We start from the raw sequence: 55,856 nt of genomic DNA, 5'->3' as shown, positions 1-55,856 counted from the left end.
GTGGCCGCGGATCGCGACGCTTCGGCGCTCGACGCCACGCTGGCGATGATCGCCGAGACCGGTGTTCCCGGCCTGGGGGTGGTCGCGGACGTGGGGGATCCGGCGGGCTGCGCGCAGATCGTGAATGGCGCGCTGGAGCGGTTCGGGCAGCTCGACGTGCTCGTGAACAATGTCGGGATCGTCGGCCCCGCCGGGACCGCCGAGGACGTCGATCCGGAGGCCTGGGACGACGCCTTCCGGATCAACGTGAAGTCGGTGATGCTGATGGCCCGCCATGCGGTTCCCGCGCTGCGGCGTTCGTCCGCCGCGGCGATCGTCAATGTCTCGTCCATCGTGGCGCAACGCGGCGGACATCCGAGCCTGTGTTACCCCGCCACGAAAAGCGCTGTACTGGGAATGACCACCGCCATGGCATCGCACTATGGGCCGGCGGGCATTCGCGTGAACAGCGTGATGCCGGGCAACGTCTTCACGCCGATGGTCACAACCCGTGGCATGTCGGAGGAGATGCGGCTGCAGCGCCGGGAGAACAACCTCCTGAAGATCGAGGGGACGGGGTGGGACGTGGGTTATGCGACCCTATTCCTGGCGAGCCAGGCGGCCCGCTGGATCACGGGCGTGATCCTCCCGGTCGATGGCGGCCTGACCTCGTCCGTTCCCCTTCCGACGCCTCCCGTCAGCCGCGGCTGAAGTGTGGGGCCTTCGGCGTTGATGGCGCCGCCGGCCTCGCTGCCCGGTCTTCACGCAGGCCATACTTTCGGAGGACATGCCGATGAATTCCCGCGTAGATTCAAGAGTCGCGGTGGTGACGGGAGCCGGGCGGGGCATCGGGTTTGCCTGCGCCCGGCGTTTCCTCGCCGATGGCTATTCCACCATCCTGCTTGACCGTGTCGAACCCAAGGACGCCATCGGCTCGCTGGGACCCCGGGCCTCCTTCATGGCGTGCGACGTCGGCTCGGCCGCGGCGGTTGCCGCCGTCTTCGAGGCGGTAAGGGCTGAACATGGCCGGCTCGACGTGCTGGTCAACAATGCGGCCATCAACATTCCCGCCCACTTCCTTGACCTGACTGAGGCCGTCCTCGACGAGACGCTCCGGGTCAACGTCAAGTCCGTCCTTCTGTGCGGGCAGGCCGCGGCACGGCTGATGATGGGAAACGGCGGGGGCGCCATCGTCAACATCGCCTCCGTGAGCGCGACCATGTCGACGCCGACCAGCGTCCCCTATGCGACGTCCAAGGGGGCGGTCGTGTCGCTGACCAGATCCATGGCTCTCGGCCTTGCCGGCCACGGCATCCGCGTCAACGCCGTTGCGCCGGGCACGGTCGTGACGGAAATGACCCGGGAGCGGCTGCTGGGAGACGAAGCCGCGCGCCGCCGCATCCTGTCCCGCACGCCAATCGGCAGGGTGGGAACTCCCGAGGAGATCGCAGGCGTCGTGGCCTTCCTCGCCGGCCCGGACTCGAGCTTCATGACCGGCGAGGTGGTCAATGTGGAGGGCGGCCGCTTCTGCCTCAACTATGTCATGGACTGAGGCGCCCCGGATTGTGCTTCATTCCAGCGAAATCTTCGCCTTCGCCGTGACGAGCCGCCATTTTTCCAGATTGCTGGCGATGTAGTCTTTCGCGCTGACGGGGTTCGAATCCGCGATCGGGTCGATCAGCGAGGCGCGAATCTCGTCCTGGAAGGCGGTCTTGGACATGACGTCGTGCGTGATGTCCGCCAGCTTGCCGACGACCGCGGCCGGGGTGCCGGCCGGAGCGAGGACGGCATTGAAGGTGCTGGCCAGCATGCCGGGAAGGCCCGCCTCGCGGGTCGTCGGTATGGCGGGCGCGTATGAGGCCCGCTTGTCGCTGCAATAGGCGAGCAGGCGAAGGGGGCCGCTCTCCTGGGAATAGGGCAGCATGCTCGTCAGCGTTTCGATGAAGAGGTCCACCTCTCCCCTGATGAGACCCAAAAGGGCTGCCGCGCCTCCGGTGTAGGGCACGTGGACGAGGTCGAGGCCGCCCGCCTCCATCTTGAAAAGCTCGAGCGAATAGTGGGCGATGGCGCCGATGCCGGTGGACGCGGCAGAGTATTTCCCCGGATTGGCCTTGATCTCCCGGATAAGGGCTTCGAGATTCTCGACCGGAAGTTTGGCCTTGTTGACGCCGATGACCATCGGCGTCTCCCCCACGATCGCGATGGGGCTAAAGCTCGAAACGGGGTCGTAACCGGCCTTGGAGTTCAGCAGGGCGTAGAGGATCAGGCTCGATGTCGCGAACGACAGCGTGTACCCATCTGGCGTAGACCGCGCCACCGACGCATTTGCGATGCTCGCCGAGGCTCCGGGCTTGTTGTCAATGACGACCGGGACGCCGAGGAGGGGGCTGACACGTTCGGCGTAGCGCCGCGCGAAGATGTCGGACTGACCGCCCGGCGGAAATCCCACGACGAGGCGGATCGGACGGTTCGGGAAATCGTCCTTGGCCAGCACGGCACCCGGCGACATCACCGCAACACCGGCGCCGACCTTCAGAAATGTCCTGCGATCCATTTTGGTTCTCCTCCCATTCTTGTTTTGTCGGTTCGGGTTGTCCTGGCCGCGCGGTCTGACGCCGCCTTCGGGAGGCTCAGGCGCCGCCGCCGCGATGTTTCACGCGCGGCTGGGTCTCTTGCTGGGACTGGCCTTCGGTGGGGTTCGCCGGCCAGCCGAAATGGGCTGGGCGCTTCTCCCGGAAAGCCCGGACCGCCTCAATGGCGTCCGGCGTGCAGACCAGCGCGGCCTGAACGTCCCGTTCAAGGTCCAGCTGGTCGCCGAACGAGTTGAAGGGGGCGGCATCGAGAATCCGGGTCTGTTCGGCGAACGCCCGCGGCGGGCCTTCTCTGAGGCGATGCGCCAGTGCCGTCGCTTCGCCCTGTAACGCCTCGTCCTCGACGCACTTCCAGACGAGGCCCCACTGCTCCGCCTGTGCCGCCGGCAACCGATCGCCAAGCATGGCAAGGCCGAGGGCCCGGCTGCGGCCGAGAAGTCGCGGCAGGAACCAGGTCATCCCCATGTCAGGCACCCGCGCGAGACGCAGTGCGAACGGGAAAAGGAAGTAGGACGACCGGGCTGCAAGAACCATGTCGCAGACCAGGGCAAGCCCGCAGCCGCCCCCGACGGCGGCGCCGTTGACCGCCGCAATCTTCGGCCGGTCGAAGGCATAGAGGTCACGCATCAGGCCGTTGATGGCGTCATCCATCAGGGCCCGGAACCGCCGGCTCGGGTCCGCTTGGCCCTCCTCCTCCTGCATGAAAGGCGCGCCGAGGTCGATGCCGGCGCAGAAGGCGCGGCCCGCTCCGGTAAGCAGGAGCACCCGGGCATCGGGTTTGTGGCGCAGTTCGCTCAGGACAGCACGAAGCTGCACGATCATCTGAAGATTGACCGCGTTCAGGACGTGCGGGCGATTGAGCGTTATCCGCGCAACCCCGTCTTCCACCACGGTCTCGATCATCTTTTCCATTGAGCCCTCCATCGGCACTCGAACAAAAAATAAATGAGTAGTCAATTTTATTGTGTGAACAGTTCCTCGCTGATACCTTTCCCGCGGGGATTTGGCATGTGGATGCCTATTCATAATCGTGGGGAAAGATGGATCAGGATCTTGCGCCCGAGACGATCGCTGCCCGGCTGGGCGTCGTGCTTCAGTCCGAGCGGATCGCGCGCATGAAGCAGCAGGGCTTCTGGACGGACGAACGCCTCGTCGATTGCCTCGATCGCGCCGTCCTGGCCCACCCGGATGCCGAGGCGATCGTGTCCGCCCGGAAGGACGGGGGCTGCGTGACGCGCCTCACCTATCGCGAACTCGCCGGGGAAGTGGAGCGCATCGCCGCCGGCCTTGCCGCACTCGGCGCCCAACCGGGCACAATCGTGTCGGTGCAACTGCCGTGCTGGTGGCAGTTCGCAGCCATCGTGCTCGCCTGCACGCGGCTCGGCTGCATCGTCAATCCGCTCATGCCCACCGCCAGGGCCCATGAGCTGAAGGCGGCGCTCAGCCTGTGCGACACGCGGATTTTCTTCATTCCCCGCAGCTTCCGGCAGGTGGACTATCCGTGTCTCCTTGATGGAGTGCGGAAGGACCTTCCCGGGCTTCGCCATGTGGTCGTGGTCGACGAGGCGGCACCGGGCGGCTTCGAGGGGCTGCCGTCCGGTGTGGCCATCCCGAAGGCCTTCACCCATGCCGACGCCGTCACGGAAATCATGTTCACCTCGGGCACCACGGGCGCGCCCAAGGGTGTGATGCAGACCTCGAACACGCTTCTCGCCGCGACCCGTGCCTTTGCGGAGCGCAATGGTCTCGGCGCCGGCGACACGATCTTCATGGCGTCGCCCCTCGCGCACCAGACCGGCTATCTCTGGGGGATCTTCCTTCCGATCTTCCTTGGTGCCCGCGTCGTCTACCTGGACCAGTGGGTGCCGCAGCGTGCGGCGCAGCTGATTGCGGCGGAACGCGCCACGTTCAGCGTCGCCGCCCCCACCTTCCTGACGGATCTCCTCGGCGTTCAGGAGGCAGAAGGGGCTGATCTTGGGTCGCTGAACGCCTTTCTGCTCGCCGGAGCACCGGTGCCGAAAGTGCTTGTGGAACGGGCGGCGGAGCGCCTCGGCGTCCGCATCGGCTCGGCATGGGGCATGACCGAGGTGGCACTCGTCACCATCTCCCACCCCTCGGACAGCGCCGAGCGGGTCTCCGCCACCGACGGCGCGCCGCTCCCCGGCACGCAGATCCGCATCGTGAATTCTGGCGGCGTGCCGGTGCCACCGCGCGTGGAGGGGCGATTGCAGGCGCGGGGGCCGTTCAATTTCGTCGGCTATCTCAAGCGTCCCGACCTCAACGACACCGATGCGGACGGCTGGTTCGAGACCGGCGACCTCGGCTACGTGGATGACGCCGGCTATCTCAGAATCACCGGCCGCGCCAAGGACATCGTCATTCGCGGTGGCGAGAAGATCCCGGTCGCGGACGTGGAGAACGTGCTGTACCGCCACCCGGCGATCGCCGACGCGGCCATCGTGGCCGTGCCGGATCCGCGGCTCGGCGAACGCGCCTGTGCCTATGTCACCTTGCGGGGCACGGACGGCTTCGACATGGCCGAAATGACCCGCTTTCTCGCCGCGTGCGGCGTGACCCGCACCTATTTCCCCGAGCGTCTCGAGATCATCGCGGAAATGCCCCGCACGGCCAGCGGGAAGATCCAGAAGTTCCTGTTGCGACAGCGGGCTGAGGTGGACACGGCCACCGCTTCGGCAGGGTAGGGGAAGGGCGGAATACCGCGCCGCCTCAAAAATGAATCAAGCTTCAGGAGGAGGAAACATGCGAGCTGTTCTGCTGGCTGCGCTTGCGGCAGGGTTTATGGCGGTGTCCGGATTGCCGGCCGCATCGGCCGACGGATCGACCGGCCCGGTCCGCGTGGGCGTGCTTACCGACATTTCCGGCTATCTGTCGTCGGCCCTCGGTCCGCCGACGGTCGATGCCGCCCGCATGGCTGCGGAAGACTTCGGCGGCACCGTCCTCGGTCGGCCGATCGAGGTACTCGGGGCCGATCACCAGAACAAGGCCGATATCGGCGCGGCCATCGCCCGCCGCTGGTTCGACGAGGATCAGGTGCAGGTGATCACGGGCATGGGGAATTCTGCGGTTGCCCTGAGCGTGCAGGGGCTGGCGGCGGAAAAGAACCGGATCGCGCTCTTCGCCTCGGCGGCGAGCACGGCGATCACCGGCAAGAGTTGCACCCGCAACGGCCTGCACTGGACTCACGACACTTACATGTTCGCCAACGCCTTGCCGAAGACGCTGCTGGCGCAGGGCGTGGACAGCTGGTTCCTGATCGCTTCCGACTATGCGTTCGGGCGCTCGCTGGCGGACGAGACGCGCAAGGTCATCGAGGCCCGGGGCGGCAAGGTGGTCGGGGTCGTCTATCATCCGCAGGGCACCACGGACTTCTCTTCCTTCCTGCTCCAGGCGCAGGGCTCCGGGGCCAAGGCGGTCGCCATCCTAAATTCGGGCAACGACACGGTGAACGCCATCAAGCAGGCGTCCGAATTCCAGATCACCCCCCGCCAGCGCCTGGTGGTGGGCATGCTTCTGGTCTCCGACGCTTATGCCATCGGCACCCAGCTGGGGCAGGGGCTTGAATTCTCGACCATCTTCTACTGGAACCAGAACCCCGAAGCGGCGGCTTTCTCGCGCCGCTTCTTCGCTCGCAACAAGGTGATGCCGACCGAGGCGCACGCCGGCGTCTACAGCGCGGTGACCCATTATCTGAAAGCCGTGAAGGCGGCGGGGACCACGGATGTCACGACGGTGGTCGACAAGATGCGGGCGACGCCGGTGAATGATTTCTACAGCGACAACCTCGAAATCCGCGCGGACGGCCGGTTGATGCGCCCCGCCTATCTCGCGCGGATCAAGGCGCCGTCGCAGCAGAAAGAGCCCTGGGATCTCTACGAGATCGTCGCCCGCATCGATCCGCAGGATGCATTCCGCCCGCTTGCCGAGGGGGAGTGTCCTCTGGTCATGAAGAAGTAGGCCCGGGCGACCGGATGCCGGCTCATCGTCCGGCATCCGCCCTTCCCGTCGGGCCCCTGGTACAGGGCCGGCGGCGGAAATCAGAGCGGGCGGCCATCCAGCAGGTTGTGGCGTGAGAAATGCGCCTCGCCCGCGTCGTTCAACATGCCGCGGATGATGACGCCAAGGGTCTTGCGGGCATAGTCTTCGAAGCTGATGACCTTGCGCAGCCGCCAGTTCTTGAGCCCCCAGGCGTGGGCGGAGTTGATGATCCAGTAGGTGGCGAGTTCCGGATCGACGTCCATGCAGAAGCCGGCGCGTTCGCATTCCAGAACGCAGTCCACGATCAACTGGTTGGTCTGAAGCTCTTTGGACTTCAGGATCGCGATCTGCTCCTTCTCGAGGGAGGCGCTCTCGCGATAGGCGAACAGGGTGGCCTGAACGCGCTGATCGATCACCTTGTAATAGGCGATCGCCGCGGCCTGGAGCCGTTCCAGCGGGTCCTTGACGCCGATCAGCGCGCTCGGGACGTCGCGGTTGTAGGCTTCGAGGATTTCCAGGATCACCTGAAAAAGCAGGTCTCGCTTGTCGTTGAAATACTGGTAGATCAGGCCCGAGCTGACGCCGGCGGCGGCCGCGATATCGGCGACCGTGGTCTCATGGTAGCCCTTCTGCTCGAAGCAGCTGAGCGCCCCGGAGAAAATCTGCTGGCGCCGCTGCTCCGTCTTGCGGTGGCGGCGCGTCGGCGTCGTCCCGCTCTTGCGGGCGGGTCGACGCGTTGGCAGCACGGTCTGATCCATCCAGCCCCTTATCCCTTCCGTCTGGCCGCGAAGTCGGGGGCACGCTTCTCGGCGAAGGCGACCCGACCCTCCTGGCACTCCGGCGATTCCAGATACAGCTGGAGGCCGGCATCGGCGAACAGCGCCTGCGCGCCCAGTCCACCGGTCTCCAAATTGAACGCACATTTAAGAAATTTCAATGCCGTCGGGCTGAGTGCGACAGTCTCCCGCGCCCAGGCTGTGGCTTCGGCCATCAGGCTGTCCCCCGGCACCACCTTGTTGACAAGGCCCCAGCGCTCCACCTCCGTCGCCGTGTACTGGCGACAGAAGAACCACATCTCGCGTGCCCTGCGCTCGCCGATGAGCCGGGTGAGATGGGTGCCCCAGCCGGCATCGAACGATCCGACGCGCGGCCCGACCTGTCCGAAACGGGCGTGCTCGGCGGCGATCGCCACGTCGCACACCGCTGCCAGGACGTTGCCTCCACCGATGGCGAATCCGTTCACCGCGGCAATGACCGGCTTGGGAATGGAGCGGATGGCGACGTGCAGGTCCTCGATCTCCCAGCGCCCGTTCTGGCTCAGGCCATAGCTTCCGGTCTCGACGAATTCCTTCTGGTCTCCGCCGACGCAGAACGCCTTGTTGCCCGCCCCGGTGAAGATCACCGCCCCCACATCGTCATCCGCCCAGGCGGCGCGGAAGGCGTGCAGCAATTCCTCCACCGTGCGTCCGCGAAAGGCATTGAGCCGCTTTTCGCGGTCGATGGTGATGGTGGCGATGCGGTCTGCCACCTCGTAGCGGATATCCGTGTAGTCCATGAAATGCGCTCCTCAGCGGGCACCGGCGAGAAAATCGGCGATGCGGGTTCGTGTGTCGGCCTGGTCGAACAGGCGGCGATCCGCCTCGCGTTCCTCGGCATATCCGTCTCGCGCCGGGTCGCCGGCGGCAGCGATGAGGGCCTTCGCCTCGCGAACGGCCGCTGGCGCGAGCCCGGCGATGCGGGTGACCACCGCCTCCACGGTCGCCTCCAGCGCCTCCGGAGGACAGGACCATTGCACGAGGCCGAGCCGCTCCGCCGTCGCGCCGTCGAGCGTGTCTGCGGAGAGGATGATGCGGGAGGCGATTCCCCGTCCGCACAGGCGGGTCAGGCGCTGGGTGCCGCCGGCGCCCGGGATGAGCCCGAGGCGCGCTTCGGGCAGGCCGAGCTTCGCCTTGTGCGATGCGATGCGGATGTCGCAGGCGAGCGCCAGTTCGAGGCCGCCGCCGAGCGCCGCGCCGCCGATCTCGCACACCACCACGGCCGGAAGGGCCTCGATGCGGGCGAACAGGCGCTGGAACTCGGACACGTCGCCCACCATGGCGTCCGCGCCGTCGGCACGGGCGAAGAGGGCGCGGACGTGGTCGAGATCCATGCCGGCGCAGAAGATCTTCTGGTCGGAGCGGATCAGGAGGGCCGACAATCCAGCCGCGCCCTCCAGCTGGTCCAGCAAGGCGTGGAAGCCTGCGAGCCATTCCGCGTTGATGGCATTGACCGGCGGGCGGCACAAAGTGAGGACGGCCTTCGGGCCGTCGAGCTTGAGGTCGAACATCAGCGGTTGCTCTTCTTCTGCGCGAACGATCGGCCGATCAGCTGGCGATGCACCTGGTTGGTGCCCTCCCAGATCTGGGTGATCTTGGCGTCGCGCATCAGGCGCTCCACCTCGTATTCCCGGCAGTAGCCGTAGCCGCCGAACAGCTGGACGGCCTCTTCGGTCACGCGCATGGCGACGTCTGTCGCCTTCATCTTCAGCATGGAGGATTCGATGCCGAAGTCGTCCGTGCCGCTTTCCACCATGTCCGCCACACGCCACAGCCAGCTCTCGGCCAGCACGATGTCGGTGGCGAGATCGGCGAGCAGGAACTGGATGCCCTGGTTGTCGATGATGCGCCGGCCGTTCTGCCTGCGCTCGTTGACATAGGCGACCGCCCGCTCGAACGCGCTCCGCGCGATGCCCAGCGCATGGGCGGCGACGCTCGGGCGCGACCGGTTGAGAGAGCCGAAAAGGATGTCGAGCCCCTCACCGGGCGCGCCGATGAGGTTCGCACGGGGGACACGGCAGCCGTCAAAGGCGAGGACCGCCGTACTGGAGGCGCGGTGTCCCATCTTCTTCTCCGTGCCCAGCACGGAATGGCCGGGAGTACCCTTTTCGAGCACCAGCACAGAGATCGCCGCCTTGGGGTCCTCGATCTCGGACCACTTGCCGAACAGGAGATAGAGATCCGCCACGTCGCCGTTGGTGATGAAGCACTTGCCGCCGTCGACGATCATGTCGTCCCCATCGGGGGTGAATCGGGTTTTCATGCCCGTGGCGTCGGACCCCGCGCCGGGCTCGGTGATGGCGAGGGCCGCGAGGCCGCCATCCGCGATGCGCGGCAGGAGACGCGCCTTCTGTTCCTCGCTGGCGAAGGCCACCACCGGCTTGATCGCGTGGAAGTTGGTCGCCCAGATGATGCCGGTGGATGCGCAGGCGCGGCTGATCTCCCGGACGCAGGCCAGATAGGCGCGATAGCTCAGCTCGGCGCCGCCATAGGCCTCCGGAATGAACATGGCATTGAGGCCGAGGGCGTTGATCGCCTGCACGTTTTCCCAGGGAAACGCGCTGGTTTCGTCGTAATGCGAAGCCTTCGGTGCGAACTGGTCCCGCGCGAGCGTGCAGACGCTGTCGAATAGCATGCGTTCGCTCTCGCTGAGGTCCAGCTGAGCATCGAGCCTGTCCAGTATGGTCATGGGGGTCAGATCACTCCTTGGCGACTCAGGCGATCGATTTCGGCGGCATCGAGTCCGATCCAGCCGGCGAGCACGTCGCGCGTATCGGCGCCCAGCACCGGCGGGGCGCGGCGTGGCCCGCAGGTGGACCCGTCGATGCCGATGCCGAGGCCGACCTGGGGAATGGTGCGGCCGTTGTCCTCCATCCGGTAGAGGAAGCCGCGAGCCTGAAGTTCCGGATCTTCCACCATTTGGTCGATCCGGTTGATGGGGCCGCAGGGGATGCCGGCGGCATCGAAGAGGTCCAGCCAGTGGGCGCGCGGCTTCGTGAGAAGGCGCGCCTGGATATGCGCCACGATCTCCGCCCGCGACGCATGGCGGTCGGCGTTGCTCCCGAAACGCGGATCGGCGCCGAAGGCCGGGTCGCCGATCGCCTCCCAGAAGCGGCGCCACAAGCCGTCATTGCCGAGGCCGAGGGTGATCGGATCGTCGGCCGTGTCGAACGCCTGGTAGATGGCGATGACGCTGTCCTTGCCGCCGGAGCGGCGGGGCACCTCGCCGGAGCCGAGATAGGTGACCACACGGGGGGTGAGAAAGCGGCTCATGCTCTCGAACATGGAGACGTCGATGGTGTGGCCCCGTGCGTTCTTCGCGCGGTCGTACAGGGCGGCGAGGGTGCCGATGACGGCATCCATGCCCGAGAGAAGATCGGCTGCAGGGGTGCCCACCTTCTGCGGCGGGCTGTCCGGCTCGCCCGTGAGGTCCATGACCCCGCTGAAGCCCTCCGCCACGATATCGTAGGAGGTCTTGTCGGCCCGCACGCCATCGAGGCCAAAGCCGGTGATGGAGACGAACACGAGGTTCGGGTTGAGGGCGCGCAGCGTCTCCCGGTCCACTTTCAGCTTTTTCTGAACCCGCGGAACGAGGTTGAGCACCACCACGTCGCTGACCGCCACGAGGCGGTGCAGCACCGCGAGGCCCTCCGGCTGGGCATAGTCCAGCGTCACGCTCGCCTTGTTGCGGTTCACGCTCAGGTACCAGAGCGACTCGCCGTCGAGGAAAGGCGGTCCCCACGCCCGGGAGTCGTCGCCGCGCCCCGGTCGCTCGATCTTCGTGATCTCCGCGCCGAGGTCGGCGAGCAGCATGGTGGCATAGGGGGCGGCGATGGAGGTGGTGAGGTCAAGCACTCTGACGCCGGCGAGCAGCGTGCAGGGCGGTGCGTCAGGTGCTGGGGGAAGGCGATGCAGCGGCAGCATGGAGCGTCCGTCATAAAATAATTACTTGTTCAATCATTTTTGACTGAAGGCGCTTGGCGCTGTCAATAGCGGAACACGCGCGCCTGCCTTTGCGAGGCCGGCCCGGTGATGCGCCAGATCACGCATTCGCAAAGGCTACGGCGCACGATAACGCCGATCTGCGAAATGCCCGGTTTGGACGGAAGCCTGCCTTCAGGTCTTGACGAAGATCGGAGGAGCGCGATAAAAACTGAATATAAATTCAAAAAAGGCAGTTGCAGATGGCCTGGGAGTGGAGCGCCGCCGCGGTCGCCGGTGCGGGAACGATGGGCGCCGGCATCGCGATCACCATTGCGCGCTCGGGGCTGAACACCTTCGTGTTCGACGAGAGCCCCGATGCCCTCGACCGCGCAAAGCGGCAGGTGGAGGCGTTTTTCGAAAGCTCGGTGCGCAAGGGCAAGCTCGATGCCGCGGCCGCGGCCGCGGCGACCGCGCGCCTGTCCTACGTCAAGGACGTCTCAGCCCTCGCCGAGGCGGACGTGGTCGTCGAGGCGATCTACGAGGAACTGGCAGCCAAGCAGCGGCTGCTCTCGACCCTGAATGCGGTGTGCCGGGATGACACCCTTTTTCTCACCAACACCTCGACGCTTTCCATCACCGAACTCGCGGCGGGTTCGGGGCGGCCGGATCGGGTGGTCGGAGCGCACTATTGCCTCCCGGCGCAGCTGATGCGGCTGGTGGAGATGTCAACGGCGATCCAGACCTCGGCGGCGAGCTGGGATCAAGCCTGGGCCTTCCAGCGTGCCACCGGCCAGCATCCTGTCGAGACCAAGGACCGGCCGGGCTTCGTGCTCAATTTCTTTTGCGTGCCCTACCACAACGACGTGATCCGCATGGTGGAGGCCGGGGTCGCCGAGCCCGCCGACATCGACAAGGCGGTGAAGGCGGCCATGGGCTTCGCCATGGGGCCGTGCGAGCTGATCGATCTCATCGGGCTGGACACGCAGCTGCGCGCCTCGGAGGCGTTCTTCTCGGTCACCAACAATCCGCGGACGTTCCCCCCTCCGCTGCTGCGCCGGATGGTGGCGGCCGGGCAGCTCGGCCGCAAAACCCGGCGTGGGTTCTTTGATTACGGTTCCGACGCCCTGTTCGGCGCCTAAGACGAGAAAAACCAAGCGCTGGCGCCGGATGGGCAGCCGCGAACGTGGGGAGGTATGATGCCGGACCTGAGCTATTCGATCGCGCGGACAGGCGAAAGTCGCGCATTTCCGGGCGCACACGCTTTCATCGATGGTGCCACTGCCGAAGGTGCGGTGCTTGTGCTGCTCGGCCCCGCGACAGCCGCGCGCTGCAGCGCGCCGGAGCGGACGGCGGTGCTGGTGGAGCTTGGTACGGAATGCCTGGCGGCCTATGAGCGCGAGGAGGATCCGCCGGCGTCGTCGAACCTGGTCGGCTTCGCGCGCTGGCGGCTCGGCGCCAATCCTCCATCGGATCTGATCGAACTGGTGGCCGGCCGCACCACGCGCCCGGATGCGCTCGATGCCGCCCAGGCCGTCTTCGAAGCGGCGGGCTTCACCGTCAGCCGGTGCGCGGACCGCGCCGGCCGCATCGTCGACCGCCTCCTGCGACCGCAGTTCAACCTCGCCCTCACGGCCCTCGACGACGGCCTTGCGACGGCCGAGGACATGGATCTGTGCCTCAAGCTGGGGCTTGGATATCGGCAGGGCCTGCTCGCGCCGCTCCTCGGCTCCGGGCTCGCCGACCACTACGACGTGACGCGGGCGCTGTTCGAGGTGTACGGGCAGGCGCAGTACGCCCCGCCGCGTCTGGCGGTCGTGGCGCGCCAGAAGGCGGACAAGGCTGAACCCTCCCATGCCTCCCTATTGCGGGAGGCCGGGGAATGAGCATCTACGACGACCTGCCCCTGGACCGGGTATGCCATGCGCCGCTCACGCCCCTGCGCTTCCTCGATCGGGCGGAGCAGTATTTCGCCGACCGAACCAGCGTTGTCAGCGGCGAAATCGCGCTGACGTGGCGGGAGACCGCCGCGCGATGCCGGCGGCTGGCCTCGGCGCTGGCGCGACGCGGCGTCGGTCCCGGCGACACGGTGTCGGTACTGGCGCCCAACGGCTTGGCCATCTACGAGGCGCACTTCGGCGTGCCCATGACGGGGGCCGTGCTCAATGCCGTCAACACGCGCCTCGAGCCCGAGACCGTCGCCTACATCCTCGCCCATTGCGAAGCCAAGGTGCTTCTTGTCGATACCGAATTCTCCGAGCTTGCCCGACAGGCCCTCGCCACGCTCGCGCACCCGCCTCTGGTCGTCGACATCGCCGACCCCGGCGGTCCCGGAGGCGCGCGGATCGGCTCGATCGAGTACGAGGACTTGCTGGCGGAGGGCGACCCCGCCTTCCGCTCGGCCCAGCCGTCGAGCGAGCTGCAACCCATCACGCTCGGCTATACGTCCGGCACCACCGGAAAGCCGAAGGGCGTGGTCTATGACCACCGCAATGCCTTCGTCGAATCCCTCGGCAACATGCTCGCCCTCGGCGTCAGCGGGCGTCCCCGGCTGGTCTGGGTGGTCCCCATCTTCCACGCAAACGGCTGGTGCTATCTGTGGCCCATGGCTGGGGTGGGCGCCACCAACATTCTGGTTCGCAAACCCTCCGGCGGCGCGATCCTCGGACTGATCGCCCGCCACGGTGCCACCCATGTCTTCGGCGCGCCGGTCATCGCGCAGATGATCGCCCAGGTTCCGGCGGCGGAACGGCCCGTCCTGTCGCACAAGGTGCGCATGCTCACGGCGGGCGCTCCACCGACCGCGGCGCAGTTCCTCGCTTTGGAGCAGATGGGGATCGATCTCGATCAAGGCTACGGCCTGTCCGAAGTGTGGGGACCAGCCATTTTCCGCGAGCCGCAGGAGGAATGGGCTGCCATGGCGCCTGCCGAGCGGGCGGCATTGAAGGTGCGACAGGGCATTCCCAACCTTGTTCTGGACAGCGCCATCGTGGCCGATCCGCTGACCCTGGAGCCGGTTCCGCGCGATGGCGCCACGCTGGGCGAGGTGATGTTCCGCGGCAATGTGGTGATGCGCGGCTATCTCAAAAATCCGGAAGCGACCCGCGAGGCCTTCGCTGGCGGTTACTTCCATTCCGGCGACCTCGCGGTCTGGCACCCGGATGGTGCGATCGAGCTGAAGGACCGGTCCAAGGACATCATCATCTCGGGCGGCGAGAACATCTCGTCCATCGAGATCGAGAATGCCATCTGCGCCCATCCCCATGTGCTCAGCGCCGCCGTTGTCGGGGTTCCGAGCGCGCGGTGGGGCGAAAGTCCGTTCGCATTCGTGGAGATCCGGGACGGTGTGGCGCTCGATGCTGCGGAACTTGAGGCGCACTGTCGGGCGCGGCTCGCCAGCTTCAAGGTTCCCTGCGGCTTCGCGTTCGGGCCGATCCCCAAAACGGCGACGGGAAAGGTTCAGAAATTCCTGCTGAGGCAGCAGGCTCGGGAGAATGCGGCATGAGCGACGCGCGGGAGCTGGCGGGCAAGACGGTTCTTGTCACAGGGGCGTCCTCCGGGCTCGGACGGCATTTCGCGCTGATGCTGGCGCGCAAGGGCGCGCGCGTCGCCGCCGCGGCCCGGCGCACCAGCCTTCTCGAGGATCTCGCGCGCGAAGCGGACGCGCTGGGCTGCACCATCGTGCCGGTCGCCATGGATGTGGCGTCCGTCGACGCTATCAAGGCCGGCGTCGCCGAGGTGGAGGCGGCGCTGGGGCCGATCCATATCCTGGTCAACAATGCGGGCATCGCGGTGCAGGCCAAGGCGCTTTCCACCACCGAGGCGGAATTCGATCGGGTGTTCTCCACCAACGTCCGCGGCGCCTTCTTCGTGGCCCAGGTCTGCGGCCAGCGGATGATCGAGCGGGGCATTGCCGGCCGCGTCGTCAACATCGCGTCCGTGGCGGGGCTCGTGCCCATGCCGCAACTCGGCGTCTACGGCATGTCCAAGGCGGCGGTGGTGCAGATGACGCGGGCGCTGGCCATCGAGTGGGCGCGTCACGGCATCTCCGTCAACGCCATCTGCCCCGGCTATGTCGCCACCGACCTCAATGCCGCGTTCTTCGGTTCCGAGGCCGGGCAGAAGATCACGGCGGCCCTGCCGAAGCGCCGGATCGCGCAGCCGCATGATCTCGACGGAACCCTGCTGCTGCTCGCCTCGCCCGAAGCCGGCGCCGTCATCAACGGCGCCATCATCTCCGTAGACGACGGATACATGCATTCATGACGGCCACGCGCAATCTCAGGGACGACCTGTTCGTCGCCGGTCCGCCGCCGCGCCTTCTCGGCAGCCGCTGCCGCGAGACGGGGGAGCTGTTCTACCCGGTGCAGGTGATGAACCCGGTGACCCATCGGGCCGGCACCATGGAAACGTGCGAGCTGGAGGGGACCGGGCGGCTCCTCAACTTCACCCGCATCCACCGCGGCATGCCCGGCTACGACTCGCCCCTCGTTCTGGGGATCGTGGAGCTGGACGCTGGCCCGACATTGACGGCCCAGATCACCGACTGGGCGGGAACCGACCTGCACATCGGCCAGCGGCTGGATCTCGTCATCGGCACCATTCGCACCGATCCCGACGGCACCCGAGTTCTCGGACCGAAATTCCGCCCGATCAAGGATGAGAACCTATGAGTGCGGTCCATGTGATTGGCGCCGGAATGACACAGTTCAAGCCGCATCCCACGGTCGAGGTTCACGAACTGGCGCGGCAGGCCGCCTGGGCGGCCATCGAGAGTTCGGGCGTGCGCCCGGAGGATATCGAACTGGCCTATGCCGGCCACGCCTATCAGGGGCAGTGTTTCGGCCAGAAGGTGCTGCTGAAGATCGGCATGACCGGCATGCCGGTGGTGAATTGCGAGAACGCCTGCGCGAGCGGCGCATCGGCGGTCTGGGGCGTCGTCAACGCCATCAAGGCCGGTCAGGCGGATATCGGCATCGCCATCGGTGCGGAAAAGCTCGCCTCGGCCAAAGGGGGCTTCACCCCGCTCGTTGCCGATGATCTCGAAAGCAGCATGGGCCGGGTCATGCCCTCCGTCTTCTCCATGATGGCGCGCAAGCACATGGACCGCTATGGCACCACGCTGGATCAGCTGGCCCGCATCGCGGTGAAGAACCGGCGCGGCGGGGTGCGTAATCCCTATTCCCCGTGGCGCGACGAGATCACGGTCGAGGACGTGCTCGCCGCGCCCATGATCGCCGAGCCCTTGACCCGCCTGTCCTGCTGCCCGGTGTCGGATGGCGCCGCCGCGGTCATCCTCGCGTCCGATCGGGTGGCGCGGCGCTACACGGCGCGACCTGTGGAAGTTCGCGCCGCCATTCTCGCGTCAGGCATCCGCAACGGCGTCGGCATGGCGGACGACCATTCCGAGATGACCATCCGCGCGGCCCGCCGGGCCTATGAGGTCGCCGGGATCGGTCCGGAGGAAGTGGACCTGTGCGAGCTGCATGATCCCTTCACCATCGCCGAGCTGGTGCACTACGAGGACCTCGGCTTCTGCGCACCGGGGGAGGGAGGGCGCGGCGTCGACGAAGGATGGTTCGACATCGGCGGGCGCGTCGCGGTGTCGCCCTCGGGCGGCCTGCTCGCTCGCGGTCATCCGCTGGGTGCGACCGGGGTCGCACAGATCGCGGAAATGTTCTGGCAACTGCGCGGAGAAGCCGGCGAGCGGCAGGTGCTGGGCGCGCGGGTGGGTCTCGCGCACACGGTCGGCGGAGGCGTCACCCAGATCGAGGCGGGCGCCACGTCGGTTCACATTCTGGTGGGATGACGCGATGGAACTCGAACTCGAAGGGAAGGTGGCCCTCGTCACCGGCGGTGGCATGGGGGTCGGGCGCGCCATCTGCAAGCGCCTCGCGGCCGAAGGCGCGCGGGTCGCGGTCAACGACATCCTGCCGGAACGCTGTGCGGCGGTCGCGGCCGAGATCGCCGAGGCCGGCGGCACGGCGCTGGCGGTGCCGTTCGACATCATCGACCTTGACGCCGCCCGTGCGGGCGTGGCCCGGATCGCAGAAGCGCTCGGTCCTGTGGACATTCTCGTCAACAATGCCGGCGTGGTGCCGGAGCGGCGCACCGGAGAGATCGGCATGCCGACCTTCCGGGAGATGGCGCCGCATTTCTGGAAGAAGATCGTCGATCTCAACTATTATGGCGTCATGAACTGCGTGGCCGCCGTGGCGGATTCCATGGTGGAGCGGCGCACCGGCAAGATCGTGTCGATGGTGTCGGACGCTGGCCGTGTCGGCGAACCGCGCATGGCGGTCTATTCGGGGGCAAAGGCCGCCATCATCGGTTTCTCCCGCGCCATCGCCAAGGAACTGGGGCCGCACGGCATCACGGTCAATGCCGTGTCCCTGTCGGCGGTCGCCCACGAAAATCCCATCGCCGGCTTCCAGAAGCTGACGGCGACGGTGGAGAGCGATGAAACCCTGCGCAAGGTGCTGCGCAACTACCCCATCGGCGAAGGCCTGGGCCGCCTGACCCGGCCGGAGGACGCGGCCGACGCGGTCGCCTTTCTGGCCTCTGCCCGCGCCGCCTACATCACCGGTCAGGTGCTGGGAGTGAATGGCGGCTTCGTCATGGTCTGAGCCGCGCACGGCACCGCACGGCGGATGAGGAGATCACCAGGATGGATGCTCGCGAGGGGCAGGATGCGTCGCGCCCGGAGGGGGGAGCTTTGCCCCTGCGTGGACTGAAGGTGGTCGATTTCTCCACCCTTCTGCCCGGCCCGTTCGCCACGCTGATGCTGGCAGAGGCCGGCGCGGACGTGGTGAAGATCGAGCGTCCGGGCAAGGGTGACGAGATGCGCGGCTACGAGCCGCGCGTCGGGCCGGACAGCGCCATATTCGCGCTGCTCAATCGCGGCAAGGCCAGCGTTGCGCTGGATCTGAAGTCCCCGGACGGTCTTGCGCAGGCAAAGGAGCTTGCGCGCGGCGCGGACATCCTCGTCGAGCAGTTCCGCCCCGGCGTCATGGCGCGGCTCGGCCTCTCCTACGAGGCGCTTTCGGCGGAAAATCCGCGTCTCATCTACTGCTCCATCACGGGCTACGGACAGGACGGGCCGAAGGCGCATGTCGCCGCGCACGACATGAACTACGACGCCGACGCGGGGCTCCTCTCGCTGGTATCCGACAGTGACGGCACCCCGTCGCTTCTGCCGATCCCGCTGGCCGACATCGGCGGGGGAACCTATCCCGCCATCATCAACATTCTGATGGCCGTGATCGAACGCAGCCGGACCGGGCGCGGGCGCCATCTCGACATCGCGATGACGGACAATCTGTTCCCGTTCCTCTACTGGGCGCTCGCCGGCGCCGTGGCTGGCCGATGGCCGTCGCCCAATGGCGAACTCATCACCGGCGGCTCGCCCCGCTATGCCATCTATCGAACCGCTGATGGCCGGCACCTGGCGGCGGCTCCCCTGGAGGATCAGTTCTGGCGGACCTTCTGCGCGGTGCTCGGCCTGAGCGAGAACGCGAGCAAGGCCGACGTGGCGACGGCCGTGGCGGCGCGCCTCTCGGGCGACCTCATGGCCGCATTCGCCGGCAAGGACGCCTGCGTGTCGCTCGTCGCCTCCATCGAGGAAGCCATGTCGGACCCCCATGTCGCCGCCCGCGACCTCTTTCGCCGCCGCATTGCGAGCAAGGCCGGAACGATCGCCGCGTTGCCGCTGCCGCTCGTGGAAGCCTACCGCGATCCTGAAGAGACGAAGCCGTTTCCCGATCTCGGGTGACGGCGCAAAGGGTTGAAGGGCGCGCAGTCGCCCGTGCCCGAGAAAAACGAAAAGAAAACAACGGTGGAGGAAACGCCATGTCCAGGAGCAAGCATCCCATAGGATTCACGCTGTTGACCCTCGGCGCGCTTATCGCCTGGGCCGACATCGCCCAGGCACAGGTCTCCGACGATATCGTCAAGATCGGGGTGCTCGACGGTCTTTCAGGCCCTTATGCCGACCTGCAGGGCCCGGGGGACGTGGTGGCCGCCCGGATGGCGGTGGAGGATTTCGGCGGCAAGGTGCTCGGCAAGCCGGTGGAAGTGGTTGCCGGTGATCTCCAGCACAAGGTGGACGTCGGCAGCACCATCGCGCGTCGCTGGTACGATCAGGAGAAGGTGGACGCCATCTTCGGCCTCGGCGATTCCGCCGTCGCTCTGGCGGTTCAGGACATCACCCGCGAGAAGGATCGGATCAACATCGTCATCGCGGCGGGGACGCCGGCGCTGACGGGCAAGAACTGCTCGCCGAACGGCATCCACTGGACTTACGACAATTACGCCATTCCGCGCGCCACGGCTCTGGCGACCCTGAAGGATGGCGGGAACACCTGGTTCTTCATCACCGCGGACTACGCCTTTGGCCAGTCGCTTGAGGAGAGCACGCGCCGGGTGGTGGAGGGCAGCGGCGGAAAGGTCGTGGGGGGCGTCCGCGCGCCCATTAATACCACAGACTTCTCATCCTTCATCCTTCAGGCGCAGGCATCGGGCGCGAAGGTGATCGGCCTTGCCAATGCCGGCGCCGATATGACCAACACGATGAAGCAGCTCGTGGAATTCGGTGTCGCGGGGAATCGGCAGCGGCCCGTCGGTCTGCTGGTGACACTCACCGATGTGCACAGCCTCGGCCTCAAGGCCGCCCAGGGGCTGACCTTCACCGAGGCCTTCTACTGGGACCAGACGCCGGAGACGCGGGCCTTTTCCAAACGTTTCCAGGCCATTCACGGCAAGCCTCCGACCATGATGCAGGCGAGCATATATGGCGCTGTCATGCACTATCTCAAGGCGGTCCAGGGTACCGGCACGGACGGTGCCAAGCCGGTGATGGCAAAGATGAAGGCCACGCCCATCAACGATTTCATGACGAAAAACGGCGAAGTGCGGGCGGATGGGCGCGTCATCCGGGACCTTTATCTGTTTCGCGTGAAAAAGCCGGAGGAGTCGAAGGGCGAATGGGACCTGCTGGAGCAGGTCGCGACCATCCCCGGCAAGGATGCGTTTCGTCCGATGAGCGAGGGGGGCTGCCCTCTGGTCTCCGGCCAGTGAGGATCTGAACGGCGGGGTGCGGCCCATCCACCAGTGCTTCGAACCGGCGGCGGCGCGCCGCCGGTCTTGTTCCGCCGCCGCCGGCGGCGGTCTTCAGCGAGTCGTTCTCCGATGCCAGCCCACGCCAGCTTTCCCCATCTCTTCACACCGCTCCAGCTCAGGGCGAAAACGGCGCGCAACCGGTTGATCGTACCGGCCATGGCGACCCATTTCGCCGAGCCTGACGGTTCAGCGGGCGAGCGCCTTGCCGCCTATCTGGAGGCCCGCGCCGAGGGCGGCTTCGGGATCGTGGTGACGGAGAATATCGGTGTGCACCCGGGAGGGCGGGTGATGGCCCGGATGCTCATGGCGGAGGATGAGTCCCGGATCGCGGGTCTCGCGCGCCTCGCCACGGCGATCCGCGGCCACGGGGCTCTCGCCATCGGGCAGATCAACCATGGCGGCCGGCAAACCTCCAGCCGCCTGACCGGGCAGGAGCTTGTCGCCCCCTCGGCAATCGCATGCCCGCTGATGCGTGAAATGCCCCGCGCTCTGTCGGCGGACGAGATTCCCGCGTTGCAGGAGGCCTATGTGGCGGCGGCGGGGAGGCTGGAGAAGGCGGGATTTGACGGCGTGGAGATCCACGCCGCCCATGGCTATCTGGCCGCCTCGTTCCTTTCCGCCTATTCGAACCGGCGCGAGGATGCCTATGGCGGCTCGCCGGAGAACCGCCTGCGCTTCCTTGCGGGCATCGTCGCGGGCATTCGGGCCCGTTGCAGTCCCGACTTTCTTCTCTTCGTGCGCATGAGCGTGGAGGAGTTCGTCCCGGATGGACTCGTTCCGGAGGACGTCGTGGTGATCTCCCGGCAGCTGGAGGCGCTGGGGTGCGACGTGATCTCCCTGTCCGTGGGCGTCTATGAATCCTACAACCAACTGACCATGTTGTCCGGCGAGCCGGAAGGCCCCTGGCTGGACCGCGCCGGCGTGGTGCGGCGGGCCATCGGCATTCCGGTGGTGGGGGTCGGTCGCATCAAGCGCCCGGAACGCGCAGAGGCGGCGCTGGCGGAAGGCAAGATCGACCTGGCGGCGGTCGGGCGTGGATCGATCACCGACCCGGGTTTTCCGAACCGTTTGTACCGAGGCGCGGGGCCGGCGGCGGTTGCCTGCATGTCGTGCAATCTCTGCCTCGGCCGCAGCGCACGACCGGAGATGATCTGCCCCGTCAATCCCTTCGTCGGCCGCGAGCGAGATCTGGCTCCGCCCGCCCCGAAACAGGGCATGCGGCTGCTGGTGCAGGGCGCCGGCTTCGCGGCCCTCACGGCCGCCTGGCTCGCGGCGCGCCGGGGCCTTGATGTCACTTTGGCCCATGGCGCGCAGCCGCTCGGAGGCATGCAGGCGTGGCGGAGCCGGGTGCCGGGTCAGGCGGAATATGCTGTCGCCGTGCGTGCGGTCGTGGAACGCGCCCGCGCCGGGGGCGTGGACATCCGGCCCGGCAGCGTGGCCCCCGCAGGTTTCGGCCTGATCTGGCGCGAGCGCCGCCTCGAGCCGGCTCGCATCGATGCGGCATCGGCGTCAAAGACGGTTGTGACCGCCTACGCCGTGCTTGCCGACACCGCGGGCTCGATCAAGGGCCGCGTGCTGGTTGCCGGGGATGACCTTGCCGCCGCGGATGCGGCCTTGCTCTTGGCGGATCGAGGCCTCGCCGTCACGCTCCGCACTCCTGCGCGGGACATCGGGTTTGACGCTCATCCGGGCTTTCGCGTTCTCAACCGCCGACTGCTGCTGGAGCGCGGGGCGCAAATTGAGGTGTCGGTCGCTGATCCCTTCGATCACGTGCAGAACTTCGATGCTGTCGTTGTCGGCAGGCTCGACGCTGCGTCTTCGGTCGATCCCCAGCTCTGGAACACCGACTGGGGAAATCCGGCCGATGCCCAGATCGACGATTGCTACGAACCGGGCGCCCTGGCTCAAGCCGTCTATCGGGCCGTAGAGCTGACGCAATCCTTTTGACATCCGTTGGTTTGCGACGGTGAGCTTTGGATCATAGAGCGGCAGAATGCGGTCGGGCCGGCCGTTCTCCCCCTCCCGTGAAGCCAAATTCCGCCAGCGGCCGATCTCAGGTTCAAGCGCCCTGACATGATCGGCGGGAGCGTCATCGGCTCGCACCGCACCCTCCGCCGGTGTCCAGCCGAGGCGCGCCTCTTGGACAGGAAACCAGCGCCAGCGAGATTGACACTGCGACGTGCCAGCCGGCCCGCACCGAGCTCCGGCCGGTTTGCGTTCGCGGGCACTTCCCCCTTGCGGTGCGCAGTTTGATCCGATACCCCTACTATAAAGATATAAAACTTACTCACGAGTTTTGCAGTCGCCTTGAACTGCGGAACCGATGAGTTTTGATGGGGAGGAGCGGGTATGGTTCGGATGGGATCAGGAGGAGGCGCGCTGCTCGCGGGCGCCGCCATGGCGCTGTTGCTCGCGCCGGTTGGCGCCGCGCGGGCCCAGACGCCGGTCAAGATCGGTGTGGTGGAAGGCCTGAGCGGACCGCCGGCCATCGTCGACTTCGGCGAGAGCTACCTGCAAGGCGTCAAGCTGGCGCTGGAAGACTACAAGGCGAAGGGTGGCAAGACGCCTATCGAGCTTGTAGTCTATGACGACGAGGCCAATCCCCAACGCGCCGTTTCGGTGGTCCAGCGCCTGATCCAGAACGATGGCGTCGCTGGCGTCATCGGCACGGTGTCGAGCGGCAATGTCATGGCCTTTGCCCCCGTGCTCCAGCGCGCCGGCGTGCCGCTCATCGCCGGACCGTCAGCCGCCACGGACATCACCACCAAGTTCATCGACCAGAAGCCGAGCTTCATCTTCCGCTGCTCGATGATCGAGAAATACCAGATCGACGCGATCCTCGATTGGGCGGTGAAAAACTACAAGAAGATCGGCCTGCTGCACTCGACCACAGGCTACGGCAACTTCGCCGCACAGGAGGCGACCGCCGGCCTGAAGGCACGCGGCGTGGAGCTTGCGGCAGTCGAGGCGGCGGCGCCCGGCGTCAACGACCTGACGCCACAGATGATCAAGATGCGCGATGCCGGCGTCGATCTCATCCTGCATTTTCACGAGTCGTTCGAGCTGCCGTATCGGCCCCTGCCGCGGCTCGACTACAAGCCGACCTTCGCCGGCAACTGGGGCCTCTCTTCGCTGAAGGTGAAGGATATCGTGGGCGTCGAAGCGATCCAGGGCACCGCCATGGGCCAGGCTCTCGACCTCTCCGATCCCAAGGCGCAGGCCTTCAACAAGCGCATGACCGAGAAATACGGCAAGGACTATCGCTGGCCGGTGGTCGCCGCGCTCGGCTATGACGCGGGCCAGATCATGTTCGCCGCCGTGGACAAGGTCGGCAAGTCGGACCCGGCGAAGCTGCGGGACGCCATCGAGAACATCGACGGCGTCCAGGCGGTCTCGGCCACGCCGGCGAAGCCGTTCGGGCCGAACGATCACGAATGCCTCGGCCAGGGTGACATCTTCCTCGGTATCTGGAAGGGCGACACGGTGGTGCCGGCGCCGAAAGTGATGCCCCAGAAGTAGCCGCGCCTTTCGGCCGCCGGGTCGATCACGGTCCGGCGGCGCGAGGGGAGGGGGTCAGGCCTGCGGCTTCGACCTCTTGCGCGTGGGCTTCGGCGACGCCGGGGCCGCAAGGCCGGAGATCAGGAGCGCCGCGAAGCTCTCCATGATCTCCTCCGGCGTGTTGGGGCCGGAGTCCCGGTACCAGGCCGGAATCCAGTTGACCACGCCGAGGGCGAACAGGCTCGCGAGCTTCGGGTCGCAGGGGCCGATGGAGCCGTCGGCGACGCCAAGGGCGATCAGTTCCTTCGTGGCGGCGCTGATGCGCTTTCGGCGCGCCACCACGTTCGCGCGATCTTCAGGTGCCAGCGAATCCACGTCGGTGAGCACCGGGCAGTTTCCAAGGTCGCCGAAGATGCCTTCCATGTAGCGACGCAGGTAGATGATCAGCTTTTCGAGGCCCGTCCCGTCATGGGCCGCGGCGAGGGCGAGGCCCGCCTCGCCATTGTCCATTGCCACCTGGTGGCAGGCGTAGAGCAGCTCCTGCTTGCTCTTGAAATACTGGTAGAGCGTCGGCTTCGACACGCCGAGAACCGACGCCACATCATCCATGGACGTGTTGGCGAAGCCGCGGCGGTTGAAGGCGGATGCCGCCACCCTCAGCACCGCCTCGCGCTTGCGGCGGCGCTGCTCGTCTCTGTCGAAGGCCGCACGCCCCGGCGCGGGAGCGCGGGTCGCCGCGCTGGGAGTGTCACTCATGAACTGGCAGGTCCTGCTTTCGGCGATAACGAGGAGCGGCTTCCCGGAGAACGCATCCGGCGCGCCGACCTCCGAACAAATACTGTGTCGCATGCTTGCATAAAACTCGCAAAACAGCTAGCCTGACTCATCAGTAAATATAACTACTAAATGGTAGGGAGGGCCGATGAGCATCGCCACGCTCATCCTGCAGACCGCGCGACGCCTGCCGGACAAACCCGCGATCACCGACGCCGACGGTACCCTTACCTACGCAGCCTTCGCCGAGCGGTCGGCCCGGATCGCCGGCGGTTTGCGCGCGATGGATCTCAAGCCGGGCGCGCGTGTCGTGCTGTTCATGGAGAACACCGGCGCTTTCTTCGAATGCCTCCTCGGCTGCTGGATCGCCGGCCTTTGCGCCGTGCCGGTCAACGCCAAGCTGCATCCGCGCGAGGTGATCGGCATCGCGGCAGATGCGGAGGCCGAAGCGCTCTTCACCACGCCCGGCCTGTCCGAGGCCCTCGCGGCCGAGATCGATGCCCTCGCCCAGCTCGCGGTCATAACGACCGGCTCCGAGGCCTATGCGCGCCTTGTCGCCGCCGAGCCCATCGCCTGCGAGGATGCGGCGCCGGAAGAACGCGCCTGGCTGTTCTACACCTCCGGCACCACCGGCAAGCCCAAGGGCGCGATGCTCAGCCATCGCAACCTCCTGGCCATGTCGCTCGCCTACTATGCCGATGTCGATTCCATCGACACCGATGACACCCACATCGCATGCGCGCCGGTCTCCCACGGCGCAGGTCTCTACGCCTTGCCCTTCCTGATGAAGGGCGCGCATCAGGTGGTGCTGTCGGGCTTCGATGTGGAGGAGGTGCTGGAGGCCATCGCGCGCTACAGCAAGGTCGCGCTTTTCGCAGCCCCCACCATGCTCACGCGCATGGTGAACCATCCGGCGACGCTCTGCGCGGATCTGTCCAACCTGAAGACCATCTACTATGGCGGCGCGCCCATGTACGTCGCCGACCTGAAGCAGGCCCTGCGCGTCATCGGCCCGAAGCTGTGCCAGATCTTCGGCCAGGGCGAATCCCCCATGACCATCACCTTGCTGCCGAAGGCGCTGCATGTGCGCGCCGATGGTGCCCCGGCCGATGACGCCGTACTGGGCTCCTGCGGCTTCCCGCGCTCCGGGCAGGAGGTGCGGGTGGTCGACGAGAACGGGCATGATCTCCCGCCCGGCGAGGTGGGCGAGGTCATCACCCGCAGCGACTGCGTGATGGAAGGCTACTGGAACAACCCCGCCGGCACGGCGGCCGCCCTGCGCGACGGCTGGCTCTACACCGGCGATGTCGGCAGTCTCGACGCGCGCGGCTACCTCACGCTGCGCGACCGCTCCAAGGACCTCATCATCTCCGGCGGCAGCAACATCTATCCCCGCGAAGTGGAGGAGGTGCTGCTGCGCCATGAAGGCGTGCTGGAGGTGTCCGTCATCGGCGCGCCGCATCCCGACTGGGGCGAGGAGGTGGTGGCGTTCGTCGCCGTCCGCCCGGGGGCGGAGGTCGATGCCGCGGAGCTTGACCAGCTCTGCCTCGACAACATCGCCCGCTTCAAGCGACCCAAGCGCTACCGCTTCGAGGCGACGCTGCCGAAGAACAACTACGGCAAGATCCTCAAGACGGAGCTGCGCCACCGGCTTGCCGAGGCCGATGCCGCAGCGGGTGTCCAGGACCAGGGAGCCACCTCATGAGGCCGGTCTTCGTCGCCGGCATCGGCTCCTCGGCCTTCGGCCGTCATCCGGAAACGTCCATCGAGGCCCTCGCCATCCGCGCGGCGGACGCGGCGATCCGCGAATCCGGGCTCGATCGTGGCGACGTCGGAGCCCTCTATCTCGGCAATTTCGTCGCGGGGCCGCTGCTCGGGCAGGAGGTACTGGCGGGGCTGGTGGCGGACGGGCTCGGCCTGCCGCAGATTCCCTGCACCAAGGTGGAGGGTGCCTGCGCCTCCGGCGGCATCGCCTTCCGCCACGCCTATCTCGCGGTGGCGACCGGCATGTGCGACATGGCGCTCGCCGTGGGCGCGGAGAAGATGACCCATGCCGACACGGCGGCCGTCACCTCGGCGCTCAACTGCGCCATGGATTTCCGCAGCGATGGCGTAAGCGGCCTCACGTTCCCCGGCCTGTTCGGCCTCGCCTGGCGCCTCTATGAGCAGCGTTACGGCGCGACGCGGGACGACATCTCTGCCGTCGTGCGCAAGAACAAGGGCAACGGCCTGCGGAACCCGCTCGCCCAGATGGGCGCGGAGCTCTCGGTCCAGGAGATCGGCAACGCCCGCCTCATCTGCGATCCGTTGCGACTTTACGATTGCTGCCCGGCCAGCGACGGCGCGGCTGCCGTGCTGCTCGTCGCCGGCGATCGCCTGCGCGATGTGATCCCGCAGCCGGTGCAAGTGCTGGCGTCGGCACAGGCGCGGGGCAGCGCACGCATCGCCGGCCATCCGGACCTCTGCACCTTCGAGGCAACCGTTGCTGCCGCACAGGCGGCCTATGCGCAGGCCGGCATCACCGCCGACGAGGTGAGCTGCGTGGAGCTGCACGATTGCTTCTCCATCGCGGAGATCATCGATGCCGAGGATCTCGGCCTGATGCCGCGTGGAGCGGGGGCCGCCTATGCCGCCGAGGGCCGCACCGCCGTCGACGGCGACAGGCCCATCAATGCCAGCGGCGGGTTGCTGGCCAAGGGCCATCCGGTGGGTGCGACCGGCCTCGGCCAGATCTATGAGAGCGTGCTCCAGCTGCGCGGGGCGCACCCCAACCAGGTGAAGGGGGCGAAGGTGGCCCTCACCCACAATCTCGGCGGCACGGGCGTCGCCTGCACCGTCAATATCCTGCGCGCCACCGACGCCTGAGCGCGCCCCCCGCAACAGCATCGGAACATCCCATGGGCGACATTCGCTGCGACCGCCACGGCAAGGTCTGGCTCATCACCATCGACCGCCCTGCGGTGATGAACTCCCTCGACTTCGCCGCCAATGACGAACTGGTTGAAGTCTTTCGTGACTTCGACCGCGACGACGGCGCCCACGTGGCGGTCGTCACGGGCGCGGGCGACAAGGCCTTCTGCGCCGGCGCCGACCTCAAGACCTACACGGTAAACTTCGCCCGCACGCCTGCCCCGGAGTTCCGCACCCGCTACACCAACGGCCCGGGATTCGGCGGCATCACCCGCTCGGTGGAGATCGACAAGCCCATCGTCGCTGCGGTGAACGGCTTCGCCATCTCCGGCGGGTTCGAGCTGGCGCTCGCCTGCGACCTCCGCTTCTGCGCGCCCAACGCGGAATTTGCCCTGCAGGACGCCAAGTGGGGCTTCCATGCCTGCGACGGCGGGCTCATCCGGCTGCCGCAGATCGTCGGGCTGGGCCATGCCATGGAGATCATCCTCTCCGGCGATCGCGTGAATGCCGAGCATGCGTTCCGCATCGGCCTCGTCAATCGCATCGTGCCGGCCGAAGAGCTGGTGGCCTTCACCCTCGACTATGCGCAGATGCTGGCGAAGCGCTCGCCCCTCTCCCACCGCTTCGCCAAGGAGGTGATGCGCCGTGCGGTCGGCATGCCCATGGGCGAGGCCCTGCGGCTCGAATCCCGCTCCTTCTACGATCTCGGCCAGAGCCAGGACATCGTCGAAGGCACCACCGCCTTCCGCGAGAAGCGCGAGGCCGATTTCCAGGGTCGCTGAGTTCTTCACCATCGATCACAGCCATTTGGATCACAACCCGCCCATGTCCTCCGTCCTCTCCGCCTCGCCTGTCATCGAGATCCTGCGGTGTGCCGACTGCGGCCAGCTCGATCCGGGCCCGCGCGAGCTTTGCGCCTCCTGCTACAGTCCCAGGATGGAACCGGTGACGGTCGATGGCGACGGTGTCCTCGTCTCCTGGACGCTGGTGCGCCGTCCGCCGACCCGCTTCCAGGCGGACGGGCCCTATGCGGTGGCGGTGGTGGACCTCGACTGCGGTGTGCGCCTGACCGGGCGCCTTGCAAGCGTGCCGTTCGAGGAGGCCGACGCGCCGCCGCTCGGTGCCCGCATGCGCGTCTGCGGCGGAACCGCTGGCATGGCGCTGTTCGCGCCGGCCGACGCCGGCCGCTGAGTTTTCGCACGACGAGGCCGGCGCAAGACCGGCCGGAGAAAGCCTCCGGGAGAACGCATGCACACGAGACCGCCCGAACCGCATCCGTCCTTTCCGCCCTGCCGGGGAGGGGCGTCATGACCCTCCTCAACTTCTTCCAGCTCCTCGTCAGCGGCATCGCGATGGGCGCCATCTACACGCTCACCGCCAAGGGCCTGTTCATTACCCATCTTGCCACCCACCGGCTGAATTTCGGCCAGGGTGATTTCCTCATGGTGGGCGCATTCGCCTCCATCGGCATGCTCACCGCGGGCGTTCCGGCGCCCCTCGCGGTGCTCGGCGTGCTCGTCATCATGGGCGTACTCGGCTATCTCTTGGAGCGCTTCGCCATCCGCCCCCTGGACCGGCTCGGCGACCGCGCCGGAGCCTATTCCTGGGTGCTCACCACAGCGGGATCGGCGCTGATCCTCCAGAACATCGTCGAGCTCGGTTTCGGCAAGTCCGCGCAATATGCGCCGCCCCTGTTCTCCAAGACCCGCGACAACGTCATCAACATCCTCGGTGTCGGAATCTTTTTCGAGGAGGCGGCGATCATCATCACCGCCTTCGTCGTCGTGGGCGCCTTCTACTGGTTCCTGTTCGGCTCGCGCTGGGGCAAGGCCGTCTATGCCGTGGCCTTCAATCCGGAGGCGGCTTCCCTCTTCGGCATCGACGTGCGCGGCGTGGTGGTGCTGGTGTTCGTGCTCGCCGCGCTGATGGCCGGCATCTCCGGCGTGCTGGTCGGGCCGCTGGTGTCGGTGCATCCGCACATGGGGCTGATCTTCACCATCAAGGCATTGGCGGTCGCGGCGGTGGGTGGCTTCACCAATCCCGTCGGGATCCTGGTCGGTGGCCTGCTGTTCGGGGTCGCGGAGGCATTTTCCAACTATTGGGACAGCGCCTTCGGCGACCTCTACCCGCTGCTCTTCGTCATGGCCCTCCTCGCTGTGCGCCCGTCCGGGCTGTTCGGCGAGCGACGTGCCGACGTGCGTTGAGGAGGCCCAGATGCCAAGCCTTATGCCACGCATTCCCCGCCTTGCCGTCTATGGCCTCGCCGCCGCCGCCATCGCGATATTCCCGCTGGTCGCTCCGAACCCCTTCTTCGTCCATGTGGGGCAGACCTTCGCCTACACCGCCATCGCGGTGATCGGCCTCAACATCCTGCTGGGGCTCTCCGGGCAGATGTCGCTCGGTCACGGCGGCTTCTATGCTGTGGGTGCCTACGTCTCCGCCATCCTTGCCACCACCTATGGCTGGCCGCTCACCGTCTCCATGGCGATGGCGCTCGCCGCCTGCCTCGTCGTGGGGCTGCTGGTGGGGGCGGTGGCGCTCCGCACGCGGGGGCTCTACCTCGCCATGGCGACGCTCGCTTTCGGTTTCATCGTCGAGATCGTGGCCCAGCGCTGGGTGAGCGTGACCGGTGGAACCATGGGCCTTATGGGCGTGCCGCAGGTCGACTTCGGCAATTTCCGCATGGGGCCAACCTATTTCTTCTGGTTAGCCGCCGGCCTGCTGCTGCTGGTGCAGATCGCCAGCGACTATGTGTTCGGCTCCTCCATCGGCCGCCGTCTCAATGCGGTGAAGGAAAGCGAATCCTTCGCCGCGACGGTCGGGCTCAACGTGCCGCTCTGGCGCATCGGTGTGTTTGCGGCCAGTGCGGCGCTGGCGGGACTGGCGGGCGTGCTGTTTGCTCACCAGAGCGGGTTCGTCTCCTCCGATGCCTTTAACATCCGCCTCACGATCTCGCTGCTGATCGCCACCGTCATCGGCGGGCTGGGGCGTTCGGCGGGGCCCCTGCTCGGAACGGCGATCCTGATCGGCATCGCCGAAGCCATCGCCGCCGTCCACGATATCGGGCTCATGCTCTATGGCGGCATCCTGCTGGTGGTGCTGCTCCTCTTCCCCGAAGGCGCCATCGGCCTGTTCGGCCGGCGGCGGGCGAAGAGCGGCGTCGCGGCGGATGCCGTTTCGGCCTTCCTTCCGGCCCTTGCTGCACGCGGCCGGGCCGCCGGGCGGCTCGACGTGGAGGGCGTGACCAAGAGCTATGCGGGCGTCGTGGCGCTGCGCGACGCAACGCTCTCGGTCGAGCCCGGTACGGTCCATGCGCTGATCGGCCCGAATGGGGCCGGCAAGTCCACCTTCATCAACGTGGTGGCGGGCCTCTATGCGCCAACTGCCGGCCGCATCCTGATCGGCGGCTCGGACGTGACCCAACTGCCGGCGCATCGCCGCGCGCGCCTCGGCCTCGTGCGCACCTTCCAGAACCTTCAGCTCATCCAGGGCGTGAGCGTGCTGGAGAACGTGATGCTGGGAATGGAGCGCCGCCGCGGCCTCCTTGCCGACGTGCTCGATTTTCTCGGTGGCAAGGGCCATGAGGCCCGCGAGCGGGCGGAGGCTGCCTCCATCCTCGCTTTCCTCGGCATCGGCACCCTTGCGGACATGAAGCCCAAGGACCTGTCCTATGGGCACCGCAAGCTGGTGGAGCTGGCCCGCGCCATCGCCCAGAAGCCCGCCATCCTGCTGCTGGACGAGCCGGTGGCGGGCGTGAACCCGCAGGAGGCGCGGGAGGTTGCGCGTATCGTCGGAAAGCTCCGGGACGCCGGCATCAGCGTGCTGCTGGTGGAGCACAACATGGAGTTCGTGATGGGCCTTGCCGATCGCGTCACCGTGCTCGATTTCGGCAACCGGATCGCCTGCGGCACGCCGGCTGAGGTGCAGAAGGACCCCAACGTCATTCGCGCCTATCTCGGCGCCGTGGAGGATGCGGCATGATCGAGGTCGATCACATCGATGTCGCCATCGGTCCGGTCGGGATCCTGCATGACGTTTCCCTGCGGCTGACGCAGGGGCGGCTGGTGACGGTGATCGGCGCCAATGGCGCGGGCAAGACCACGCTGTTGCGCACGCTCTCCAACATTGTCACCCCGCGCTCCGGGGCGATCCGCTTCGGCGGCATGCCGACCGCCGGCATCAAGCCTCATCTTCTGGCGCGCGCGGGACTGGTGCATGTGCCTCAGGGGCGCCAGATCGTTCCCGGCCTGACTGTGCGCGACAATCTGGTGATTGGCGCCGACCGCGTGGCCGGTCTCGACGCCGACACCATTGCGCAGGGGCTGGAGCGGGAGTTCGCGCGCTTCCCCGTGCTGAAGGAGCGCCAGCACATCCTCGGCGGCAACCTCTCCGGCGGCGAGCAGCAAATGCTCGCGGTGAGCCGGGCGCTGATGATGCGGCCGAAGGTGCTGCTGCTGGACGAGCCGTCCCTCGGGCTCGCGCCGCAGGTGGTGACGACCATCCTCAAGGCGCTGCGCAGCCTTGCCGACGATGGTCTCGCCGTGCTGCTGGTGGAGCAGCTCGCCCTGCTCGCGCTCGATACCGCAGACGAGGCCCATGTGCTGCAGCGCGGGCGCGTCGCCCTCAGCGGACCGGCCCACGAACTGCGCCGCGACCGGGCAGTGATCGAGAGCTATCTGGGATAGCTCCCGGTCGCCGCCTTTGCCGGTCACAGGACGCCGCCGCCGCGTCTCCGCCCTCGCCTGAGGGGAGCTTTCACGCGGACCGGGGCGCCTGGCTGTCGATGCGCATGAAGAATTGGGTGCGCGGGACGAAGATGCGCTGGAACGAGCCGTAATGCGCCGGGCTCGCCGAACTGAAGATTTCCACTACCATGCCGATGGTCTTGGCTTCCACTCCGATCTTGGAGCAGATGTCGCGCGGTAGCGGCTCGATGCGGATGTCATAGGTCATGCGCTGGACCGTCAGGTTCAGCTCACGGCGCAGGTTGACGCCTTCCAGTGCCGTCCGCTTGTCCTTGCGCGCCTGGTCATAAACCCGCGCATCAATGATGAACTGGCTGTAGACGAGGAATTCGTGGCCGATGTCGACGATGCGGTCGATCTCGACCACTTCGTCTTCCACCCACTGCATGTGCATGTTCCAGGACCCGCGGCTCCTGTGCCGGTGAATGCGGTCCACCTGGGGGAAGACGGGAAAGAAGTTCTCGCGCCGCTCGTCGCTGAACAGGAAGTGCCAGACCGTGTCCACTTGGCGCGGCTCGCGATTGACGAAGCTGCCGGCCCGCCCCTGCTTGCGATCCACCGCCCCGTCCTGCACCAATTCGCGATAGGCCTTCTGCACCGTGCCGAGACTGAGCCCGGTGGCGAGCGCCAGATCCTTCTCCGGCGGCAGGCGGTCGCCAAGGCTCCAGTATCCCTCGCGAATTCCCGCCAGCACCGCGTCCCGCAGCTGGAGGTATTTGGGGGACTGGCCGGGGTCCTTCGGCGCAAAGCGGCGCCAGAAGTCGTGGCCCGCCTGGGACGCCGGAGCCTTGGTCGCGGCATCTGCCTTGTCGTGCGTCGCACGCGGAACCCGAGGCTTTGTCATGGGAGATTCCGAACGCAGGTGAGAGGGCGGTGGTACTGACATTCCCCCAACGAGGCAAGGCGCCGGCACGTGGCGTGTCCGGTGCCCGCCACGAGGGGTCAATCGCCGGGCAGATCGTGGACGTTGCTGAAGAATACGTCCTTCCATGAGGTCGGCAGGTTCTTCAGCAGGCCGGTCTTGTGCATGTATTGCGCGAAGACCATCACCTTCCGGGGCGTCGGCGAAAAGGTCATCATGTTCGGATCATTCAGGATCGCCACGATCTCGGCCACCGACAGCTTCGAATTGTCGAACCGCTTGAACGCCTCCGCCGCCGCGGTCTTGTCGGCGGCGATGAGGCCCATCGCCTCGGTCAGCGCCGCATAGGTGGCGGCGTAGAGCTTGGGATTGGCCGCCCGCCACTTGTCATTGGCATAGGCGGTGATCAGCGTGTTGGCGCCGCCGGTGACGTCATAGGAGCTGAGGATGGTGCGCACATTCGGATTGGCGAGCTCCATCTGGATGAAGGGCACAGTCGTCACATGCGTCCTGGCGACGGCCCCGCCCGAGAGCAGCGCGGCGACGCCGTCGGGATGGGACATGGTGATGGCCAGCGTGTCGAACTTGTTGCGCTGGTCGAAGCCGAAGGCCTGGGCGGTGGCCATCTCCAGGATCAGCGCATGCTGCGTGCCCTTGCCGGCGGCCATGGCGATCCGGTCGGTGGGCTTGAAGTCCTTGATGGATGTGATCGCGGGATCGATGGTGTTGAAATAGATCGGGGAATCGCAGATCGCCATCATCCCCTTGACGGGGGCGAACTTCACCGTCTTGTCCCACAGATTGAGCATCACCGACGTGCCGGCCATGGCGATGTCGGCATTGCCGGAGATCAGCGCATCGGTGATGGCCGGGCCGCTGGTCAGCTGCGTGTAGACCACCTTGGCATCGGGCAGGCCGAGGGCTGCCGCATGCTTTTCGATCAGCTTGTTTTCCGCTGCGACGATCATGGGCAAATAGCACAGGCCGAGGCCGCTCACGACACGCACCTCGGCCGCCGCGGCGGGCCTCGCGAGGGGCGGGGCGATGCTGGCGGCAAGAGCGACGGCCAATGCGGCCAGCCGGGCAAAATGTTTCATCTGGATCCCCTCATTGTCTGGAAGGTTCCGCGCCAGTTCGGCGTCTCGTTTGGTGATCGATGAAACGCGACGCCCGCAGGCGCCGCGTTCCCATTTTCAATGCCTCAGAGCAGGCGGTCGTTCTGCGGTCCCTTGAGCGGGATTTCCATGAGATCTTCGCCGAAGAAGATGTTGCCGCCATAGACACGCGAGATGTCGGCGACCACCCGCTCCCTGAGGCCGGGCCGGTCGAACTGCTCGGTGATGTGGGTGAGGACAAGGTTCTTCACCCGGGCGGCGCGCGCCAGCTCCGCAAGCTCCATGTGCCCCATGCAGCTGTGCGAGAAATCGGGGCTGTAGTTCGTGCCGGAGAGGTAGTGGCACATGTGCACGAGCACGTCGCAATCCCTTGCCAGCACGTGCATGCTCTCCGCCGGCCCGCTGTCGCCGGAATAGACGAAGACGCCTTCGGGCGTCGTCAGGCGGTAGCCGAGGGTCACGAGGAAGGGCTGGAAGTGGTTCACCTGATCCGTCTCCAGCGTCCAGCCATCCCCCTTGATGACGTCGCCGGGCGAAAGCGTCGTGACCTCGGGGGCAGGGCGCGGCCGGGGCAGGGTGCCGCCGCGGGCCTTGAACAGATCGAGGCTCGAACCGTGCGACGTGCGCGCCACCAGATCCGCATTGTACACGCCATCGAGCCCGAACAGGCGCTCGGTGATGTGGGCGATGGGCGCCGGCCCGAACACTTTCAGCTCGGGGATGCGGTCGGCGCCCTGGTCCCAGCGCGTCAGGAGCAGGCGGCCATAGTCGCCGCAATGGTCATAGTGCAGGTGGGAGAAGAAGAGGTGGGTCACCTTGGTCGCGGGGATACCCAACTCCAGCAGGCGATGATGGGCGCCGAAGCCGTGGTCCATGACGATCACGTCGTTGCCGGTCTCGATCACATAGCCGGAGGACATGCGGCGCAGGGACGGCGTGGGCGTGCCTGTGCCGAGAAGGCGAATACGCATGGGACTGCTCTTTTCCTTGGGTTGTATGTGCAGGGTGAGGTCAGCCGCGGCTCATGCCCCAGCGGCGGATGGTGCGGGCCTCGATGGTGCGGAAGATCAGTCCTTCCACCAGCAGGCCGATGATGATGACGCAGGTGAGCCCGGCGAAGACCTGATCGGTCTCCAGCTGGTTGCGTTTCTCGAACAGGAACCAGCCAAGCCCGCCCGAGCGCGAGGACACGCCGAACACCAGCTCCGCCGCGATCAGCGTGCGCCAGGCGAAGGCCCAGCCGATCTTCAATCCGGATAGGATCGAGGGGAAGGCGGCCGGGATCAGGATCAGCGCCACGTAGCGCACGCCGCGCAGGCCGTAGTTCTGGCCGGCCAGCCGCTGGGTTTCGGAGACGCCCAGAAAGCCCGTCAGCGTGTTGAGGGCCACAGCCCAGAGCACGGAATGCACGATGACGAAGACGAGGCTCGGAATACCAAGTCCGAACCACAGCAGCGCCAGCGGCAGGAGGGCGATGGCGGGCAGGGGATTGAACATGGCGGTCAGGGTGGCCAGAAGGTCGGCGCCCAGCCGCGAGGAGACGGCGAAGGTGGTCAGCATGGCCGCAAGGGCGATGCCGATGGCATAGCCCGTCATGAGCACCTGGAGCGTGGCGCCGATGCGCTGGAGCAGGACGCCGTGGATGAGGCCATCCCACAAGGCGCGCAGGGTATCCGTCAGCGTGGGGAACATCAGCGGGTTGGAGAGCCAGATGGCATAGACCTGCCAGGCCACCATCAGCGCCACGACGATGGCACCGCGCCTGACCCCCTCCATGTTCGCGAGGTGCTCCCAGAGCGAGAGCGGGCGCTCGATCTCGGCCGCATCGCTCACGGGGGGAGTGGTCCGCTCGAATTCCGGCCGGATCGGCGGAGACAGCCGGGCGACCGGCAAGGGGGTGATTTCAGCCATGGTGCCCCTCGGCGAAAAGCATGGTGTTGATCTTCTGGGACAGGGCCATGAAATCGCTGCCGCCCTGGTGGTCATGCCCGTATTGGTGGGCGTTCAGCTCCGCCTTCACCTGGCCGGGATGGGGCGAGAGCACGAGGATGCGCGAGCCGACCACGATCGCCTCCTCGATGGAGTGGGTGACGAACAGGACGGTGAAGCGGGTGTCGTCCCACAGTTGCAGCAGTTCGTCCTGCATCTGGCGACGCGTCAGGGCATCGAGGGCGGCGAAGGGCTCGTCCATCAGCAGGATGGCGGGCTCCATGGCCATGGCACGGGCGATGGCCACGCGCTGCTTCATGCCGCCTGACAGCATGTGCGGATAGGCATCGGCGAACTTGCCGAGCTTGACCTTCGTGATGCTGGCCATGGCCCGCGCACGGGCTTCGGCGCGGGGAAAGCGGCGACTGACCAGGATGGGGAACATCACGTTCTCCAGCACGGTCTTCCAGGGCATCAGCTGGTCGAAGTCCTGGAACACCATCATGCGGTCGGGGCCGGCGCCGTCGATCATCTGGCCGTTCAGCCGCATGAAGCCCGCTACCGGTTTCAGGAAGCCGGCGACACCTTTCAGCAGGGTGGACTTGCCACAGCCGGAAGGGCCGAGCAGCACGAAGCGGTCGGCCGGATAGACTTCGAAGCTCACGTCGCGGGTGGCCGTGACGAGCAGATCGCGGGTCTTGTACTGGAGCGTGACCCCGGACACCTCCAGCAATGGCCTCGTTTGTGAAGGCGGATACGTCTGGTCTTTCGGATGCATGGCGGCAGCGTTCATCGGCCCCCTCGTTGTTCCGGCTCTGGTTTCGCCTTCGACAGTGTCCGAACGGGACGCCGGCGCGGCGAATAGCATTTGTGATATGTAGTGAAAGATAAAACGCTATATAGTTTATTGTCAAGAGAGCCGTAGCGGCGCCCGAATGGCGCGGAACGGCCGTGGTGCCGGCGGATGTTTCCATTCGCCCGGGGCGTTAGCTGGCGTGGAAGCAGCGTCGGCAGGCCATCCCTTCTCGGGGTCCGAGATGCGCAGCCGGGCGGAATTCGGGCGTATGGGGATCAAGTGGACTCCCGCGTCGCCGTGCCGGCAAAAGGCGGGCCATGTCCTCATTGTCGAGCGGCTTGAGGGACTTCGGCCTTGTCGCGGCCGTTGATCGTCTGGCGCAAGCAATGCCCTAGCTGTCACCGACGCTGCCGCCGGCGGGCGTGATGCCCGCCTTCGCAAGGCGCTGGGTGTCGGGGGCTCAGCTGTTGCGAGCTGCGGTTGCCATGACGCACCGGACCGCCGCGATGAAGCGGGGCGGTTCACACCGATGCATCCCGCCGACGATGGCGGGAAAAGCGGCGGGCTGGGACCAGCGCTGATGCCGCGCCGGCCACGCTGGCCTCCTGTCCGCTCGTGGACCGGACTACGCGTCCCTGAGGGCCCCGGTGGCATCCGCCGGAAGCCCGCTGAGCCGGCGCAGCGGGATGACCTTCGGGGCGTCCACGCCCGCGAGCGCGCCGAGGTCGAGGCGCGTGTAGTTCATGCCGGCGTAGTCGCGCACGAAGAACAGCCGCTGGCCAAGGTCCGAAAGGCTGGTCCAGCAGGTAAATTCCGTGGCGTAGGGGTGGGCCCCATCTTCCTGGAGGCCAGCCACCTCCATATGGCCGCCGCCGGAAGAATCGATCGAGATGCCACGGGGCCGATCGAAATTGTTCATCATGTGGGCGAGCGCGCAGACCGCCGCATCGGGCGTGTCGGCCTTCTCGGCGAACTGCGCATAATAGACGGCCCGCACGAAGCGCCCGACCGAGGTGCTCGAGGAGGGGAGGCCGGCCGTGGCGATGCCGGAATCCGGCTGGCGCGCCTCGTAGCCGCCGAAGGTGGCGGCCGAGCGATCGACGTTGCTGAGGAAGGTGTAGTTGTCGAGATTGGTCAGGTGCCAGTCGAAGCGGGGACCGTTCGTCATCACCCCGACGGGGTTGTCGTAGAGCTGCATCTCGCCTTTGTGGAACTCGATCACGAGCGAGGCGCCCGATGCATCGTTCACCACATAATGGAAGGGCGAGACCGCCCCCTGCAGAATGGACAGGGCCTCCAGGACGACCGGCTGCGTGCCGAGCGCCGCCTTTACCTCCGCGACGCACGCGAACCGGCCCAGCACCCAGCTGCCGAGGTCGGAGGCGGCGAGCACGGCGCGCGTCATCTCCACCGCCTGCCCTCGGCCCGCGGCAGACGGGTAGGACAGCACGCTGAAGGTGACGCCCTTGTCGTTCAACCCCTCGATGACCTTCAGGTCCGCGATGCCGAGCGGCGCCTCCGGCGTCGGCAGCCGCCAGGGCATGGTGATGGCAAGAAAGGCGTGATCGAGCGTATAGGCGAGAGACGGATGGCCGGAGACCTCCGAGCTTACCGAAAAGCCGGCCGGGAAGTAGGCCAGCTCGTACGGCAGCTCGACGGTCAGCTCGAGCGTACGGCCGAGGTACTTCCGCCCGGCTGAGTCGCTGTAGACGAGCGCTGTGCACATGCCGGCGGTTCCCCCGAAGCTGAAGCCTCGCACCGTGCGGGGCACGACATTTGGTGGCATATTTCGTGCCGCGCGCAAAGGCCGCGTACAACCGCGCTTCGCCGTCTTTGCCGTTTGATTTACCGTTAACCGTTTGTTAAGACTTGAAGATGGGACGACGCACGGGAATACCGCCTCGAGGCGACCTCCATCCCTGTGCGGGTTCAGTGGCGGAGGATCGTCCCGAGTGTCCCATCGATTGATCCGCGATATCGGCAGGGGCATCGGCGGCATGAAAAGCCTCCCCGTCACCGTCGTCATGGCCATGGCGCTCGGCGGCTGCGTGCCGGCTGGCGCGCCTTCCATTCCCTTTTTCGGCGCCTACTTTCCGTCCTGGCTGCTGTGCGCCGTCATCGGAATCCTCGGGGCGCTGCTGGTGCGGGTGGTGCTGGTCCGCCTGGGCATCGACGACGTGATTCCGGCGCGTCTGGCCGTCTATGTCTGCGTGGCGGCGGGCATCGGCTTCCTGGTCTCGATTGTCAGCTTCGGGCGGTAGGTCGTGGAAGAGTCGGAGCAGGCCCATCCCCGGCGCGCGGTCGGTGTCGTCGTCAGCCTCGTCGCGGTGGCGGCAGCCGTGGTGTTCGGCTGGCGCTATGTCCGCAATGCCGAACTCAATCCCCTCTCCCAGGACGCGGTCGTCACCGCCGATACGGTCAACGTCGCGCCCGCCGTTCCGGGACGCATCGCGCGGATCGAGGCGAAGGACAATGGCAGCGTAGGCAAGGACGCGCTCCTGTTCGCGCTCGATGCCACCTCCTACAAGCTGCAGGCCGAGCAGGCTGCCGCGGACCTCAGGATCGCCGAGGCGGCGCTGGCGGACCGGGAGCGCGCCGTGTCGGCCGCGCGCTCAAACGCCGTGATCGCGCAGGAGCAGGTGGCGCGCGCCCGCTCCAACCTGGATCTTGCCAGCCAGACCCTCTCGCGGCTGGAGGCGCTTAGGCCCAAGGGCTATGTGAGCGCCCAGCAGGTGGACGATGCCGCCACCGCCAAGCGAGACGCCGAAATCTCCCTCCGGCAGGCCCTGCACCAGCAGGCGGCGGCCGATGCCCTCGTGAGCGACGCGGCAGCCGCCGCGGCCCTGGTGGACGCGCGACGGGCGGCGCTGGGGCTGGCGCAGAGGGCGCTCGCCGATACCGAGGTCCGCGCACCGTTCGACGGCAAGGTGGTGGGCCTCGCCGTATCGCCGGGCGAGTTCGTCATCTCCGGCCAGTCGATCTTCACCCTCATCAACACCGGGGCATGGTACGTCTCCGCCGCCTTCCTCGAGACCGAGCTGCCACGGATCGCCCCCGGGGATTGCGCCACCGTCTATGCGCTGGCGGACCGCGACCGACCCATCAGCGGCCGGGTGGAGGGGATTGGCTGGGGCGTCGCGTCGGAGGAGCTCATCAAGCTGCCGCGGACGATGCCCATCGTGCCGAAGTCGCTGGACTGGGTGCGTGTCGCCCAGCGTTTCCCGGTGCGCATCCGCCTCATTGATCCGCCCGAAGGCCTCATGCGCATCGGAGCCTCCGCCACAGCGACGGTGCATCATGGCAGCCGCTGCTGACCGGCCGTGGCCGGCCATGGCGCGCCAGGCGTGGCGCGATCTGCTGCCCTTTCCGGGCCGCTTCGGACTGGCATGGCGCGTGGCGCTGCTGTGCGCGCTCGTGGCTGCCGTGGCGATGCTCTACAAGGTGCCGGAAGCCGCCATCGGCTGCTATCTCGTGATCTTCATCGCGCGGCCCGACGGAGCGGAGTGCGTCGGGCAGGGCATCGGCCTCATCATTCTCGCCGGCATTGTCGTGCTCGCCATGGCCCCCCTGATCGCGGCGACGGCTGACAATCCGATGCTGCGCATCGCGATTCTGGCGCTCCTCTCCTTCGTCTTCGTGTTCCTCGGCGCAGCCTCGCAGCTGGGCGAGATAGGCTCCATCATCGGCCTCGTCATCGCCTTCGTACTGACCCTTGTGGACCAGCTTCCGGCGGGCGAGATCGCGACGCGCGGCCTGCTCTATGCCTGGCAGATGGCAGCCATGCCGATGGCGCTGATGATCGTCTTCAACATCGTGCTCGGCACCCCGCCCCACCGGCTGCTGCGCAGGACGGTTGCTGAACGCCTGGTGGCGGCCGCCGATGCCCTGGCGCTGTCGCCGGCGGCCGCACCGGGACGGCTCGCGGCGCCCTTCGCCGAAGGCATAAGCGCCGACGGCCAGAAAGTGATGCTGGCCCGCCTGTTCCACACCGCTCCCTCCGCCGAGGTGACGTGGTTGTCGGGGGCCGCGCGCACCAGCTACCAGCTGCTGCTCGCCGTCGCCGCCCTGCCGGCCGGGATGATGGAAGAGACGCGCGCCCAGCTCGCCGATCACTGCCGCAAGGCCGCCGGGCACGTCAGCGCGGGCCGGCGACCCGAGGCGCCGCAGACGGATGCCGCGCCCGAGACCGAGACCCCGGTGGACCAGACGCCGGTGTCCGCCGCCCAAGCCGCCGTGACGGCGGCGCTCGCCGGCCTTGCCCGGGCGGACGGCGGCACCCGCGCGGTGGCGCCCAAGCCCCCCTTCCTCGCGGTCGACGCCTTCACCAATCCCGACTACCAGCGCTATGCCCTGAAGACGACGGCGGCGGCGATCATCTGCTACCTGACCTATTCGCTGATCGGCTGGCAGGGCATCCACACCGCGATGATCACCTGCTACGTGGCGGCCCTCGGAACGACGGCGGAGACTGTCCACAAGCTGGCGCTGCGCATCTCCGGATGCCTCCTCGGCGCCGGGTTGGGCTTCTTCTCCATCCTGTTCGTCATCCCCCACCTGGAATCGGTGGGTGGGCTGATGGTGCTGGTTTTCCTCGGCATCCTCCCGGCGGCCTGGATCTCGTCGGGCAACGAGCGCATCTCATACGCCGGCGTGCAGGTTGGGCTCGCCTTCCTGCTGACCATCCTCAACGGGTTCGCACCGAGCCTCGACATGTCGGCGGGGCGCGATCGCATCGTCGGCATCCTGCTCGGCAATCTCGTGGTCTATCTCATCTTCACCGGCATCTGGCCGAAGAGCGCCGTCCTCGACGTCCGGGCTCGGCTGTCGCGGGCTCTCGACGCGCTCGCGCGGCTCGCGGCACGGGAGCCTGGGGAGCGCGCGCAGGCGGTGGACGACGCGTCTCTCGTGGAGACCGAGGCGGAGAAGGCGCGGCAGCAACTGCTGCTGCTGCCGTTCGAGCCGGCGTGGCTGCGCCCGGCGCGGGTAAGGATCGCGCGTCTCGACGCACTGATCGCGGACGTGCGCGCGGCGCTGCCGGTTCTCCTCTTCGCCGGAGCGTCCTCGCCGGAGATCTCGGCGCACTTCGCCCGCGCCGCGGAAGAGGTCGCCCGGGGCAGCGGCGGGGACCTGCCCGACAGGAGCGAGGCAGAGGGCGATCCCGGCGTGCTCGCGGTGCTTGTGCGTCGCATCGAACGGCTGGCGGCAGGGTGACGGAATGATGCGTCAGCCACCTCGCCCACAGCCAACGGTCCTCAAGGATATCGCGCGCCACGCGCTCCTGATGCTGGCGTGCATGCTGCTGGCGGCCTGCGCCCTCAACGCGCTCGACAGCGCGCCGGCCGATCCCGCGCAGCCCTGGACACCCAGGCAAGCCGAGGCGCCGGCTTCCGCGCCCGCGGCGGACGATAGGGCCGCGGCCACGGGCACGGGAGCGACTTCGGCATCCACAACACCGGCGCCGAATTTCGCCGTGCCCCCCGAGCCCGCCGCAGCGCTGCTGAAGCCGACGCCCGATATCTCGCCGGGCAGGACCTACGGCCTCGCCGAGCTGATCGATCTCGCCCAGAGCCAGAACGCCGCCACCCGCATCGCCTGGCAGCAGGCCCGGCAGGCGGCGCTGGCGGCGGGCATGGTGGAGGCGACCTATGTGCCGCTCATCACCGCCAACGTGATCGGCGGCTACCAGAGCTTCACCAATCCGCTGCCCCTCACCATAGGTAATGTCAATCAGGTGCAGAGCTCGGTTTCCGGGCTTTCGCCGCAGGTGGCGCTTCAGTGGCTCGTCTTCGACTTCGGCCAGCGCAGCGCGCTGCACCAGACGGCGAAGGAAAATTCCAACGCCGCCAACGTGCTGTTCAACGGCGTCCATCAGAAGATCATCTACGATGTCACGCGCAGCTATTTCCTCTACGGCGCCGCGCGCAGCCGGGTCGACGCCGCCACCCAGACCCTCGCCAACAGCCGCGACATTCTCGATGCGGCGGAGGCGCGGCTGAAGAACGGCATCGGGAACACGGTGGAGGTGGCGCAGGCGCGCCAGCAGATGGCGCAGTCGCGCTTTGCCCTCGTGCAGGCCGAGGGTGGCGAGCGCGATGCCTATCAGGTGCTGCTCGGCGCCGTGGGGGTGAGCCCGGTCACGCAGATCCGGGTGCGGCCGGCGACTGGGCGCAGCCTGCCCGAGAGCATCGGGACGCCGACGGAGAAAATGATCGAGGCCGCCCTTGCCCGCCGGCCGGACGTGCTCGCCTCCTTCTCAGCGATGAAGGCGAGCCAGTCGGGCATCGCCGCAGCGCAGGCGGAATTCCTGCCCAAGGTTTATCTCAGCGCCGTGGCCGCCACCGGCAATACCAGCCTGTCGGCGTCCGGGTTGCCGAACATCGGGCAGATCTCCTCGGCGTCGGGCGTGATGGTCGGGGCGACCGTGCCCATCTTCGACGGCGGGCTCAGGGCGGCGCAGGTGCAGAATGCGCAGTCCCTCGCCGCGGCGACCGAAGCGGGCTTCGAGAAGGTGCGGGACACGGCCGCCCGCGAGATCGTCGCCAGCGCCAATACGCTGCGCTCGGCGCTCGCCTCCTACCGCGCGGCAAGCGCCCTCGCGGACGCCGCAGCCGTCACCTACGACGCGGCGCTCTCCGCCTACAAGGCGGGGGTGGGCAACATATCGGTGGCCACGGCTGCGGACAGCGGTCTTCTCGTTGCCCGCCAGGCCCGCTCGGATGCCCACGCCGCCTCTCTGGCCGCGGCGGCCAACCTCGCCTTCGTCCTCGGCGCCATGACCTCGCGCGATGTTCCCATGGGATTGGTGGCGCGGTAACACCGCTCTGCCCCGATTGCGCCGTGAGATCCGGCCTGGACGAGCGGCGACATGCGCGCCTCCGCTCGCCACACCTGAGCGCGGGCGTTGTAGGGGCGTTCTCAGGCGGTTCCGCTGCGCCGAGGACGAGCGCGGGTGGCGAGCACGTTGCGGATGGCGAAGCTGGAATGGATGCGCAGCACGCCCGGCAGCGTGGAGAGAATATCCGTATGCACCCGCTCGAAATCCCCGGCGGTCTCCACTTCGACCCGCAGGCGATAATCGGCGCCTCCGGTCATCAGGTAACACTCCCGGATCTCCGGATATTTGCGGACGGCGCTCTCGAACCGGCGCAGGAAGTCTTCCGTCTGCCGTTCGAGGGTAATGTCCACCATCACCGACATGCCGGCGTCCGGGGAGGTGCGGTCGACGATGGCCGTGTAGCCCTTGATGGCGCCGCTGGTTTCCAGAAGGCGGATGCGCCGCAGGCAGGAGGACGGCGAGAGGCCGACCTCCGCCGCAAGGTCCGTGGTGCTGATGCGCGCGTTCAGCAGCAGCTGGCGGATGATGGCATGGTCGATGGCGTCCAGACTGCGCATGCGTGATTCTTCGAGTTCATGCCAAAATGTTGCGTTGATACGATCATATCGCAGCTATCGCGCACATAAAGCCCGGATTGTGCGCAGTCCTTGCGCTAGCCTTGTTGTCGGTCGCAAGAGGGCGGACGATGCACGGCACGATCTCACATTTCGACACGAGCGCAGCCGCCGGTGGCGTGCTGACCATCGATTGCCGAGCGCTGGCGGACAACTACCGCCGCCTGCGTGCGCAGGTGGCGCCCGCGCGGGCCGCCGCGGTGGTGAAGGCGAATGCCTATGGTCTCGGTGCGCTCGATGTGGTCCCCGAGTTGATCGCCGCCGGCTGCCGGGATTTCTTCGTCGCCCATCTGGGCGAAGCGCTGGAGCTGCTGCCCGCGGTGCGCGATAAGTATGGCGCGCGAGGCCTCGCGCCGCTCCGCCTTTACGTGCTGAACGGCCTCATGCCCGGTTCCGAGGGGACGTGCGCGGCGGCTGGCATCGTTCCGGTCATCAACAGCCTCGACCAGTTGGAGCGCTGGGCGCGGACAGCGGCGGCGCGGGGCGAAAAGCTGCCCGCCGTGCTGCAGTTCGACAGCGGCATGTCCCGCCTCGGCATGGCGCAGGAGGAGGCTGGTGTCGTTGTCCGCGAAGGCCTCGCGGAGGGCCTCGATATCCTTGCCATCATGAGCCATCTCGCCAGCGCGGACGAGCCCCACAATCCGCAGAATGACGACCAGCTGCGGGTTCTGCGGACCATCGCGGCGGCGTTTCCCGATGCGCTGGTGTCCTTTGCAAATTCCAGCGGCGCCTTCCTCGGCGCGGACTATCACGGAGCGCTGGCGCGGCCGGGCATCGCGCTCTATGGCGGGGCGCCCACGGCGGCCGGCAAGAATCCCATGCGTCCGGTGGTACGGCTCGATGTTCGGGTGATCCAGACCCGGACCGTGCCGGCCGGTGCCCGCATCGGCTATGGCGGCGCCTTCGTGGCACCGGCCACCATGCGCCTTGCCACTCTCGCGGTGGGCTATGCGGACGGCCTGCCGCGCTGCCTCGGCAACCGGGGCGCGGCGTGGTTCGAGGGGGTGCGCCTACCCATGGTCGGCCGCGTGTCCATGGACAGCCTCATCGTCGATGCGACCGCCTTGCCGGAAGGCGCGCTGGCCGAGGGCGCGCTGGTGGAGCTGATCGGCCCCCATCAGAGCCTTGAGGATCTCGCCGCCGCCGCAGGCACCATCTCCTACGAGCTGCTCACCCAGCTCGGCCGCCGCTATCACCGCCGCTATCGCTGACGGCGCGCCAACACATCGCAAAGAGAACTCACATGAACATCGTCGTGCTCGGAGCCGGCGTCATCGGCGTCACCTCTGCCTACTATCTCGCGAAGGCCGGCCATTCGGTCACGGTCATCGACCGCCAGCCCGGACCGGCGCTGGAGACGAGCTTCGCCAATGCCGGCGAGGTCTCACCCGGCTATTCCTCGCCTTGGGCCGCGCCCGGCGTGCCGGTGAAGGCGATGAAGTGGCTGTTCATGAAGCACGCGCCGCTGATCCTGCATCCCACCGCCGATGCCGCCACCTGGCGCTGGATGCTGGCCCTGCTCCGCAACTGCACCGCCGAACGCTACAAGGTGAACAAGGGCCGCATGGTGCGCCTCGCGGAATACAGCCGCGATCGCCTCGCCGACCTGCGGGCTGAGACCGGCATCCGCTATGACGAGCGCATGCAGGGCACCCTGCAGGTCTTCCGCACGCAAAAGCAGATCGATGCCATCGCCAAGGACATCGAGGTGCTGCGTGCCGACGGCGTGCCGTTCGAGGTGCTGGACCGTGCCGGCTGCATCGCCGCCGAGCCGGGGCTGGGTGAGGCGGCGGAGCGCATCGTCGGCGGCTTGCGCCTGCCGGGCGATGAGACCGGCGACTGCTTCAAGTTCACCGAGGCGCTGGCGGACCTGTGCCGGGGGCTCGGCGTCACGTTCCGCTTCGGCGTGGACATCCGCGGGCTGAAGCGCGCGTCGGGCAAGGTGACGGCGGTCGAGACCGGAACGGGTGACATTGCCGGCGATCTCTTCATCGCCGCGCTGGGCAGCTATACGCCGGCGCTGCTGGCGCCGCTCGGGCTCCGGCTGCCCATCTATCCCGTGAAGGGCTATTCCATCACCATGCCGGTCGTGGACGAGGCCCGCGCGCCCATCTCCACCGTGATGGACGAGACCTTCAAGGTGGCCATCACTCGCCTCGGCTCCCGCATCCGCGTGGGCGGCATGGCGGAGATCGCCGGCTTCAACCGCGACCTTCACGACGCGCGCCGCGGCACCCTGCTGCATTCGGTAGGCGACCTGTTCGCCGGGGCCGCGGATACGCGGGAGGTCAATTTCTGGACCGGCCTGCGGCCCATGACGCCGGACGGCACGCCGATCATCGGTGCCACCTCCTGCTCGAACCTTTACATCAACGCCGGCCACGGCACGCTGGGCTGGACCATGGCGTGCGGCTCGGGCGCGGTGCTGGCGGATCTCATCGACGGCCGCCGCCCCGCCATCGAGGCCGGCGACCTCGCCCTCTCCCGCTACGCCTGAACGGGGGGCGCGAGCCCCCTGTCGCCGCACCTGCCGGAGCGCCTCCGGGCCGGCTCCGCCCGGATGGGGTGGTACGCATGCAGAGTTGGTGGCATGGCCGGACCTGCTGCCTTACTGGTGGGCCGCCCCCTGATGATGGCCCAGATAGGCGCTCACCAGCTTCTCGTCGGCCATAAAGCGGGGCCAATCGCCTTCGCCGATCTCGTGGGCGACCCGCCCGATCGCCATCACATAGGCCCGGCTGGTTGCGCTCGACGCGATGGCGATGTTCTGCTCCACCAGAATGATGCTCATGCCGTCGGCGCGTAGCCGGCCGAGAACATCCAGGATGTCCTTGACCACCTTCGGGGCAAGGCCGGTGGAGGGCTCGTCCATCAACATGATGTCCGGCTGGAGGAGAAGCGCGCGGCCGATGGCGACCTGCTGTTGCTGGCCTCCGCTGAGCAGGTCGCATCGCACGTACAGCTTTTCGCCCACCGCAGGGAAAAGATCGACGATCCGCTCCAGGGTGAACACGCGCCGGCGTCCCCGGCCTGCCCGCTCGGCCAGGGCCAGATTTTCCCGCACCGTCAGCTCGCCGAAGAGGTTCCGGTTCTCAAGCACCACGGCGAGACCGAACCCACTGCGCAGATGCGGCGGGATACGGGTGATGTCCTTGCCGCCCAGGCGGATCTCGCCGTCCCGCGCGGGCAGGAGACCCGCCAGCGTGCGCACCAGCGTTGTCTTGCCGGCACCGTTGGCCCCCACGAGACCGACCACTTCTCCCTTGCCGATGCCGAGATCGATCCCTTTGAGGATTGTCAGCGCGCCGTAGCCGGCGCAGAGGCCCTTCACGCTCAACATCTCACACCCCCAGATAGGCTTCGCGCACGGCCGTATCCTCCTGGACGACCGCCATGGTGCCCGAGGCGATGATCCGCCCGAAATTCAGCACGTGGATGGCTTGCGCCACGCCCATCAGTTCCATGTCGTGCGAGACGAGCAGGATGGCGATCCCCTCGTCCGCAAGGAGCCTCAGCTTCGCGATGAGCACCTCGATCTCGGTGGTGGTGAGGCCCGAGGAGGGCTCGTCCAGCATCAGGAGGCGCGGCCGGCCCTGATAGGCCCGCGCCAGTTCCAGCAGACGGCGCTGGCCGGCGGTCAGCAGCGGCGAGGGCCGGTCGAAGACGGCGCCAAGATCGAAACGCTGCGCGGTCTCGTAAGCCTGCGCGCGCATGTCCGACATTTCGCGCCGCACCGAGGGGAGGCCGGCAAGGCCGGCGAAGAAACCCGAACGGCCGGACTTGAATGCGCCCACCATCACATTCTCAGCGACGGTCAGTCGCTCGAATATCTTCGGCGTCTGGAAGGTGCGCACCAGGCCGTCGAGGCTTCGCCGGCGCACGCTCTCGGCACGGATGTCCCGCCCATCGAACAGCACTGCGCCCGACGTGGGCGTCAGGAAGCCGGAGATGATGTTGAACAAGGTCGTCTTGCCGGAGCCGTTGGGGCCCATCAGTCCCGTAATGCCCACCGGCGGAGCCGTAAAGCTCACGTCGTGAAGCACCTGGAAGCCGCCGAAGCGGTGGGCGATGGCCTTCAGCTCCAGCAGCGGAGCTTCGGGCGCGTCGGGGGCAATGCGGGGAGCAAGGGTCATGGCATGGTCTCCCCGCGGTCAGCGGCGCCGGACCTGCGCCTCGTCAGCTCGATCAGGCCGCGTCCGAGACCCCACAGGCCATCCGGGAAGAACACCACGGATGCGACAAGCGCGAGCCCGAAGAGGACGCGGTGGATGTCGCCCAGAGCGCTGAGCAGTTCCGGCACGAGGCCGATGAACAGGGCACCGATGATCGCACCTGCCGGAACAGAGGCGCCGCCGATGACCGGGACGAGCAGGAACAGGATCGACTTGTCCACGCCGAAGCTGTCCACGTTCACGAACCCCACATAATGGGCGAACAGGCTGCCCGACAGCGCGCCGAGCCCGCTCGACAGCATGAAGATCCAGAGCTTCAGCCGGGCGTTGTCGATGGCCATCACCATGGCCGCATCCGGAGCGTCGCGCATGGCCTGCAGGGCAAGGCCGATGCGGCTGCCCATCAGATTGTGCATGGCAAGGATGATGGCGAAGGCGATCGGCCAGACCAGATAATAGTACCTTTCGGGCGTATCGAAGACGAAGCCGCCGATCGCCAGCTTCGGCACGCCTGGCACGCCGAGCGTGCCGCCGGTGATGAAGTCCGCCTCGAAATAGATGTTGGTGCAGATGATGCCGAGCGCGAGGGTCGCCAGCGCCAGGAAGTAACCCGACAGCCGCAGGATCGGCCGGCCGATGAGCGCGGCGATGGCCATCGAAAGCACGATGCCGATGGCGATCCCCGCTGGCGCCGGCCAGTTCAGCCGCGCCGAGCAATAGGCGCTGGCGTAGCCGCCGATACCATAGAACGCCGCCTGGCCGAGATTGACGATCCCGCCCTGCCCGAGGAGGAAGCCGACCCCTGCGCCGGCGATGGCATAGAGCCCGCAGAACACCAGGAGATCCACGGCGTGGCGTTCCAGAACCAGCGGCAGGATGAGGTACAGGCCGGCTCCGAATGCAAGAACGGACAAGGTGGCCGCCGACGGGCGGGCGGTCCGCAGCCGTTGCGCCGGCAGCTCGCCGGCAATTCCGGGCGGGGCCAGAGAGGTCTTGTTCGGCAGCATGGCTCAGCCTCCCTTGCGGCCGGCGCGGCCGAGGATTCCATCCGGAACGAAGATCATGATGACTATGAGCAAGGTGAGGGCGACCGCATCCTTCATCCCGGATGAGACGAAGACGATGGACATCGCCTCGAGGATGCCGATGACGAGGCCTCCCACCAGCGCCCCGAGCGGATTGGAAAGGCCGCCGAGGATGGCCGCGGCAAAGCCTTTCAGCGTGAGCAGCGGCCCCATCTGGTAGCCGACGCCGATGAGCGGGGCGACGAGGAGGCCAGCCAGCGCCGCCAGCAGGCCGCCCAGCGCGAAGGTGGCGGTGCGCATGGCGCGGACATTGATGCCGGTGGTGGCGGCGCCATCGGGGTCGATGGAGGCCGCCATCATCGAGAGACCCAGATGGGTGTGCCGGTAGAACAGGCGCAGCGCCAGGATCAGCGCGGCGGAGATGGCGATCACCCAGAGCGCATGTTCGCGGATGATGGCGCCGAAGACCTCGTAGACCTCGTCTCCCAGCGGAGGCAGCAGGTGCTCCTCCCGTCCGAACAGATAGAGTACCCCGGCCGAGAAGGTGAAGCCGAGGCCCACCGTGAGCAGGAGGAAGGATTCCTCCCGCGCCCGCCGCGCGAACAGGGCGCGGATCGGGCCGAGCTCGACGAGGATGGCGATGGCCATCCCCGTGAGCGCGCCGGCAACGACGGCCAGCCAGAGCGAAAGGCCCCATATGTCAGCCGCAAACACGGCCGTGGCTGCGCCGACCACGGCGAGCTCGCCCTGCATGGCGTTGATGACGTGGCTACCCTTGAAGATGACGGCGATGCCGAGCCCCACAAGGGCATAGACGAAGCCGTTGGTGACGCCGGCGAGCAGCGCCTGGGTGAAGAGCATCAAGGCCAAGGGATGTCCCCCTCTTTGGGTTCAGGAACCGGCCTTGAAAGGCAGGCGGACAAACTTGCCTTTGTCGAGCTTCGAGAAGACGTAACTTTTGAGCATGAGCCCGGTCATGTCCTCCTGGGAGAAATCGAACCGGGCCATGGCGCCGTCGAAGGGCCCGCGGATCGCCTCGCACAGGGCGCCAGGCTGGGCCTCCGGCCCGACCTTGGCGAGCCCGGCCGCCACCGCATTGAAGGCATCCCAGGCGCTCGCCTCCATGGTCTTGGGCAGCACCCCGTATTCCTTGCGGAAGGCATCCACGAACGCGGTCTGGCTGGGCAGAGGATCCTCGGCAACGAGGAATTCGGCGAAGACGATGTTGTCCGCCGCATCGCCCATGGCCTTCACATACTCATAGGTGGCAGTGCCGAGAGCCGAGAGGAGCGGCGCGGTGAGGCGGATCTGGCGGGCATTGCGGAAGGGCGTCGCCGAATTGCCGATGACGGCGATGGCGTCGGGAGCTGCGGCCTTCACCTTGGCGGCCTGCGTCGTGGCGTCGGTGGCGCCCACTTCCCACTTTTCCACCGCCACGATCTCCACCGGATAGTCGGGGCTCACCTCACGGATCTTCGTCATCACGATGTTGCCGTAGGCGGAATCATGCAGGACGCCGAGTTTCTTCGCGCCCAGCGCCTTGGTCGCGACCTCGAGCAGTGCGCGGGCGTTGAGGTCCTGCGACGGCAGCATGTGGAACACGCAGCGCCGGGTCTTCTCCATGGGAACGCCAAGGCCGGTGAAGGCCATGACGGGGATCTTGGCCGGGTCGGCGACACCGCCCACGGCGAGGGTGGAGGCCGTCAACGTCGGGCCGATGATGGCCTGCACCTTCTGCGAGAAGATCAGGTTGTTCGCTTTTGTGACCGCGACGTCCGGGCTCGACCCGTCATCCTCCATAACAAGCTGGACCGGGCGGCCGTCGATGCCGCCTTTCTCGTTCACCAGCTTCACGGCCAGTTGCAACCCGTTGCGCTGCGGGATGCCGGCGCCTGCGCCGGGTCCGGTGGTCGACAGGATAGCGCCGATGCGGATCGGTTCCGCCGCTTCGACAGGCTTGCCCGTACCCGCAAGAGCGAGGACGAGCGCGGGCACGGCCAGAAGCGCCCGGCACGACACTGATTGCTTCATGTTCTTCCTCCCAGATTTTATGATTGTTCGACACTTCAGAAACCGACGCGGTCACCTCCCTTGAGGGCGAGCATCGACCGCGCGTCGCTTGGCGTTGCGATCTCGTGGCCGAGCTCTTCCAAGATCTTGCGGACTTTCCTCACTTGCTCGGCATTGTTTGCAGCGAGCCGTCCGCGGCCGATGAAAAGGCTGTCCTCCAGCCCCACCCGCACATTTCCCCCCAGCATGACCGCCTGGGTCGCGATCGGAATCTGGTGTCGCCCTGCAGCAAGCACCGACCAGACATAGTCCGCGCCGAACAGGCGGTCTGCGGTGCGCTTCATGAAGAGGACATTGTCCATCTCGGGACCGATGCCGCCGAGGATGCCGAATATCGTCTGGACAAAGAACGGGGGTTTGACGAGCCCCCGGTCCACAAAGTGGGCGAGGTTGTAGAGGTGGCCAACATCGTAGCATTCGTGCTCGAAGCGCGTGCCGTGCTCCTCGCCCAGGAGCTTTAGGATCCGCTCGATGTCGCGGAAGGTGTTGCGGAAAATGAAGTCATCGGTGCTCCGAAGGTAGGGCTCTTCCCAATCGAACCGCCAGTCCTTGTAGCGGTCCGCCAACGGGTAGATGCCGAAGTTCATGGAGCCCATGTTGAGCGAGCACATTTCCGGGCGCGCCGCCAGCGGGGCGGCGAGGCGGTCCTCCACGCTCATATTCAGGCTGCCGCCGGTGGTGATGTTCAGCACCGCATCGGTCGCCTGCTTGATGACCGGCAGGAACTGCATGAAGACCTTCGGGTCCGGCGTCGGGCGACCGTCCCTCGGATCGCGGGCGTGCAGGTGGAGGATGGCCGCGCCGGCCTCCGCCGCGGCGATGGACTGGGCCGCGATGTCCTCGGGCGTGAACGGCAGGGCGGGCGACATGGTGGGGGTGTGGATTCCCCCGGTGATGGCGCAGGTGATGATGACCTTGTTGGCCCGTTTCACGCTTCATCTCCTTGACCGGGCTCTCCTTGGCCGAACTTGCGCACCGCGTCCTTCAGATGGTGAACGAGCGCAGCGCGCAGCTGATCGGCATCCCCCGTCCCCCAGCGTCGAAAACCTTCTCCGGACTTCATGCCGAGCCGGCCTCGCGCGACGAGATCGCGCAGATAGGCCGAGGGCGCAGCTTGGCGGTTGAGGGCGGGCAATATGGTCTCGTGGATGGCGAGGGTCAGGTCAGTGCCTACGAGGTCCGCATTTTCCAGCGGCCCGAGGACTGGGAGGCGCAGCCCGAAGCTGGCCTTGACCACCGTATCCACCGTCTCGGCATCGCAGATGCCCTCTTCCACGAGGGAGATGGCCTCCCGCCACAGCGCGTGCTGCAGCCGGTTCCCGACGAAGCCCGCCACGTCGCGCCGCACATGGACCGGCGTCTTTCCCGCTGCCGCGAGGATGTCCATGGTGCGCGCTACAATGTCCGGCGCGGTGCGATCCGTCCCGATCACCTCGACCAGCGGGACCAAATAGGGGGGGTTCCACCAATGGGTGCCGAGCGCCCGCTCCGGCCGGGCTAGGCCGGCCATGATGCTGCCGATGGGGATGACGGAGGTGTTGGTGGCGAGAATCGCCTCGGCCGGAGCGTACGCCTCGATCTCGGCGAACAGGGCGCGCTTGGCGTCGAGGTTCTCGGTCGCCGCCTCGATGATGAGATCAGCGCCGGCAACGGCGTCCGCGAGCTTCTGGCAAGGCAGAACCCGCTGCGCGGCGGCAGGGTCCTGCCCCAGTGCGGAGAGGTTGGCACCGATGCGCGCGCGCAGGGACGCCAGCGCCTCGGGCATCGGGTCGAACACCCGGACCTCGTGGCCCCGCTCCGCGAATACCTGGGCGATGCCATGGCCCATGAGGCCGGCGCCGACAATGGCTATGATTGGCTGTGCGGTCATGCCCTTCTCCTCCTACATCCACTGCAGGGTGCGACCCGTCCCGGCTGGATGCCGGAACGGGTCAGGTCGGGATACAGCCTCAGAAGGGGGTGCCCGCCTCGATGCGGTAGGCCTGCTGGGGATCCTCGATGGCGACGAGGCGGATGATGCAGCCGTCGCCGCGGTCCCAGTTCCAGGGGAAGAAGGCAAAGGTCACGCGCTTTCCGGTGACGGCATCGAGATCGCCGCCCACATTCTCGATGCCGAGAATGCCGTTGGTGAAGAGCTTGCGGTGGACCGGCTCCCACTCGGGGTGATCGTCCTTCCAGTCCCGGCCGCCGGACCACGCCTTGTATTCCTCGGCGAGGTGGGGATGCAGGGGGCCGTTGCGGTGGGGGCCGATGGCGGTGGCCAGCGGATGGTCGTTGGCCTGGGTATCGTGACCGACCACCTTCACCCGCTTCTCGACGAACCAGTCGCCGGCCGAGGCGACAAAGCCCGGCGCGTAGCAGAAATACTCGGCATTGTCGTCGTAGAGCTTGTGCCAGCCGGTGTTGACGATGACCACGTCACCCGGGCGCACATGCGCCCCTGCGGCCTTCTCAAGGTCGTCGTAGGTGATGGGGTCCCACTTCTTCTTCGGGATCGAAACGACGATCCCGGTGCCGAAGAAATGCGGCAAGGGAACTTCATCGATGAAGGGCGTGCCTTCCACCACGTGGGCCGGCGCATCGATGTGGGTCGTGTTGTGCATCGTGGTGGTGATGCGCTGGGTCAGAACACCAGATTTCGCCATGTAATGGATGCGTTCGATCTGCACATCCTGGAAATATGGCCAGTTCGGCGACTGGAATCCGAACCGGTGTGACAGATTATAGAATTTCAGTCCCATGTCATTGTGAAAATTTGACTGAAATCTGATGCCACGGATCGTGACAGTCATCTAACGCCTCCCAGCGTCTTGCCCTCGGCGAGGGCGGATCTTTTTCGTTGTTTCCGGGATATGGCGCAGGAAGGGAGTGGTCAAACAGAATGATACATGTGTATTGTAATGCGATACACATCCATGGAGCGGGCGATGACGGAGGATGGAGCGGCCATCCGCGAAGGGGGCGGGATCCAGGTGATCGCCCGGGCGGCGGCCGTCCTGCGGTCGCTGAAGAACGTGCGTTCGGGGCTCAGCCTGGCGCAGATCGCAGGCCGGGTGGGTCTCCCCCGCTCGACCGTGCAGAGGATCGTCAACGCCCTGCTGGTGGAGGACTTGGTGATTTCCGCAGGTCCCGAGGGCGGCTACCGCCTCGGGCCGGAGATCCACGCGCTCTCACGCTCGGGAAAGATCGACATCGTCGAGCAGGTGCGCGCCCACATCGTCGCGCTCTCCCAGGCGACGGGCGAGACCGTGGACTTCTCCGTGCTGCGCGGGAGCGAGGTGCTCTTCCTCGATCAGGTGACGGGAACGCACAGGCTGCGGGCGGTCTCGGCGGTCGGTGACATTTTTCCGCTGACAAATACGGCCAACGGCAAATGCTGCCTTGCTCTGCTCGAACCCGAGCGAGCACGGGCCCTGGTTCGCAAGGAACTTCCCGGCACGAAACGACTGGACGCCGTGCTCGCCGAAATCGCGGAGGTGCGACGGACGGGCATCGGCTTCAATCACGAGGAGCACACCGTCGGGATCAGTGCCGTGGGCATCGGCTTCCGCGATGCCGCAGGTGGAATCTATTCGATCTCCATTCCCGTTCCCACCTCACGCTTCGAACTCGTGCGCGATGATGCAATCCGCCATCTGCAGTCGCATAAGAGCCAGATCATCGAAGAGTTGGGCGCCGGTAACAAAAACGTCCGCATGGCGTGACTGTCGTGGACGCGAATATTAGACGTAAGGAGAACGGACCGCAGCGAGAACACAGTCCAATTCTGAGCGAGGGCAAATAGGGGCAACGTCACGTTGGAGAAAATCCGGTCGGCATCAGAAGAAAAATTCTCTACTTGCGCGATGCCGACCGAAGAGGAATGACTACTCTGCCGCGAGCGTCGGAACCACGGTTGCAACGATCGACGCATCGAGTGCCTCGAAGGTCTTGAGGCCGATGAGATCGTAGAGCTCGGCCCGCGTCTGCATTTCGCCGACCATTGCCTGCGTGGAGCCATCGCGCGCAAGCGTCGCGTAGAGCGTTTCCTGTGCCTTGTTGGCCACCCGCAGCGATGACACGGGCCAGATCACCAGACGATAGCCCATAGCC

52 protein-coding genes and 1 pseudogene (1 of these 53 running past the window's edge) are annotated in these 55,856 nt (G+C 67.0%); 29 read left to right on the top strand and 24 right to left on the bottom strand.

Going from position 1 to position 55,856, the window contains the following annotated elements; translation table 11 throughout:
• Positions 1-690 carry the 3' portion of an SDR family NAD(P)-dependent oxidoreductase gene (locus tag V5F74_RS24070; RefSeq protein WP_197022985.1) on the top strand. Its footprint begins 84 nt before the window's first position, so only the last 690 of its 774 coding nucleotides appear in the window; the start codon falls outside the window, past its left edge; its stop codon occupies positions 688-690.
• Between the two features lie 82 nt (positions 691-772).
• Entirely contained in the window at positions 773-1,531 is a 759-nt protein-coding gene (locus V5F74_RS24065; protein ID WP_394010225.1) for an SDR family NAD(P)-dependent oxidoreductase, read from the top strand.
• A gap of 18 nt (positions 1,532-1,549) precedes the next feature.
• Here V5F74_RS24065 and V5F74_RS24060 read toward each other — a convergent pair whose 3' ends face one another.
• Both V5F74_RS24060 and V5F74_RS24055 read right to left on the bottom strand, forming a co-directional pair.
• Positions 1,550-2,533 (bottom strand): Bug family tripartite tricarboxylate transporter substrate binding protein, encoded by a 984-nt coding sequence (locus V5F74_RS24060; protein ID WP_394010224.1) that lies wholly within the window; start codon positions 2,531-2,533, stop codon positions 1,550-1,552.
• Between the two features lie 76 nt (positions 2,534-2,609).
• Positions 2,610-3,482, bottom strand: a complete 873-nt coding sequence (locus tag V5F74_RS24055) for an enoyl-CoA hydratase-related protein (RefSeq protein WP_051679052.1) — start codon at positions 3,480-3,482, stop codon at positions 2,610-2,612.
• A gap of 128 nt (positions 3,483-3,610) precedes the next feature.
• Here V5F74_RS24055 and V5F74_RS24050 point away from each other — a divergent pair, with 128 nt between their 5' ends.
• Entirely contained in the window at positions 3,611-5,272 is a 1,662-nt protein-coding gene (locus V5F74_RS24050; RefSeq protein WP_394010222.1) for an AMP-binding protein, read from the top strand.
• Between the two features lie 58 nt (positions 5,273-5,330).
• On the top strand, positions 5,331-6,545 hold the full coding sequence (locus V5F74_RS24045; protein ID WP_394010221.1) for an ABC transporter substrate-binding protein: 1,215 nt from the start codon (positions 5,331-5,333) through the stop codon (positions 6,543-6,545).
• Positions 6,546-6,625: 80 nt separating this feature from the next.
• Here the strand turns inward: V5F74_RS24045 and V5F74_RS24040 are convergent, their stop codons facing one another.
• The 5 genes from V5F74_RS24040 to V5F74_RS24020 are packed head-to-tail and all read right to left on the bottom strand — an operon-like array spanning position 6,626 to position 11,305.
• Entirely contained in the window at positions 6,626-7,324 is a 699-nt protein-coding gene (locus tag V5F74_RS24040) for a TetR/AcrR family transcriptional regulator (RefSeq protein ID WP_051679054.1), read from the bottom strand.
• An 8-nt stretch (positions 7,325-7,332) separates the two neighbouring features.
• On the bottom strand, positions 7,333-8,121 hold the full coding sequence (locus V5F74_RS24035) for an enoyl-CoA hydratase-related protein (protein ID WP_029557347.1): 789 nt from the start codon (positions 8,119-8,121) through the stop codon (positions 7,333-7,335).
• Between the two features lie 12 nt (positions 8,122-8,133).
• On the bottom strand, positions 8,134-8,892 hold the full coding sequence (locus V5F74_RS24030) for an enoyl-CoA hydratase/isomerase family protein (RefSeq protein WP_394010220.1): 759 nt from the start codon (positions 8,890-8,892) through the stop codon (positions 8,134-8,136).
• Positions 8,892-10,070: an acyl-CoA dehydrogenase family protein gene (locus V5F74_RS24025; protein WP_394010219.1), complete on the bottom strand. Its 1,179-nt coding sequence runs from the start codon at positions 10,068-10,070 to the stop codon at positions 8,892-8,894. The genes V5F74_RS24030 and V5F74_RS24025 overlap by 1 nt, the downstream gene beginning before the upstream one ends.
• A gap of 5 nt (positions 10,071-10,075) precedes the next feature.
• Positions 10,076-11,305 (bottom strand): CaiB/BaiF CoA transferase family protein, encoded by a 1,230-nt coding sequence (locus V5F74_RS24020; protein WP_394010218.1) that lies wholly within the window; start codon positions 11,303-11,305, stop codon positions 10,076-10,078.
• Between the two features lie 260 nt (positions 11,306-11,565).
• Between V5F74_RS24020 and V5F74_RS24015 the strand changes: the two genes are divergently transcribed.
• From V5F74_RS24015 to V5F74_RS23965, 11 genes are all read left to right on the top strand, one after another.
• The gene (locus V5F74_RS24015; protein WP_029557351.1) at positions 11,566-12,444 is read left to right on the top strand and encodes a 3-hydroxyacyl-CoA dehydrogenase family protein; all 879 of its coding nucleotides are present in this window, start codon (positions 11,566-11,568) and stop codon (positions 12,442-12,444) included.
• A gap of 57 nt (positions 12,445-12,501) precedes the next feature.
• Positions 12,502-13,188, top strand: a complete 687-nt coding sequence (locus V5F74_RS24010) for a 3-hydroxyacyl-CoA dehydrogenase family protein (protein WP_051679436.1) — start codon at positions 12,502-12,504, stop codon at positions 13,186-13,188.
• Complete coding sequence (locus V5F74_RS24005; RefSeq protein WP_394010217.1) at positions 13,185-14,807, top strand: AMP-binding protein; 1,623 nt, start codon at positions 13,185-13,187, stop codon at positions 14,805-14,807. The genes V5F74_RS24010 and V5F74_RS24005 overlap by 4 nt, the downstream gene beginning before the upstream one ends.
• Positions 14,804-15,568: an SDR family NAD(P)-dependent oxidoreductase gene (locus V5F74_RS24000; protein ID WP_394010216.1), complete on the top strand. Its 765-nt coding sequence runs from the start codon at positions 14,804-14,806 to the stop codon at positions 15,566-15,568. The genes V5F74_RS24005 and V5F74_RS24000 overlap by 4 nt, the downstream gene beginning before the upstream one ends.
• Positions 15,565-15,975: a Zn-ribbon domain-containing OB-fold protein gene (locus V5F74_RS23995; RefSeq protein ID WP_394010214.1), complete on the top strand. Its 411-nt coding sequence runs from the start codon at positions 15,565-15,567 to the stop codon at positions 15,973-15,975. The genes V5F74_RS24000 and V5F74_RS23995 overlap by 4 nt, the downstream gene beginning before the upstream one ends.
• Positions 15,972-17,111, top strand: a complete 1,140-nt coding sequence (locus V5F74_RS23990; protein WP_394010213.1) for a thiolase family protein — start codon at positions 15,972-15,974, stop codon at positions 17,109-17,111. The genes V5F74_RS23995 and V5F74_RS23990 overlap by 4 nt, the downstream gene beginning before the upstream one ends.
• Before the next feature lie 4 nt (positions 17,112-17,115).
• The gene (locus tag V5F74_RS23985) at positions 17,116-17,928 is read left to right on the top strand and encodes an SDR family NAD(P)-dependent oxidoreductase (RefSeq protein WP_394010212.1); all 813 of its coding nucleotides are present in this window, start codon (positions 17,116-17,118) and stop codon (positions 17,926-17,928) included.
• Between the two features lie 41 nt (positions 17,929-17,969).
• Positions 17,970-19,073 (top strand): CaiB/BaiF CoA transferase family protein, encoded by a 1,104-nt coding sequence (locus tag V5F74_RS23980; protein WP_394010211.1) that lies wholly within the window; start codon positions 17,970-17,972, stop codon positions 19,071-19,073.
• Between the two features lie 77 nt (positions 19,074-19,150).
• Positions 19,151-20,377 (top strand): ABC transporter substrate-binding protein, encoded by a 1,227-nt coding sequence (locus V5F74_RS23975; protein WP_250167072.1) that lies wholly within the window; start codon positions 19,151-19,153, stop codon positions 20,375-20,377.
• 66 nt (positions 20,378-20,443) lie between these two features.
• The gene (locus V5F74_RS23970; protein ID WP_394010209.1) at positions 20,444-22,366 is read left to right on the top strand and encodes an oxidoreductase; all 1,923 of its coding nucleotides are present in this window, start codon (positions 20,444-20,446) and stop codon (positions 22,364-22,366) included.
• A 411-nt stretch (positions 22,367-22,777) separates the two neighbouring features.
• Positions 22,778-23,938 carry an ABC transporter substrate-binding protein gene (locus tag V5F74_RS23965; protein WP_394010208.1) on the top strand — a complete coding sequence of 387 codons (1,161 nt, stop codon included), beginning with the start codon at positions 22,778-22,780 and terminating at the stop codon, positions 23,936-23,938.
• A gap of 54 nt (positions 23,939-23,992) precedes the next feature.
• Here the strand turns inward: V5F74_RS23965 and V5F74_RS23960 are convergent, their stop codons facing one another.
• Positions 23,993-24,673: a TetR/AcrR family transcriptional regulator gene (locus tag V5F74_RS23960; RefSeq protein WP_394010207.1), complete on the bottom strand. Its 681-nt coding sequence runs from the start codon at positions 24,671-24,673 to the stop codon at positions 23,993-23,995.
• A gap of 166 nt (positions 24,674-24,839) precedes the next feature.
• Between V5F74_RS23960 and V5F74_RS23955 the strand changes: the two genes are divergently transcribed.
• The 7 genes from V5F74_RS23955 (at position 24,840) to V5F74_RS23925 (ending at position 32,286) form a co-directional block, all read left to right on the top strand.
• On the top strand, positions 24,840-26,396 hold the full coding sequence (locus V5F74_RS23955) for an acyl-CoA synthetase (protein WP_051679059.1): 1,557 nt from the start codon (positions 24,840-24,842) through the stop codon (positions 26,394-26,396).
• Positions 26,393-27,556: a thiolase C-terminal domain-containing protein gene (locus V5F74_RS23950; RefSeq protein ID WP_029557364.1), complete on the top strand. Its 1,164-nt coding sequence runs from the start codon at positions 26,393-26,395 to the stop codon at positions 27,554-27,556. Before V5F74_RS23955 ends, V5F74_RS23950 begins: the two co-directional genes overlap by 4 nt.
• A gap of 32 nt (positions 27,557-27,588) precedes the next feature.
• The gene (locus tag V5F74_RS23945) at positions 27,589-28,383 is read left to right on the top strand and encodes an enoyl-CoA hydratase/isomerase family protein (RefSeq protein ID WP_029557365.1); all 795 of its coding nucleotides are present in this window, start codon (positions 27,589-27,591) and stop codon (positions 28,381-28,383) included.
• Between the two features lie 43 nt (positions 28,384-28,426).
• Positions 28,427-28,792: a Zn-ribbon domain-containing OB-fold protein gene (locus V5F74_RS23940; protein WP_051679060.1), complete on the top strand. Its 366-nt coding sequence runs from the start codon at positions 28,427-28,429 to the stop codon at positions 28,790-28,792.
• 116 nt (positions 28,793-28,908) lie between these two features.
• A complete protein-coding gene (locus V5F74_RS23935) occupies positions 28,909-29,805 on the top strand; it encodes a branched-chain amino acid ABC transporter permease (protein WP_029557367.1) in 897 nt (298 codons plus the stop codon).
• A 10-nt stretch (positions 29,806-29,815) separates the two neighbouring features.
• Complete coding sequence (locus V5F74_RS23930) at positions 29,816-31,582, top strand: branched-chain amino acid ABC transporter ATP-binding protein/permease (RefSeq protein WP_394010204.1); 1,767 nt, start codon at positions 29,816-29,818, stop codon at positions 31,580-31,582.
• Positions 31,579-32,286, top strand: a complete 708-nt coding sequence (locus tag V5F74_RS23925) for an ABC transporter ATP-binding protein (RefSeq protein WP_394010203.1) — start codon at positions 31,579-31,581, stop codon at positions 32,284-32,286. Before V5F74_RS23930 ends, V5F74_RS23925 begins: the two co-directional genes overlap by 4 nt.
• 70 nt (positions 32,287-32,356) lie before the next feature.
• On the opposite strand, the gene V5F74_RS23920 is transcribed toward V5F74_RS23925, so the two are convergent.
• The 6 genes from V5F74_RS23920 to V5F74_RS23895 form a co-directional block, all read right to left on the bottom strand.
• Positions 32,357-33,190, bottom strand: coding sequence for a GntR family transcriptional regulator (locus V5F74_RS23920; protein ID WP_394010201.1), 834 nt, complete (start codon positions 33,188-33,190; stop codon positions 32,357-32,359).
• A 98-nt stretch (positions 33,191-33,288) separates the two neighbouring features.
• Positions 33,289-34,305, bottom strand: a complete 1,017-nt coding sequence (locus tag V5F74_RS23915) for an ABC transporter substrate-binding protein (RefSeq protein ID WP_394010200.1) — start codon at positions 34,303-34,305, stop codon at positions 33,289-33,291.
• A 104-nt stretch (positions 34,306-34,409) separates the two neighbouring features.
• Positions 34,410-35,294 (bottom strand): MBL fold metallo-hydrolase, encoded by an 885-nt coding sequence (locus tag V5F74_RS23910; protein ID WP_394010199.1) that lies wholly within the window; start codon positions 35,292-35,294, stop codon positions 34,410-34,412.
• Positions 35,295-35,334: 40 nt separating this feature from the next.
• Positions 35,335-36,234 (bottom strand): ABC transporter permease, encoded by a 900-nt coding sequence (locus V5F74_RS23905; RefSeq protein ID WP_024280143.1) that lies wholly within the window; start codon positions 36,232-36,234, stop codon positions 35,335-35,337.
• Positions 36,227-37,030: an ABC transporter ATP-binding protein gene (locus V5F74_RS23900; protein WP_155982456.1), complete on the bottom strand. Its 804-nt coding sequence runs from the start codon at positions 37,028-37,030 to the stop codon at positions 36,227-36,229. Before V5F74_RS23900 ends, V5F74_RS23905 begins: the two co-directional genes overlap by 8 nt.
• Before the next feature lie 643 nt (positions 37,031-37,673).
• Positions 37,674-38,774 (bottom strand): linear amide C-N hydrolase, encoded by a 1,101-nt coding sequence (locus V5F74_RS23895; RefSeq protein ID WP_394010198.1) that lies wholly within the window; start codon positions 38,772-38,774, stop codon positions 37,674-37,676.
• A gap of 238 nt (positions 38,775-39,012) precedes the next feature.
• On the opposite strand from V5F74_RS23895, the gene V5F74_RS23890 reads away from it, so the two are divergent.
• From V5F74_RS23890 to V5F74_RS23875, 4 genes are all read left to right on the top strand, one after another.
• Positions 39,013-39,309: a YtcA family lipoprotein gene (locus tag V5F74_RS23890; RefSeq protein WP_374250664.1), complete on the top strand. Its 297-nt coding sequence runs from the start codon at positions 39,013-39,015 to the stop codon at positions 39,307-39,309.
• A gap of 3 nt (positions 39,310-39,312) precedes the next feature.
• Complete coding sequence (mdtN, locus tag V5F74_RS23885) at positions 39,313-40,362, top strand: multidrug transporter subunit MdtN (protein ID WP_029557377.1); 1,050 nt, start codon at positions 39,313-39,315, stop codon at positions 40,360-40,362.
• The gene (locus V5F74_RS23880) at positions 40,346-42,259 is read left to right on the top strand and encodes an FUSC family protein (RefSeq protein WP_081837610.1); all 1,914 of its coding nucleotides are present in this window, start codon (positions 40,346-40,348) and stop codon (positions 42,257-42,259) included. The genes mdtN and V5F74_RS23880 overlap by 17 nt, the downstream gene beginning before the upstream one ends.
• Positions 42,260-42,518: 259 nt before the next feature.
• On the top strand, positions 42,519-43,862 hold the full coding sequence (locus V5F74_RS23875) for a TolC family protein (protein WP_051679437.1): 1,344 nt from the start codon (positions 42,519-42,521) through the stop codon (positions 43,860-43,862).
• 101 nt (positions 43,863-43,963) lie between these two features.
• Here the strand turns inward: V5F74_RS23875 and V5F74_RS23870 are convergent, their stop codons facing one another.
• On the bottom strand, positions 43,964-44,440 hold the full coding sequence (locus tag V5F74_RS23870; protein WP_024280136.1) for an Lrp/AsnC family transcriptional regulator: 477 nt from the start codon (positions 44,438-44,440) through the stop codon (positions 43,964-43,966).
• A 128-nt stretch (positions 44,441-44,568) separates the two neighbouring features.
• Here V5F74_RS23870 and alr point away from each other — a divergent pair, with 128 nt between their 5' ends.
• A complete protein-coding gene (gene alr, locus V5F74_RS23865) occupies positions 44,569-45,708 on the top strand; it encodes an alanine racemase (protein ID WP_394010197.1) in 1,140 nt (379 codons plus the stop codon).
• A gap of 32 nt (positions 45,709-45,740) precedes the next feature.
• Positions 45,741-46,994 carry a D-amino acid dehydrogenase gene (locus V5F74_RS23860; protein WP_029557381.1) on the top strand — a complete coding sequence of 418 codons (1,254 nt, stop codon included), beginning with the start codon at positions 45,741-45,743 and terminating at the stop codon, positions 46,992-46,994.
• A gap of 111 nt (positions 46,995-47,105) precedes the next feature.
• Here V5F74_RS23860 and V5F74_RS23855 read toward each other — a convergent pair whose 3' ends face one another.
• The 8 genes from V5F74_RS23855 to V5F74_RS23820 all read right to left on the bottom strand — a co-directional run bounded on the left by V5F74_RS23855 (position 47,106) and on the right by V5F74_RS23820 (position 54,505).
• Positions 47,106-47,837 (bottom strand): ABC transporter ATP-binding protein, encoded by a 732-nt coding sequence (locus V5F74_RS23855; protein WP_029557382.1) that lies wholly within the window; start codon positions 47,835-47,837, stop codon positions 47,106-47,108.
• 1 nt (position 47,838) lies between these two features.
• On the bottom strand, positions 47,839-48,630 hold the full coding sequence (locus tag V5F74_RS23850) for an ABC transporter ATP-binding protein (protein WP_081837611.1): 792 nt from the start codon (positions 48,628-48,630) through the stop codon (positions 47,839-47,841).
• A complete protein-coding gene (locus V5F74_RS23845) occupies positions 48,627-49,676 on the bottom strand; it encodes a branched-chain amino acid ABC transporter permease (RefSeq protein WP_081837612.1) in 1,050 nt (349 codons plus the stop codon). Before V5F74_RS23845 ends, V5F74_RS23850 begins: the two co-directional genes overlap by 4 nt.
• Positions 49,677-49,679: 3 nt before the next feature.
• Positions 49,680-50,555, bottom strand: coding sequence for a branched-chain amino acid ABC transporter permease (locus tag V5F74_RS23840; RefSeq protein WP_394010291.1), 876 nt, complete (start codon positions 50,553-50,555; stop codon positions 49,680-49,682).
• A gap of 30 nt (positions 50,556-50,585) precedes the next feature.
• Positions 50,586-51,725 carry an ABC transporter substrate-binding protein gene (locus V5F74_RS23835; protein ID WP_394010196.1) on the bottom strand — a complete coding sequence of 380 codons (1,140 nt, stop codon included), beginning with the start codon at positions 51,723-51,725 and terminating at the stop codon, positions 50,586-50,588.
• Positions 51,726-51,760: 35 nt separating this feature from the next.
• Complete coding sequence (locus V5F74_RS23830) at positions 51,761-52,696, bottom strand: BKACE family enzyme (protein ID WP_394010195.1); 936 nt, start codon at positions 52,694-52,696, stop codon at positions 51,761-51,763.
• Positions 52,693-53,634 (bottom strand): 3-hydroxyacyl-CoA dehydrogenase family protein, encoded by a 942-nt coding sequence (locus V5F74_RS23825; protein ID WP_394010194.1) that lies wholly within the window; start codon positions 53,632-53,634, stop codon positions 52,693-52,695. Before V5F74_RS23825 ends, V5F74_RS23830 begins: the two co-directional genes overlap by 4 nt.
• 79 nt (positions 53,635-53,713) lie before the next feature.
• Positions 53,714-54,505 (bottom strand): cyclase family protein, encoded by a 792-nt coding sequence (locus V5F74_RS23820; protein ID WP_394010193.1) that lies wholly within the window; start codon positions 54,503-54,505, stop codon positions 53,714-53,716.
• Positions 54,506-54,679: 174 nt separating this feature from the next.
• Here V5F74_RS23820 and V5F74_RS23815 point away from each other — a divergent pair, with 174 nt between their 5' ends.
• Positions 54,680-55,468 carry an IclR family transcriptional regulator gene (locus V5F74_RS23815; protein WP_394010192.1) on the top strand — a complete coding sequence of 263 codons (789 nt, stop codon included), beginning with the start codon at positions 54,680-54,682 and terminating at the stop codon, positions 55,466-55,468.
• A 162-nt stretch (positions 55,469-55,630) separates the two neighbouring features.
• Here V5F74_RS23815 and V5F74_RS23810 read toward each other — a convergent pair.
• Positions 55,631-55,856 (bottom strand): annotated as a pseudogene (locus V5F74_RS23810) (methylisocitrate lyase); the annotation flags it as partial.

The sequence above is a fragment of the Xanthobacter aminoxidans genome, assembly GCF_043193615.1.
Lineage (GTDB): Bacteria > Pseudomonadota > Alphaproteobacteria > Rhizobiales > Xanthobacteraceae > Xanthobacter > Xanthobacter aminoxidans.
This window is presented reverse-complemented; position numbering and strand designations above follow the sequence as displayed.

Bases quoted from the DNA above. Each gene is read 5' to 3' on its own strand.
- V5F74_RS24065 (WP_394010225.1), top strand. From the start codon at position 773: ATGAATTCCCGCGTAGATTCAAGAGTCGCGGTGGTGACGGGAGCCGGG.
- V5F74_RS24060 (WP_394010224.1), bottom strand. From the start codon at position 2,533: ATGGATCGCAGGACATTTCTGAAGGTCGGCGCCGGTGTTGCGGTGATG.
- V5F74_RS24055 (WP_051679052.1), bottom strand. From the start codon at position 3,482: ATGGAAAAGATGATCGAGACCGTGGTGGAAGACGGGGTTGCGCGGATA.
- V5F74_RS24050 (WP_394010222.1), top strand. From the start codon at position 3,611: ATGGATCAGGATCTTGCGCCCGAGACGATCGCTGCCCGGCTGGGCGTC.
- V5F74_RS24045 (WP_394010221.1), top strand. From the start codon at position 5,331: ATGCGAGCTGTTCTGCTGGCTGCGCTTGCGGCAGGGTTTATGGCGGTG.
- V5F74_RS24040 (WP_051679054.1), bottom strand. From the start codon at position 7,324: ATGGATCAGACCGTGCTGCCAACGCGTCGACCCGCCCGCAAGAGCGGG.
- V5F74_RS24035 (WP_029557347.1), bottom strand. From the start codon at position 8,121: ATGGACTACACGGATATCCGCTACGAGGTGGCAGACCGCATCGCCACC.
- V5F74_RS24030 (WP_394010220.1), bottom strand. From the start codon at position 8,892: ATGTTCGACCTCAAGCTCGACGGCCCGAAGGCCGTCCTCACTTTGTGC.
- V5F74_RS24025 (WP_394010219.1), bottom strand. From the start codon at position 10,070: ATGACCATACTGGACAGGCTCGATGCTCAGCTGGACCTCAGCGAGAGC.
- V5F74_RS24020 (WP_394010218.1), bottom strand. From the start codon at position 11,305: ATGCTGCCGCTGCATCGCCTTCCCCCAGCACCTGACGCACCGCCCTGC.
- V5F74_RS24015 (WP_029557351.1), top strand. From the start codon at position 11,566: ATGGCCTGGGAGTGGAGCGCCGCCGCGGTCGCCGGTGCGGGAACGATG.
- V5F74_RS24010 (WP_051679436.1), top strand. From the start codon at position 12,502: ATGCCGGACCTGAGCTATTCGATCGCGCGGACAGGCGAAAGTCGCGCA.
- V5F74_RS24005 (WP_394010217.1), top strand. From the start codon at position 13,185: ATGAGCATCTACGACGACCTGCCCCTGGACCGGGTATGCCATGCGCCG.
- V5F74_RS24000 (WP_394010216.1), top strand. From the start codon at position 14,804: ATGAGCGACGCGCGGGAGCTGGCGGGCAAGACGGTTCTTGTCACAGGG.
- V5F74_RS23995 (WP_394010214.1), top strand. From the start codon at position 15,565: ATGACGGCCACGCGCAATCTCAGGGACGACCTGTTCGTCGCCGGTCCG.
- V5F74_RS23990 (WP_394010213.1), top strand. From the start codon at position 15,972: ATGAGTGCGGTCCATGTGATTGGCGCCGGAATGACACAGTTCAAGCCG.
- V5F74_RS23985 (WP_394010212.1), top strand. From the start codon at position 17,116: ATGGAACTCGAACTCGAAGGGAAGGTGGCCCTCGTCACCGGCGGTGGC.
- V5F74_RS23980 (WP_394010211.1), top strand. From the start codon at position 17,970: ATGGATGCTCGCGAGGGGCAGGATGCGTCGCGCCCGGAGGGGGGAGCT.
- V5F74_RS23975 (WP_250167072.1), top strand. From the start codon at position 19,151: ATGTCCAGGAGCAAGCATCCCATAGGATTCACGCTGTTGACCCTCGGC.
- V5F74_RS23965 (WP_394010208.1), top strand. From the start codon at position 22,778: ATGGGATCAGGAGGAGGCGCGCTGCTCGCGGGCGCCGCCATGGCGCTG.
- V5F74_RS23960 (WP_394010207.1), bottom strand. From the start codon at position 24,673: ATGAGTGACACTCCCAGCGCGGCGACCCGCGCTCCCGCGCCGGGGCGT.
- V5F74_RS23955 (WP_051679059.1), top strand. From the start codon at position 24,840: ATGAGCATCGCCACGCTCATCCTGCAGACCGCGCGACGCCTGCCGGAC.
- V5F74_RS23950 (WP_029557364.1), top strand. From the start codon at position 26,393: ATGAGGCCGGTCTTCGTCGCCGGCATCGGCTCCTCGGCCTTCGGCCGT.
- V5F74_RS23945 (WP_029557365.1), top strand. From the start codon at position 27,589: ATGGGCGACATTCGCTGCGACCGCCACGGCAAGGTCTGGCTCATCACC.
- V5F74_RS23940 (WP_051679060.1), top strand. From the start codon at position 28,427: ATGTCCTCCGTCCTCTCCGCCTCGCCTGTCATCGAGATCCTGCGGTGT.
- V5F74_RS23935 (WP_029557367.1), top strand. From the start codon at position 28,909: ATGACCCTCCTCAACTTCTTCCAGCTCCTCGTCAGCGGCATCGCGATG.
- V5F74_RS23930 (WP_394010204.1), top strand. From the start codon at position 29,816: ATGCCAAGCCTTATGCCACGCATTCCCCGCCTTGCCGTCTATGGCCTC.
- V5F74_RS23925 (WP_394010203.1), top strand. From the start codon at position 31,579: ATGATCGAGGTCGATCACATCGATGTCGCCATCGGTCCGGTCGGGATC.
- V5F74_RS23920 (WP_394010201.1), bottom strand. From the start codon at position 33,190: ATGACAAAGCCTCGGGTTCCGCGTGCGACGCACGACAAGGCAGATGCC.
- V5F74_RS23915 (WP_394010200.1), bottom strand. From the start codon at position 34,305: ATGAAACATTTTGCCCGGCTGGCCGCATTGGCCGTCGCTCTTGCCGCC.
- V5F74_RS23910 (WP_394010199.1), bottom strand. From the start codon at position 35,294: ATGCGTATTCGCCTTCTCGGCACAGGCACGCCCACGCCGTCCCTGCGC.
- V5F74_RS23905 (WP_024280143.1), bottom strand. From the start codon at position 36,234: ATGGCTGAAATCACCCCCTTGCCGGTCGCCCGGCTGTCTCCGCCGATC.
- V5F74_RS23900 (WP_155982456.1), bottom strand. From the start codon at position 37,030: ATGCATCCGAAAGACCAGACGTATCCGCCTTCACAAACGAGGCCATTG.
- V5F74_RS23895 (WP_394010198.1), bottom strand. From the start codon at position 38,774: ATGTGCACAGCGCTCGTCTACAGCGACTCAGCCGGGCGGAAGTACCTC.
- V5F74_RS23880 (WP_081837610.1), top strand. From the start codon at position 40,346: ATGGCAGCCGCTGCTGACCGGCCGTGGCCGGCCATGGCGCGCCAGGCG.
- V5F74_RS23870 (WP_024280136.1), bottom strand. From the start codon at position 44,440: ATGCGCAGTCTGGACGCCATCGACCATGCCATCATCCGCCAGCTGCTG.
- alr (WP_394010197.1), top strand. From the start codon at position 44,569: ATGCACGGCACGATCTCACATTTCGACACGAGCGCAGCCGCCGGTGGC.
- V5F74_RS23860 (WP_029557381.1), top strand. From the start codon at position 45,741: ATGAACATCGTCGTGCTCGGAGCCGGCGTCATCGGCGTCACCTCTGCC.
- V5F74_RS23855 (WP_029557382.1), bottom strand. From the start codon at position 47,837: ATGTTGAGCGTGAAGGGCCTCTGCGCCGGCTACGGCGCGCTGACAATC.
- V5F74_RS23850 (WP_081837611.1), bottom strand. From the start codon at position 48,630: ATGACCCTTGCTCCCCGCATTGCCCCCGACGCGCCCGAAGCTCCGCTG.
- V5F74_RS23845 (WP_081837612.1), bottom strand. From the start codon at position 49,676: ATGCTGCCGAACAAGACCTCTCTGGCCCCGCCCGGAATTGCCGGCGAG.
- V5F74_RS23840 (WP_394010291.1), bottom strand. From the start codon at position 50,555: ATGCTCTTCACCCAGGCGCTGCTCGCCGGCGTCACCAACGGCTTCGTC.
- V5F74_RS23835 (WP_394010196.1), bottom strand. From the start codon at position 51,725: ATGAAGCAATCAGTGTCGTGCCGGGCGCTTCTGGCCGTGCCCGCGCTC.
- V5F74_RS23825 (WP_394010194.1), bottom strand. From the start codon at position 53,634: ATGACCGCACAGCCAATCATAGCCATTGTCGGCGCCGGCCTCATGGGC.
- V5F74_RS23820 (WP_394010193.1), bottom strand. From the start codon at position 54,505: ATGGGACTGAAATTCTATAATCTGTCACACCGGTTCGGATTCCAGTCG.
- V5F74_RS23815 (WP_394010192.1), top strand. From the start codon at position 54,680: ATGGAGCGGGCGATGACGGAGGATGGAGCGGCCATCCGCGAAGGGGGC.